The organism is Streptomyces sp. NPDC048566 (assembly GCF_043199735.1).
Taxonomy (GTDB): Bacteria; Actinomycetota; Actinomycetes; order Streptomycetales; family Streptomycetaceae; genus Streptomyces.
This window is the reverse complement of record NZ_JBICWL010000021.1, coordinates 1-56776: the sequence shown is the minus strand read 5'-3', so window position 1 is coordinate 56776 and position 56776 is coordinate 1. Positions and strand designations below refer to the sequence as shown.

General features: G+C 74.8%; 50 protein-coding genes and 1 pseudogene (1 of these 51 cut by a window edge). 36 read left to right on the top strand and 15 right to left on the bottom strand.

Annotated features, from left to right (window positions below; genetic code table 11):
• Nucleotides 1-842, top strand: partial view of a hypothetical protein gene (locus ACGFS9_RS25735; protein WP_393256533.1) — the end only. The gene continues 2200 nt to the left of window position 1, outside the view; 842 of the gene's 3042 nt are visible here — the last part of the coding sequence; its start codon lies beyond the left edge, outside the window; its stop codon occupies nt 840-842.
• Here the strand turns inward: ACGFS9_RS25735 and ACGFS9_RS25730 are convergent.
• The 4 genes and pseudogenes from ACGFS9_RS25730 to ACGFS9_RS25715 all read right to left on the bottom strand — a co-directional run bounded on the left by ACGFS9_RS25730 (nt 810) and on the right by ACGFS9_RS25715 (nt 3935).
• Nucleotides 810-1208, bottom strand: coding sequence for a hypothetical protein (locus ACGFS9_RS25730; RefSeq protein ID WP_393256532.1), 399 nt, complete (start codon nt 1206-1208; stop codon nt 810-812). The two genes, ACGFS9_RS25735 and ACGFS9_RS25730, sit on opposite strands and share 33 nt — an antisense overlap.
• Before the next feature lie 146 nt (nt 1209-1354).
• The gene (locus ACGFS9_RS25725) at nt 1355-2521 is read right to left on the bottom strand and encodes a pyridoxal phosphate-dependent aminotransferase (RefSeq protein ID WP_393256530.1); all 1167 of its coding nucleotides are present in this window, start codon (nt 2519-2521) and stop codon (nt 1355-1357) included.
• Between the two features lie 111 nt (nt 2522-2632).
• A pseudogene (locus tag ACGFS9_RS25720) lies at nt 2633-3433 on the bottom strand (aminotransferase class I/II-fold pyridoxal phosphate-dependent enzyme); the annotation flags it as partial.
• 73 nt (nt 3434-3506) lie between these two features.
• On the bottom strand, nt 3507-3935 hold the full coding sequence (locus tag ACGFS9_RS25715; protein ID WP_393256528.1) for a VOC family protein: 429 nt from the start codon (nt 3933-3935) through the stop codon (nt 3507-3509).
• A gap of 1004 nt (nt 3936-4939) precedes the next feature.
• Between ACGFS9_RS25715 and ACGFS9_RS25710 the strand changes: the two genes are divergently transcribed.
• From ACGFS9_RS25710 to ACGFS9_RS25680, 7 genes are all read left to right on the top strand, one after another.
• Nucleotides 4940-5470, top strand: coding sequence for a DUF2617 family protein (locus tag ACGFS9_RS25710; protein WP_393256527.1), 531 nt, complete (start codon nt 4940-4942; stop codon nt 5468-5470).
• Between the two features lie 303 nt (nt 5471-5773).
• A complete protein-coding gene (locus tag ACGFS9_RS25705) occupies nt 5774-7420 on the top strand; it encodes a polyamine aminopropyltransferase (protein ID WP_393256525.1) in 1647 nt (548 codons plus the stop codon).
• A 67-nt stretch (nt 7421-7487) separates the two neighbouring features.
• Nucleotides 7488-8594, top strand: a complete 1107-nt coding sequence (locus ACGFS9_RS25700) for a carbon monoxide dehydrogenase (RefSeq protein ID WP_393256524.1) — start codon at nt 7488-7490, stop codon at nt 8592-8594.
• Between the two features lie 255 nt (nt 8595-8849).
• Entirely contained in the window at nt 8850-9644 is a 795-nt protein-coding gene (locus ACGFS9_RS25695) for an aldose 1-epimerase (protein WP_393256522.1), read from the top strand.
• Nucleotides 9645-9654: 10 nt separating this feature from the next.
• Nucleotides 9655-10203, top strand: coding sequence for an orotate phosphoribosyltransferase (gene pyrE, locus ACGFS9_RS25690; RefSeq protein WP_393256521.1), 549 nt, complete (start codon nt 9655-9657; stop codon nt 10201-10203).
• Nucleotides 10204-10385: 182 nt separating this feature from the next.
• On the top strand, nt 10386-11408 hold the full coding sequence (fbaA, locus tag ACGFS9_RS25685; RefSeq protein ID WP_393256519.1) for a class II fructose-bisphosphate aldolase: 1023 nt from the start codon (nt 10386-10388) through the stop codon (nt 11406-11408).
• Nucleotides 11409-11522: 114 nt separating this feature from the next.
• A complete protein-coding gene (locus tag ACGFS9_RS25680) occupies nt 11523-13157 on the top strand; it encodes an MFS transporter (RefSeq protein WP_393256517.1) in 1635 nt (544 codons plus the stop codon).
• A gap of 273 nt (nt 13158-13430) precedes the next feature.
• Here the strand turns inward: ACGFS9_RS25680 and ACGFS9_RS25675 are convergent, their stop codons facing one another.
• Nucleotides 13431-13847 carry a DUF3151 domain-containing protein gene (locus ACGFS9_RS25675; RefSeq protein ID WP_393256516.1) on the bottom strand — a complete coding sequence of 139 codons (417 nt, stop codon included), beginning with the start codon at nt 13845-13847 and terminating at the stop codon, nt 13431-13433.
• Between the two features lie 273 nt (nt 13848-14120).
• Between ACGFS9_RS25675 and ACGFS9_RS25670 the strand changes: the two genes are divergently transcribed.
• The 6 genes from ACGFS9_RS25670 to ACGFS9_RS25645 all read left to right on the top strand — a co-directional run bounded on the left by ACGFS9_RS25670 (nt 14121) and on the right by ACGFS9_RS25645 (nt 21322).
• Nucleotides 14121-14966: a tryptophan 2,3-dioxygenase family protein gene (locus ACGFS9_RS25670; RefSeq protein WP_393256514.1), complete on the top strand. Its 846-nt coding sequence runs from the start codon at nt 14121-14123 to the stop codon at nt 14964-14966.
• Nucleotides 14959-16158: a kynureninase gene (gene kynU / locus ACGFS9_RS25665; RefSeq protein ID WP_393256512.1), complete on the top strand. Its 1200-nt coding sequence runs from the start codon at nt 14959-14961 to the stop codon at nt 16156-16158. The genes ACGFS9_RS25670 and kynU overlap by 8 nt, the downstream gene beginning before the upstream one ends.
• A gap of 761 nt (nt 16159-16919) precedes the next feature.
• Nucleotides 16920-17840, top strand: coding sequence for an alpha/beta hydrolase (locus tag ACGFS9_RS25660; RefSeq protein ID WP_393256511.1), 921 nt, complete (start codon nt 16920-16922; stop codon nt 17838-17840).
• 167 nt (nt 17841-18007) lie between these two features.
• The gene (locus tag ACGFS9_RS25655; protein WP_393256509.1) at nt 18008-19306 is read left to right on the top strand and encodes a sensor histidine kinase; all 1299 of its coding nucleotides are present in this window, start codon (nt 18008-18010) and stop codon (nt 19304-19306) included.
• Nucleotides 19303-19998: a response regulator gene (locus ACGFS9_RS25650; RefSeq protein WP_393256507.1), complete on the top strand. Its 696-nt coding sequence runs from the start codon at nt 19303-19305 to the stop codon at nt 19996-19998. The genes ACGFS9_RS25655 and ACGFS9_RS25650 overlap by 4 nt, the downstream gene beginning before the upstream one ends.
• 82 nt (nt 19999-20080) lie before the next feature.
• Complete coding sequence (locus tag ACGFS9_RS25645) at nt 20081-21322, top strand: cytochrome P450 (RefSeq protein ID WP_393256506.1); 1242 nt, start codon at nt 20081-20083, stop codon at nt 21320-21322.
• A 79-nt stretch (nt 21323-21401) separates the two neighbouring features.
• Here ACGFS9_RS25645 and ACGFS9_RS25640 read toward each other — a convergent pair whose 3' ends face one another.
• A complete protein-coding gene (locus tag ACGFS9_RS25640; RefSeq protein WP_393256504.1) occupies nt 21402-23003 on the bottom strand; it encodes an ABC transporter permease in 1602 nt (533 codons plus the stop codon).
• On the bottom strand, nt 23000-23995 hold the full coding sequence (locus ACGFS9_RS25635; protein WP_393256502.1) for an ATP-binding cassette domain-containing protein: 996 nt from the start codon (nt 23993-23995) through the stop codon (nt 23000-23002). Before ACGFS9_RS25635 ends, ACGFS9_RS25640 begins: the two co-directional genes overlap by 4 nt.
• A 103-nt stretch (nt 23996-24098) precedes the next feature.
• On the opposite strand from ACGFS9_RS25635, the gene ACGFS9_RS25630 reads away from it, so the two are divergent.
• Nucleotides 24099-24593, top strand: a complete 495-nt coding sequence (locus tag ACGFS9_RS25630) for a GbsR/MarR family transcriptional regulator (RefSeq protein WP_393256500.1) — start codon at nt 24099-24101, stop codon at nt 24591-24593.
• 38 nt (nt 24594-24631) lie between these two features.
• Here the strand turns inward: ACGFS9_RS25630 and ACGFS9_RS25625 are convergent, their stop codons facing one another.
• On the bottom strand, nt 24632-25495 hold the full coding sequence (locus ACGFS9_RS25625; RefSeq protein ID WP_393256498.1) for a diacylglycerol kinase family protein: 864 nt from the start codon (nt 25493-25495) through the stop codon (nt 24632-24634).
• 199 nt (nt 25496-25694) lie between these two features.
• Here ACGFS9_RS25625 and ACGFS9_RS25620 point away from each other — a divergent pair, with 199 nt between their 5' ends.
• On the top strand, nt 25695-26981 hold the full coding sequence (locus tag ACGFS9_RS25620; RefSeq protein WP_393256497.1) for an adenylosuccinate synthase: 1287 nt from the start codon (nt 25695-25697) through the stop codon (nt 26979-26981).
• A 237-nt stretch (nt 26982-27218) separates the two neighbouring features.
• Here ACGFS9_RS25620 and ACGFS9_RS25615 read toward each other — a convergent pair whose 3' ends face one another.
• The 3 genes from ACGFS9_RS25615 to ACGFS9_RS25605 all read right to left on the bottom strand — a co-directional run bounded on the left by ACGFS9_RS25615 (nt 27219) and on the right by ACGFS9_RS25605 (nt 30392).
• Nucleotides 27219-27869, bottom strand: a complete 651-nt coding sequence (locus tag ACGFS9_RS25615; RefSeq protein ID WP_393256496.1) for a hypothetical protein — start codon at nt 27867-27869, stop codon at nt 27219-27221.
• Nucleotides 27870-27979: 110 nt separating this feature from the next.
• Nucleotides 27980-28675 carry a GntR family transcriptional regulator gene (locus ACGFS9_RS25610; RefSeq protein WP_393256495.1) on the bottom strand — a complete coding sequence of 232 codons (696 nt, stop codon included), beginning with the start codon at nt 28673-28675 and terminating at the stop codon, nt 27980-27982.
• 358 nt (nt 28676-29033) lie between these two features.
• Entirely contained in the window at nt 29034-30392 is a 1359-nt protein-coding gene (locus tag ACGFS9_RS25605) for an aspartate aminotransferase family protein (RefSeq protein ID WP_393256494.1), read from the bottom strand.
• 313 nt (nt 30393-30705) lie between these two features.
• On the opposite strand from ACGFS9_RS25605, the gene ACGFS9_RS25600 reads away from it, so the two are divergent.
• On the top strand, nt 30706-32703 hold the full coding sequence (locus tag ACGFS9_RS25600; protein WP_393256493.1) for a protein kinase: 1998 nt from the start codon (nt 30706-30708) through the stop codon (nt 32701-32703).
• A 318-nt stretch (nt 32704-33021) separates the two neighbouring features.
• On the opposite strand, the gene ACGFS9_RS25595 is transcribed toward ACGFS9_RS25600, so the two are convergent.
• Nucleotides 33022-33762 carry an SLATT domain-containing protein gene (locus tag ACGFS9_RS25595; RefSeq protein ID WP_393256492.1) on the bottom strand — a complete coding sequence of 247 codons (741 nt, stop codon included), beginning with the start codon at nt 33760-33762 and terminating at the stop codon, nt 33022-33024.
• A 408-nt stretch (nt 33763-34170) separates the two neighbouring features.
• On the opposite strand from ACGFS9_RS25595, the gene ACGFS9_RS25590 reads away from it, so the two are divergent.
• The 7 genes from ACGFS9_RS25590 to ACGFS9_RS25560 all read left to right on the top strand — a co-directional run bounded on the left by ACGFS9_RS25590 (nt 34171) and on the right by ACGFS9_RS25560 (nt 40843).
• On the top strand, nt 34171-34515 hold the full coding sequence (locus tag ACGFS9_RS25590; RefSeq protein WP_081218502.1) for a YbaB/EbfC family nucleoid-associated protein: 345 nt from the start codon (nt 34171-34173) through the stop codon (nt 34513-34515).
• A gap of 87 nt (nt 34516-34602) precedes the next feature.
• Nucleotides 34603-35202, top strand: coding sequence for a recombination mediator RecR (recR, locus tag ACGFS9_RS25585; RefSeq protein WP_393256491.1), 600 nt, complete (start codon nt 34603-34605; stop codon nt 35200-35202).
• Entirely contained in the window at nt 35195-35854 is a 660-nt protein-coding gene (locus ACGFS9_RS25580; protein WP_393256489.1) for a DUF5063 domain-containing protein, read from the top strand. The genes recR and ACGFS9_RS25580 overlap by 8 nt, the downstream gene beginning before the upstream one ends.
• Before the next feature lie 379 nt (nt 35855-36233).
• Nucleotides 36234-37511: an aspartate kinase gene (locus ACGFS9_RS25575; protein WP_393256488.1), complete on the top strand. Its 1278-nt coding sequence runs from the start codon at nt 36234-36236 to the stop codon at nt 37509-37511.
• Nucleotides 37508-38566 carry an aspartate-semialdehyde dehydrogenase gene (locus tag ACGFS9_RS25570; RefSeq protein ID WP_393256487.1) on the top strand — a complete coding sequence of 353 codons (1059 nt, stop codon included), beginning with the start codon at nt 37508-37510 and terminating at the stop codon, nt 38564-38566. Before ACGFS9_RS25575 ends, ACGFS9_RS25570 begins: the two co-directional genes overlap by 4 nt.
• A gap of 460 nt (nt 38567-39026) precedes the next feature.
• A complete protein-coding gene (locus tag ACGFS9_RS25565; RefSeq protein WP_393256486.1) occupies nt 39027-39695 on the top strand; it encodes a SigE family RNA polymerase sigma factor in 669 nt (222 codons plus the stop codon).
• Nucleotides 39696-39778: 83 nt separating this feature from the next.
• A complete protein-coding gene (locus tag ACGFS9_RS25560) occupies nt 39779-40843 on the top strand; it encodes a hypothetical protein (RefSeq protein WP_393256485.1) in 1065 nt (354 codons plus the stop codon).
• Nucleotides 40844-41158: 315 nt separating this feature from the next.
• Here the strand turns inward: ACGFS9_RS25560 and ACGFS9_RS25555 are convergent, their stop codons facing one another.
• Entirely contained in the window at nt 41159-42067 is a 909-nt protein-coding gene (locus ACGFS9_RS25555; protein ID WP_393256483.1) for an SURF1 family protein, read from the bottom strand.
• A gap of 245 nt (nt 42068-42312) precedes the next feature.
• Between ACGFS9_RS25555 and ACGFS9_RS25550 the strand changes: the two genes are divergently transcribed.
• On the top strand, nt 42313-44142 hold the full coding sequence (locus tag ACGFS9_RS25550) for a prolyl oligopeptidase family serine peptidase (RefSeq protein ID WP_393256481.1): 1830 nt from the start codon (nt 42313-42315) through the stop codon (nt 44140-44142).
• A gap of 174 nt (nt 44143-44316) precedes the next feature.
• On the opposite strand, the gene ACGFS9_RS25545 is transcribed toward ACGFS9_RS25550, so the two are convergent.
• Nucleotides 44317-46266, bottom strand: coding sequence for an NAD-binding protein (locus ACGFS9_RS25545; RefSeq protein WP_393256587.1), 1950 nt, complete (start codon nt 46264-46266; stop codon nt 44317-44319).
• A 281-nt stretch (nt 46267-46547) separates the two neighbouring features.
• Here ACGFS9_RS25545 and ACGFS9_RS25540 point away from each other — a divergent pair, with 281 nt between their 5' ends.
• Together ACGFS9_RS25540 and ACGFS9_RS25535 are read left to right on the top strand one after the other, a co-directional pair.
• Nucleotides 46548-47021: a carboxymuconolactone decarboxylase family protein gene (locus tag ACGFS9_RS25540; RefSeq protein ID WP_393256480.1), complete on the top strand. Its 474-nt coding sequence runs from the start codon at nt 46548-46550 to the stop codon at nt 47019-47021.
• Nucleotides 47022-47239: 218 nt separating this feature from the next.
• Nucleotides 47240-48436, top strand: coding sequence for a nuclease-related domain-containing protein (locus ACGFS9_RS25535; RefSeq protein ID WP_393256479.1), 1197 nt, complete (start codon nt 47240-47242; stop codon nt 48434-48436).
• 56 nt (nt 48437-48492) lie between these two features.
• Here the strand turns inward: ACGFS9_RS25535 and ACGFS9_RS25530 are convergent, their stop codons facing one another.
• The gene (locus ACGFS9_RS25530) at nt 48493-49503 is read right to left on the bottom strand and encodes a LuxR C-terminal-related transcriptional regulator (RefSeq protein ID WP_393256478.1); all 1011 of its coding nucleotides are present in this window, start codon (nt 49501-49503) and stop codon (nt 48493-48495) included.
• Nucleotides 49504-49737: 234 nt separating this feature from the next.
• Here ACGFS9_RS25530 and ACGFS9_RS25525 point away from each other — a divergent pair, with 234 nt between their 5' ends.
• The 9 genes from ACGFS9_RS25525 to ACGFS9_RS25485 all read left to right on the top strand — a co-directional run bounded on the left by ACGFS9_RS25525 (nt 49738) and on the right by ACGFS9_RS25485 (nt 56521).
• Nucleotides 49738-49998, top strand: coding sequence for a hypothetical protein (locus ACGFS9_RS25525; protein WP_393256476.1), 261 nt, complete (start codon nt 49738-49740; stop codon nt 49996-49998).
• 48 nt (nt 49999-50046) lie between these two features.
• Nucleotides 50047-51006: an LLM class flavin-dependent oxidoreductase gene (locus ACGFS9_RS25520; protein WP_393256474.1), complete on the top strand. Its 960-nt coding sequence runs from the start codon at nt 50047-50049 to the stop codon at nt 51004-51006.
• Nucleotides 51007-51238: 232 nt separating this feature from the next.
• A complete protein-coding gene (gene mpaB / locus ACGFS9_RS25515; RefSeq protein WP_393256472.1) occupies nt 51239-52294 on the top strand; it encodes a daptide biosynthesis RiPP recognition protein in 1056 nt (351 codons plus the stop codon).
• 5 nt (nt 52295-52299) lie between these two features.
• Nucleotides 52300-53220 carry a daptide-type RiPP biosynthesis methyltransferase gene (gene mpaM, locus ACGFS9_RS25510; RefSeq protein WP_393256471.1) on the top strand — a complete coding sequence of 307 codons (921 nt, stop codon included), beginning with the start codon at nt 52300-52302 and terminating at the stop codon, nt 53218-53220.
• Nucleotides 53217-54515, top strand: coding sequence for a daptide-type RiPP biosynthesis aminotransferase (gene mpaD / locus ACGFS9_RS25505; protein ID WP_393256470.1), 1299 nt, complete (start codon nt 53217-53219; stop codon nt 54513-54515). The genes mpaM and mpaD overlap by 4 nt, the downstream gene beginning before the upstream one ends.
• Entirely contained in the window at nt 54512-55696 is a 1185-nt protein-coding gene (gene mpaC, locus ACGFS9_RS25500) for a daptide-type RiPP biosynthesis dehydogenase (protein WP_393256468.1), read from the top strand. The genes mpaD and mpaC overlap by 4 nt, the downstream gene beginning before the upstream one ends.
• Before the next feature lie 162 nt (nt 55697-55858).
• Nucleotides 55859-56035: a daptide-type RiPP gene (locus ACGFS9_RS25495; RefSeq protein ID WP_393256466.1), complete on the top strand. Its 177-nt coding sequence runs from the start codon at nt 55859-55861 to the stop codon at nt 56033-56035.
• Between the two features lie 74 nt (nt 56036-56109).
• Nucleotides 56110-56286 (top strand): daptide-type RiPP, encoded by a 177-nt coding sequence (locus ACGFS9_RS25490; protein WP_393256466.1) that lies wholly within the window; start codon nt 56110-56112, stop codon nt 56284-56286.
• 79 nt (nt 56287-56365) lie between these two features.
• Nucleotides 56366-56521: a daptide-type RiPP gene (locus ACGFS9_RS25485; protein ID WP_393256465.1), complete on the top strand. Its 156-nt coding sequence runs from the start codon at nt 56366-56368 to the stop codon at nt 56519-56521.
• The last annotated feature ends 255 nt before the right edge of the window (nt 56522-56776 follow it).

Sequence of the window (56776 nt, the reverse complement as noted above, 5' to 3'; positions counted from 1 at the left end):
GGGTCGAATTCCAGTGGCTCGTCCAGGAGATCCGCGCCGCCCAAGAAGCCGGAGATCTGGCGGTGGTAGAGACGGCCCGCCGCCTGGCAGGCCCGGTCTACGCACGGCGACTGTCACCGCCCGACCGCGAGGAGTACACGCCTTTCATGCGTGAGGTGAAGGCGTGGTGCCGTGAGCACGATCCGGAGCAACAAGTAGATCCGTCCCTTCGAAGGATTCGCCAGCTACTCGCCGAGCTGGGCCGCGGCCGTGGGACCCGATCCGCAGACGAACTCGCTGACACATTCGACGAGATCGGGAGGCTCCGAAGCCGACTGGCCCAACCGCTGCCCACCGCGGAGAACAGGGAAGTTAGGCGCTGGCGACGCCAGTTGAAAGACCAGAAGCCCGCCAAGCGTGAGCGCTCCGCGCTGACGGCAACGACCGCGCCGCAGAGCGCGTCCCCCCAGCAGGCGGACGGTACGGTCGACCCCCGGCATGCTGATCGCCTCCCGATCGAGACCATCGATAAACTCGCCACCAGTGCCCGCGAGATCCTCGCGGACGCCGCACGCAGCGGGGGCAGACTCCTGACATGGGGAGATCTCCGTCTGCGGATGGGCGGCGGACTGCCTCATCTACACCCGGATGACCAAGGCGAGTTGCTCGTGACTGTGGATCGGGAAACGCCGGCCGACGAGCCTCTGCTGTCTACTTTGGTCACCAGCACCGACGAGTCACTGCACTGGCTGTACCGCCACGTCCGCTTCAGCCTCGGCCGTGAACGCATCGCGGCTTCGGAGCTTGAGGCCCACTGGGCAACCGAGGTACTACGGCTGCGACAAATCTGGCGCCATCGGTAACGTTCGACCGTCGCCGACAAGCGGTTCGAATGCCACGATCACCGAGGGGTCGAGGCCACACTCCGTGCAGCTCTCGTGGTCGTTGATTCCTCCGTCAGGCCGTTCCTGGCTCCGCAAACGCCTGACCTCGCGGATGTCTCCGCAGTACAGGCACACTCGCCAGCGCGCGAACTCGGAGGGGTGAGGAGGCGGACCCAGCAGTTCCTGAATGGCCTTGAACTTTTCGTCGGACCATCGCGGTGCCTTGGCCACCTGGCGCTGTACCCATTCCGCCATGGCCACCGCCTCTTCCTGCCGACGGTGATCCGCACGCGTCAGCTGGTACTCCTCAAGCTGCACGCCTTGGGCTACGCGTCTGGACTCCACTCTGGCGACACTACGGGGTTCTGGAGACTGCCGAGTTCGATCTGCCGGCCTGTACTCGAACGAGTGCAGACCGGTATGGGAGCCGGGACCCGCTCACGCTGGTGACCGTATTGCCTCAGTCCCATTCACGGCGAAGGGGCGTGAGCTCAGGACGCGAGGCGTCGCAGGCGGCTGGTGGCTTCGTGAAGAACGTCGTCCTTCTTGCAGAAGGTGAAGCGGACCTGGCTGCGGCCGGCGTCCGGGTCGTCGTAGAACACGGAGTTGGGGATGGCAACGACACCGCAGCGTTCGGGGAGCGCGCGGCAGAAGGCATAGGCGTCCTTCTCGCCGAACGGAGTGATGTCGGTGGTGATGAAGTACGTGCCCTGGGGCTGGTAGACCTCGAACCCGGCCGCCCGCAGGCCGTCGCCGAGCAGGTCGCGCTTGCGGTGGAGGTCGGCTCGGAAGTTCTCGAAGTACGAGTCCGGCAGGCGCAGCGCCTCGGCGATCGCGTACTGGAAGGGGCCCGCGCTGACGTACGTCAGGTACTGCTTTGCCGTCCGGACGGCGGAGACGAGCGGGCCGTTCGCCGTGACCCAGCCAACCTTCCAACCGGTGAAGGAGAAGGTCTTGCCGGCCGAGCCGATGGTGACCGTGCGTTCGCGCATGCCGGGCAGGGCCGCGATGGGGCGGTGGGTACCCTCGAAGACCAGGTGCTCGTACACCTCGTCGGTGACGACGAGCAGGTCGTGCTCGATGGCGAGTGCGGCGATGGCGCTCTGTTCGGCGCCGGTGAGGACCATGCCGGTCGGGTTGTGTGGGGTGTTGAGGAGAAGGAGACGGGTCCGCGGGGTGATCTTGGTGCGCAGCTCGTCCAGGTCCGGGCGGAAGGTCGGGGCGCGCAGGGTGAGCGGTACGCGCTTCGCGCCGGCCATCGCGATGCAGGCGGCGTAGGAGTCGTAGAAGGGCTCGAAGGCGATGACCTCGTCGTCCGGCTCCAGCAGCGCCAGCATGGTGGCGGCGATGGCCTCGGTGGCGCCGGCGGTGACCAGGACCTCGGTGTCGGGGTCGAAGGAGAGGTCGTAGAAGCGCTGCTGGTGGTCGGAGATCGCGGCGCGCAGTTCCGGGATGCCCGGGCCGGGCGGGTACTGGTTGCCCTTGCCCTCCCGCAGGGCGCGGACGGCGGCCTCGCGGATCTCCTCGGGGCCGTCGGTGTCGGGGAAGCCCTGACCCAGGTTGATCGAGCCCGTCGCGGTCGCCAGTGCCGACATCTCCGCGAAGATCGTCGTCCCGAGCCCGTCCAGCCTGCGGTTCAGCAGCGGCCTGCCGCTCATTTCTCCACCATCCTCACCCGGGCGTCCGGATATGCGTCGATCTTTCGGGACCATCCTCGCCGATGCCCGACCGGGCGCTTACGCGGCCAGCATCCAATAGGCAGGCGAAAAAGCCTTGACCCAGCCGACCTTCCAGCCCGTGAAGGAGAAGGTCTTGCCCGCGCTGCCGATGGTCACCGTCCGCTCGCGCATCCCCGGCAGGGTCACGAGAGGGATGTGCTCGGCGTCGTCGAAGACGAGGTGCTCGTAGACCTCGTCCGTCACCACGAGCAGGTTCCGCTCGACCGCCAGCCGGGCGATCTCGGTGAGTTCGTCCCGGGTCAGGACCGTGCCGGTGGGGTTGTGCGGGGTGTTGAGGAGCAGCAGGCGGGTCCGGTCGGTGACCGCGTCGCGCAGTTCGTCGAGGTCGAGGCGGAATCGCGGGTGCGTGGCCCCGTCCGCGTCCCCGGCCCCGGTGCCGGGGCGCAGCGTCACGGGGACGCGGGTGCCGCCCGCCAGGGCGATCGAGGCCGCGTACGAGTCGTAGTACGGCTCCAGGGCGATCACCTCGTCGCCGGGTTCCACCAGGGCGAGCAGCGCGGCGGCGATGGCCTCGGTGGCGCCCGCCGTGACCAGGACCTCGGTGTCGGGGTCGAGGGAGAGGCCGTAGCGGCGCTTCTGGTGGGCCGCGACGGCGCCGCGCAGCTCGGGGACGCCGGGCCCCGGCGGGTACTGGTTGCCGCGGCCGTCCCGCAGCGCGCGGACGGCCGCCTCCCGGATCTCCTCCGGGCCGTCGCGGTCGGGGAAGCCCTGGCCGAGGTTGATCGATCCGGTGGACGCCGCGAGGGCGGACATCTCGGCGAAGATCGTCGTCCCGAACTCGGCGAGCCGGCGGTTCAGCAGGGGGCGCGCACTGGAGGTCATGCGCGCCATCCTCCGCCCGCGGCCGGCGGTTCCTCAACTCCGCCGCCCCGCCGCATCCGGCGGGGGCGTGCCGGAGGGTCCCTCAGTCGATGCAGAACTCGTTGCCCTCGATGTCCAGCATCGGGATGCAGGCGTCCTCACCGTCGTAGAGCGTCTGCACGTGGACGGCGCCGAGCGGCTCCAGCCGTGCGCGTTCGGCCTCCAGCGCGGCGAGCCGCTCCTCGCCCACCAGCCCGGTGCCGACCCGGACGTCGAGATGCAGCCGGTTCTTGGCGGCCTTCCCCTCGGGGACCCGCTGGAAGTACAGGCGGGGGCCGACGCCCGAGGGGTCGACACAGGCGAACCACGCGTCCCGTTCCGCGGGGGGCCGCGACCGGGTGAAGTCGGCCCACGTGGCGAACCCCTCCGGCGGCGGCGGAACGACGTAGCCGAGCACCTCGCACCAGAATCGGGCCAGCCGTTCGGGTTCGGCGCAGTCGAAGGTGACCTGGAAGGTTCTGATCGTCGTCATCGGGCCACCGTAGGGACGCGCGCGGTTCGGCGACAGCCCGGCCGGCGGGCGGGACCGGCGAAGCGCGCGCGGGCGCCCGGAGAACGGGGCCCCGCGGGGGCGCGGGGCGCGCTTTCGTCCGGATGCTCTGAAGTTCCTCAACTGTGCTTTGGCCCGTGACGGGTGAGGGCATCCCCCTGTCACGCAAGACCGGAAACGTGAAGCACGGCCCACGGGGGGCCGCTTCGGGGGAAGAAGGAGGGGGCGCCATGATCTTCGGCATCATCCTGGCGGTCGTCCTGCTCGTCGTCGTCGTGAAGGCCGTGAGCGGGAGCAGCAGGCGTGGGCGCGGGGCGGCGGGTCGGAGCGGACGCCGTTCCGGGAGCGGGTCGGCGAGCGACAACAGCTGGTGGGCCGGGGGCGGGGCCGCGGCCGGCGGCAGCACGTCGTGCGGGTCGAGTTCGCCCGGCGACCACCCCGGCGGCCACGGAAGTCACCACGGCGGTCACGGGGGTCACTCCTGCGGGGGCCACAGCGGTCACTCCTGCGGGGGGCACTCGTCGTGCGGAGGCTCGTCCTGCGGAGGCGGGTCCTCGTGCGGTGGCGGCGGCGGATGCGGTGGAGGCAGCTGACGCAGGGCGGGCCGGGCTCCCCGCGGGGAGCGCGCGTCCGGCGTACGGAGGTGCCCGCCGGCAGACCACTGCCGGCGGGCACACGCGTACCCACGGGCGTACGCCGTGGTTGAACAGTTGAGCTGTGCAGCCCTCGGGGGGATGGAAACCCTCCGAAGTTGGGTAAAAACGCTGTGGCGGCGCCATCGTTCATGATTCCCTCTACATCACCGAAGCAGCCCTGGTGGATCACCGATGCGGCCCTGGACCCGCGGTCCTCGGAAGTCCATCGGATGGTCCTATCGGACCCGTCCTTCGGATGTCCTTCCGGCCGGGCTGACCGGGCCGTCCCCCGGTTCCGACCCGCCGCGCCGGAACCCCACCTCACCTTTTGCGTGCTAGCGGAGCCGACCCATGCTCACGACCCTGAACACCTCGTACACCGACACGCGCGCGGCCGATCTCGCCTGGACGCTGGGCCGCGAGCCGCTGCCCGCCCTCGCCACCCTCGATCTCGAACTGGACCGGGCGAAACTCCAGTTGAGACTGCTCGGCGCGTCCCACCAGGTGCTCCTGGAGGAGGAGCGGGGCAGTTGCTCGGAGACCGTCGCGTGCATCCCCGGCAGCAGCACCCCGCTGCCGCTCGCCGTGGCCAAGCAGTTCGGCGTGTGGGAGTACGAGTTCGCGGCCCGCGTCGAGATCCTGTCGCCCGGCTCCTTCGCCGGCCGCGCCCAGGAGTTGCTCGCCCTCGTCTCGGACCACCCGCAGGGACTCGCGGGCGTCTTCCCCGGCAGCCCGCACGCCTTCACCGCGATGCTCGCCCAGCGGCACGACGGCCAGGTCCACTGGCGTACGTGGCACGCCTACCCGCAGGACGGGCAGTTGGTCGCGACGCGTACCCGGGTCGGCGTACGGACGGAGGCGCTCAGCGCGTCCGGGGTCTGACCCCTCGGGCGGCGGGCGCGCCAACGGCCCGCGGCGGCCTGTCCGGGAACGGGTGTGGTGGGTGGTGGCGAACGGCGCGGGGCGACGGCCGGAGCGGGGTGTCGGGCGCGGGGTGCCGGCCGCTCAAGGCGCTTGCCGGCGCCGGTGGGCGGCCCGTGTCGCGCCGCGGGTTCCCGGCCGCCGGGCGCGGGCGGCGGGCGGGCGGGAACCCCGTCCGCGTCAGCCTCGTGCGCCGGGAAGCGGGGTGCTTTCCACACGTGTGGGTGACGAAGCGCGGTGGGGCCGTCACGTAGCGTTCGCCACGTGATCGAACCGCACGCGCCTGCCCCACCCGGCGCGCCGCCGCCCTGGGGCGTCCAGGGCCAGGCGCGGCTGCCCGTCCGGCCGGGCGTCGGCCGGTTCCTCGTCCTGGCCGGTGTGTTCGTCTGCGCCGCCTGCGGGCTGGTGTACGAACTCGAACTCGTCGCGCTCGCCTCGTACCTGATCGGGGACTCCGTCACCCAGGCGTCCGTCGTGCTGTCCGTCATGGTCTTCGCGATGGGCGTCGGCTCGCTGGCCGCGAAACGGCTGCGCCCGCGCGCCGCGGCCGGGTTCGGGGCGGTCGAGGCGGTGCTCGCGCTGGTCGGCGGATGCAGCGCGATGGCGCTGTACGCGGCGTTCGCCTGGACCGGCGGCTGGGGCGGCCTGTGGGCGGACGGGTCCCGCTGGCTGCTGGTGGCGTTCTCGCTCGCCATCGGGCTGCTCATCGGCGCCGAGGTCCCGCTCCTGATGGAGCTGATACAGCGCATCCGCCGTCAGGACCCCGGCGGCGCGGTCGCCGACCTGTTCGCCGCCGACTACGTGGGCGCCCTCGTCGGCGGCCTCGCCTTCCCCTTCCTGCTGCTGCCGCTGTTCGGCCAGCTCACCGGCGCGCTGCTCACCGGAACGGTCAACGCGGTGGCGGGCGGCGCCCTCGTGCTGGGCCTGTTCCGCCGGGACCTGAGCCGCCGGGCACGCTGGGCCCTGCTCGTCGCCAACGTCGTCGTCCTCGGGCTGCTCGGCTCCGCCGCCGTGCTGGTCGACGACTTCGAACGGGCCGCGCGGCAGGCCGTGTACGGCGACGACGTCCGGGTGGCCCGGCGCGGCGGCGACCAGGAGGTCGTCCTCGCGGGCGGGAGCCGCGGCCACCCCCTGCACCTCTTCCTCGACGGCCGGCTGCGGTTCGACGGCGGCGACGGGCACCGGTACCACGAGGCGCTCGTGCACCCGGCGATGAACGGCCCGCACGCGCGCGTGCTCATCCTCGGCGGCGGTGACGGCCTCGCCGCCCGCGAGGTGCTGCGCCGCACCGGAGTCCGCCGGGTCGACGTCGTGGAGAGCGACGCCGACGTCGTCCGGCTGGCCCGGCACGACGCCGCGCTCACCGCCCTCAACCACCACGCGTACGGCGACCCGCGGGTGCGCGTGGTGACGGCGGACGCCTTCGGCTGGCTGCGCGGCGCGCGGTCGACGTACGACGTGGTCGTCTCGGACCTGCCCGACCCGGGCCGCACGGCGAGCAGCAAGCTGTACTCGCAGGAGTTCTACGGACTCGTCCGGCGGGTGCTCGCCCCGGGCGGACGCCTCGTCGTCCACGCGGGCTCTCCGGCGGGCCCGCGGGAGCGGGTGTTCTGGACGGTGGAGTCGACCGTGCGCGCCGCCGGGCTGCGCACCACGCCCTACCGGGTCACCGGCCGGAACCCCGCCGCGGTCGCGGGGCCCGGCCACGGCACCGCCGGGGCGGCGGACGCCCCCGGCGACTGGGGCTTCGTGCTGGCCGCCCGTTCCTCCGGAGCCCTGCGGCCGCCGGCCTCCGGGCCGCGCCCGCTCACCCGGGCGGTCCTCGCCGCCGACGCCAGGGCCGCCGAACGCGACCGGCCGCAGCGGCCGCCGCCGCCCTCCACGCTGGTCCACCCGCGGTACGCCGACTGAGCAGGAGGTGCGGGAATCCCGTGATACCCGGGTGCGGTCGCCAAGGCGCTGGGTAGGCTCGGCTGACATGGAGCATGAGGTGTTCGTTCCGTTTCCGGCCGGTCCACTCCGCGAGGCCCTGGCCGACCCCGTCCGGGTCGCCCGCGCCGTCCCGGGGCTCCAGCAGGACGCCTCCGCCGACCCCGGCGAGGGTCCGTCGGACAAGACCCCGGCCGCCGCCGGCGGTGGGCAGGACGCCGACCGGGGCGCGCACCCGCGGCCCGTCCGGGTCGCCGGACGCCTGAAGGTCCGCGTCGCCGGTCACACGATCACCTACCGCGGGGCACTCGCGGTCACCGCCCGGGACGACGGTGCGTACGCCGTCGAGGGCGACGGTACGGAGGTGCGCGGCGGGGGCGCGGTGAAGCTGGCCCTCACCCTGCGGCTCGTGCCCGCCGAGGGCGGCACGAGCGTCGTCTACGGCGGTACCGCGTCCGCCGACGGCCGTGTCGCCGGACTCCCGCGGGACCCGGTCGTGGCGGCGGCCCACCGCCTGCTCACCCGGTTCACCCTCGCCCTGACCGGGGGCCCGCGCGCGGATGACGGGGACGCGCAGGCCCGGCCGCCCGCCCCCGAGGCCCGTCCGGGGGACCGGGAGCCCGGGTCCCGCGCCGCCCGGCGGGCCGGGTCCGGCGCCGGTGCCGCGGCCGAAGAGCCCGGTGGACCGGGCGGCCCGGAGGAGGAGGTGTCCGGGCCGGGCGGCGGCCGGGGCGCCGGAGCGGAACCCGGAGCAGGGCGGGACCGGTCCGGTCGGGACGCGCCGGAGGGCGCCGAGCCGGCACCGGGCGCCGACCCGTCCGCCCTCTTCGGGCCGGAAGGGCCGCCCTCCCCGCTGGACCCGACGGTGGAGGGCGCCGACCTGGGCGCCTTCGGCGACTTCGGCGCAGAGGCGTTCGGCGAGGACGGCGAACCGGGGGAGGAGGACGCGATGGCCGAGGCCGCGCACGCGCGCCGGACGATGATCGGGCGCAGCGCGGAGGAGGTCGACCACGCCCCGCCGCGCGGCCGCTACGCCCCCGTACCGCCCCCGGAGGCGACCGCCGCCCGCGCCACCCTCCGCTGGGCCGCGCCCGCGGCGGCCCTCGCGGTCGCGTCGGCGATCGCCGTGACCCGGGTGCTGCGCAGGCGCCGGTAGCGGCCGGCGCCGGCGGCGTCTCCCTGATGGCCGGTCCCCCGGGCGGGGGTGCGCGGTGGTCGCGGCGGCGCCTGCGGTGGCCGTGGTGCGGCCGGTGCGGGGCGGGCCGGGGACCGGCGGTGGGAGCGTCGGGAGCGGGACGTGGCGGGCGGTCGCGGCTCGTGCGGGGTGCGACCCGCACGGTGCGACACCGGGCGGCCGGTGTCCCGGAGGGCGGGACGGCGGCGCGGGGCGGTGGACCAGTAGGGTCGCTGCGTGAGTGACGAAGACATCACGCTGACCGCGGGTGACGCGGAGGTGACCGTGACGCCGGGCAACGGCGGACGGATCGGGAGTCTGCGGGTCGGCGGCGTCGAACTGCTGCGGCAGGGCGCCAAGTTCGGGTGCTTCCCGATGGTTCCGTGGTGCGGCCGGGTCCGGGACGGCCGGTTCCTCGACGGGGCGACCGTCCGGCAGATGCCGCTCAACTCCCCGCCGCACGCCATCCACGGCACCGCCCGCGACGGCGCCTGGAGCACCGCGCGCGCCACCGCCGACGAGGCCGTGATCACGTACGACCTGGTGGAGCCGTGGCCGCACCCCGGGCGGGTCACCCAGGTCTTCGCCCTGACCGGGGACGGGCTGACCGTCACCCTGTCGGTGGAGACCCACGCGGACTCCTTCCCCGCCCAGGTCGGCTGGCACCCCTGGTTCAACCGCAGCCTGGGCGACGGCGGGGCGGACGCGCGGATCGACTTCCTGCCCGCCTGGCAGGAGGAGCGCGGCGACGACCACCTGCCCACCGGCCGCCGGGTGGACCCCGGTCCCGGCCCGTGGGACGACTGCTTCGGCATGCCGGACGGCGTCGACGTCACCCTCACCTGGCCGGAGCGGCTGGAGCTGAAGGTCACCAGCCGTGAGGAGTGGGCCGTCGTCTACGACGAGCAGGAGGCCGCCGTGTGCGTGGAACCGCAGACCGGCCCGCCGAACGGCCTCAACACCCATCCGCGCCAGGTCACGCCCATCGAGCCGCTCGAAGCCACCATGACCTGGAGCTGGCGGCGCCTCTAAGCTGGCGGGCATGAGTGACGTACGCGGCGCGCTGCTGCAGCAGATCAAGGACAAGGCCGTGGTGCACGGCAAGGTGACCCTCTCCTCGGGTCTGGAAGCCGACTACTACGTCGACCTGCGCCGGGTCACGCTGGACGGCGAGGCCGCCCCGCTCGTCGGTCAGGTCCTGCTGGACCTGACCGAGGGCCTGGAGTACGACGCGGTGGGCGGCCTGACCATGGGCGCCGACCCGGTCGGCACCGCCGTGCTGCACGCCGCCGCGGCGCGCGGGCGCCGCGTCGACGCGTTCGTCGTCCGCAAGGCGGCCAAGGCGCACGGCCTGCAGCGCCGCGTCGAGGGCCCGGACATCAAGGGCCGGCGCGTGCTCGTGGTCGAGGACACCTCCACCACGGGCGGCTCCCCGCTCGAAGCGGTCCGGGCGGTCCGGGAGGCGGGCGCCGAGGTCGTCGCCGTCGCCACGATCGTGGACCGGGCCACCGGAGCCGCCGAGAAGATCGAGGCCGGCGCCGGCGTGCCGTACCTCTTCGCCTACTCCAAGGACGAGTTGGGGCTCGACTGACCGCGCCCCCGCGGGACCCCGCCGGGCGCGGGGTCCCGTATGCCGGACACGGCGTGCCGTCCGGCCGGGCACGTCTGGAAAGATGGGGCCGACGATGACGTCGCCCCCCTAGGTCAGGGCCATAGCACCCGTCCCGTACGGCAGCAGCAGTACGCAGACCCGCACATACAAGGAGCGGACAGATGCCCATCGCAACCCCCGAGGTCTACGCCGAGATGCTCGACCGGGCGAAGGCAGGCAAGTTCGCCTACCCGGCCATCAACGTGACCTCGTCCCAGACCCTGCACGCTGCGCTGCGCGGCTTCGCGGAGGCGGAGAGCGACGGCATCATCCAGATCTCCACCGGTGGCGCGGAGTTCCTGGGCGGCCAGCACAACAAGGACATGGTGACCGGCGCGGTCGCCCTCGCCGAGTTCGCGCACATCGTCGCCGCCAAGTACGACATCACCGTCGCGCTGCACACGGACCACTGTCCCAAGGAGAAGCTCGACGGGTACGTGCGCCCGCTGCTCGACATCTCCGCCGAGCGCGTCGCCCAGGGCCGTGACCCGCTGTTCCAGTCCCACATGTGGGACGGCTCCGCCGAGACCCTCGCGGACAACCTGGACATCGGCCGGGAGCTGCTCGCCAAGGCCGTCGCCGCGAAGATCATCCTCGAGGTGGAGATCACCCCCACCGGCGGCGAGGAGGACGGCGTCAGCCACGAGATCAACGACTCGCTGTACACGACCGTCGAGGACGCGCTGCGCACCGCCGAGGCCCTCGGCCTGGGCGAGAAGGGCCGCTACCTGCTGGCCGCCTCCTTCGGCAACGTGCACGGCGTCTACAAGCCGGGCAACGTCGTGCTGCGCCCCGAGCTGCTGAAGGACCTCCAGGAGGGCGTGGCCGCCAAGTACGGCAAGGCGAGCCCGTTCGACTTCGTCTTCCACGGCGGCTCCGGCTCCACCGCCGAGGAGATCGCCACCGCGCTGGAGAACGGCGTCGTGAAGATGAACCTCGACACCGACACCCAGTACGCCTTCACCCGTCCGGTCGTGGACCACATGTTCCGCAACTACGACGGTGTCCTGAAGGTCGACGGCGAGGTCGGCACGAAGTCCAAGTACGACCCGCGCACCTGGGGCAAGCTCGCCGAGGCCGGCATGGCGACCCGCGTGGCCGAGGCGTGCGCCGCCCTGCGCTCCACGGGCACCCGCCTGAAGTAGTCGCCCGGGGCGGGCGCGCGACGGCGGCCGGCCGGCCCCGGTCACGCGCCCGCGAACCCCGTGGAAGGGTCCGGCACCCGGCGCGGTGCCGGGCCCTTCCGTATGCTCCGGGGTATGGCCGTACCCGAGCGGGACGCATCGGACGAGGGGCCCGGCGCCGGTTCCGGACGCGGACCGGGCGACGGAACCGAGCACGGTCCCGTTCCCGGCCCCGCGGTCCGGATCGCCTCCCCGGCCGGCCGGTGGGTGCTGCTGACCACGGTCCTCGGCTCCAGCATGGCCCTGCTGGACTCGACGGTGGTCAACGTCGCCCTGCCGACGATCGGCCGGGACCTGGACGCGAGCCTCGCGGCCCTCCAGTGGACCGTCAACGGCTACATGCTCACGCTGGCCGGGCTGATCCTGCTCGGCGGCTCGCTCGGCGACCGCTTCGGACGCCGGAAGGTCTTCGTCGTCGGGGTGGTGTGGTTCGCCGCCGCGTCCCTGGCCTGCGGGCTCGCCCCGGACGTGGGCGTGCTCATCGCGGCCCGCGTCCTCCAGGGGGTCGGCGGGGCGCTGCTCACCCCCGGTTCGCTCGCGATCATCCAGGCGTCCTTCCACCCGGACGACCGGGCCCGGGCCGTCGGCCTGTGGTCGGGGTTCGGCGGCGTCGGGGCCGCCGTCGGCCCGTTCCTCGGCGGCTGGCTGGTGGACGGGCCGGGCTGGCGCTGGGTCTTCCTGCTGAACATCCCGGTCGCCCTGGTGTGCGTGCCGGTCGCCCTGCGGCACGTGCCGGAGTCGGCCGGCACCGTGAACGGGGCCGCGGCCGGTGACGGGAGTACCGCGCCGCGCCGCCGCTTCGACGTCCTCGGGGCCGTGCTCGGCGCGGTCGCGCTCGCCCTGGTGACGTACGCGCTGATCGAGGCGCGCGGCGCCTCCCTGGTCGTGGTGGCGGCGGCGGTCGCGGGTGTGGCGGCGGGCGTGGCCTTCGTCCTGGTCGAACGGCGGCGCCCCGATCCGATGATGCCGCCGGACATCTTCGCCTCGCGCCAGTTCACGGCCGTCAACCTGGTGACCCTGTGCGTCTACGCGGCCTTCGGCGGCTTCTTCTTCCTCACCGCGCTGCAACTCCAGGTGGTCGCCGGCTACTCCGCGCTCGAAGCGGGTACGGCGTTGCTGCCGACCACCGTGCTGATGCTGCTCTTCTCCGCGCGCTCCGGCGAACTCGCCCAGCGGATCGGGCCGCGCGTCCCGCTCACCGTCGGCCCCCTGCTGTGCGCGGCGGGCATGCTGCTGATGCTGCGGGTCGGCGAGGACGCCTCGTACCTCGCGGACGTGCTGCCCGCCCTGCTGGTGATGGGCCTCGGCATGGTCACCCTGGTCGCGCCGCTCACGGCCACGGTGCTGGCCTCGGTGGACACCGGGCGGGCGGGGCTCGCGAGCGGCATCAACAACGCGGCGGCCCGCGCGGCCGGTCTCGTCGCCGTGGCCGCGCTGCCCGTGCTCACCGGGATGGGGCCCGAGGCGTACCGGTCGGCGGACGCGTTCGACGCCGCGTTCCGGCGGGCGATGCCGCTGTGCGCGGGCGTGCTGGTGATCGGCGCGGCGCTGGCCTTCACGACGGTGCGCCGCCCGCCTCCCGGCTGCCGCCGTCCCGAGTGCCGCACCCACGGATCGGTCCTGGCGCCCCCGCTGGAGCCCCGCCGGGTCCCGTACCGGGCCCCCGGCGCTTCCGCCCGGCCCGAGCCGGACGCCGACCCGGCCGCCTGAGAGCGCCCGCACGCGCGGACCGGCGGCGCCCCGGCCCGCCGACGCCGGCGCGGGCACCCGACGGCGCTGCGCGCGGGAGCGGGCGCCCGGCCCGGACCCGGGCGAGCCGCACCCGGGGCGTACCCGGGTGGTCGGCGGCCGGCCGCACGGGAGGGCGGCCTCGCCCGGCGGGCGAGGGGCGTCGGTGCCGGGGGAGAGTACGGCGCGGGGCGGGCGCCGGGTGCCGCCGCCTCGCGGAGAGGCGGCGGCTGCGCGGCCGTGCCGCCGCGTCCGTCAGCGCAGCGCGGTGTACGCCTCGGCGCTGCTGTCCTGGAGGAACTGCCAGCAGCGCTCCGCCTCGTCCTTCTCGTCGATCTCGCCGGCCGCGCGGGCCAGCGTCGCGAGGCAGCGCAGGAACCCGCGGTTGGCCTGGTGGTCCCAGGGGATGGGGCCGTGCCCCTTCCAGCCCGCCCGGCGCAGCGCGTCGAGCCCGCGGTGGTAGCCGGTGCGCGCGTAGGCGTAGGACTCGACCACCCGTCCCGCCTCGAAGGCGTCGTCGGCGAGCATGGCCCAGGCCAGCGAGAAGGTGGGGTACTTCGCCGCCACCTCGGCGGGGGCCTCGGACTCCTCGCCGAGCAGGCGGTACGCCTCCTCGTTCTGCGGCAGAAAGGTCGGATCGGGGCCGTCCAGCAGGTTCTTGTGGGTCGTCATACGGCCAGTCTGCCACCCGGCGGGCGGCGCCGATCGCGCCGCCGGAGGCGACGGCCGACGCCCCCCGGGGAGCGGTCCGGGAACCGCCGGCCGGCCGCGCCCGGCGGGGGCGCGGGCGCCGTCCCGCCGGACCCGGCCGGTCCGCCCGGTGTGACCGGGCGGACCTTGCGGTTTCGGGGGACGATTGTGGAGGATGCCCGGTGGGGACCGGGGCCCCCGTGTCGGTAACGGCAGGGGCGGACCGCTACCCGGAGCACAACGCAGGAGACAGCGATGTCCCACCAGGCTCAGCCCGCGCAGGCTCAGGAGCCCGAGACCCCGCATCTCGACTTCCAGGGCACCACGCCGTACGAGGACTACGTACAGGCCGACGTGCTCACCCACCTCCAGCACACCCTCTCCGACGATCCCGGAGAGATGGTCTTCCTGGTGACGACCCAGGTCATGGAGCTGTGGTTCACGGTCATCGTCCACGAGTGGGAGACGGCGGCACGGGCGCTGCGCTCGGACGACGTGCCCGTCGCGGTGGCCGCGCTGAAGCGCTCGGTGCGGGAGCTGGAGGCGCTGAACGCCTCCTGGCGGCCCCTCGGACAGCTCACCCCGGCCCAGTTCAACTCCTACCGCTCGGCCCTCGGCGAGGGCTCCGGTTTCCAGTCCGCGATGTACCGGCGCATGGAGTTCCTGCTGGGCGAGAAGTCCGCGTCGATGCTCGTCCCGCACCGGGGCGCGCCGCGGGTGCACGCCGAGCTGGAGAAGGCGCTGCAGGAACCGAGCCTGTACGACGAGGTGCTGCGGCTCCTCGCGCGGCGCGGGCACGCGATCCCGGCCGCGGTGCTGGAGCGCGACGTGGCGCTGCGCTACGAGCCGGTTCCCGAGGTCGAGGCCGTCTGGACGGCGCTGTACGCGGGGGACGACGGCGACGAGCTGGCCCGACTCGGCGAGGCGCTCACCGACGTGGCCGAGCTGGTGTGGCGATGGCGCAACGACCACCTCGTCGCCACCCGCCGCGCGATGGGCGCGAAGACCGGCACGGGCGGCTCCGCCGGGGTGGCCTGGCTGGAGAAGCGCGCGCAGAAGAACGTGTTCCCCGAGCTGTGGACGGCGAGGTCCCATGTCTGAGCGAGCCCCCGAGTCCCTCGCCGCCCGGGCCGCGGCGCTCGACACCGCCGACGAACTCGGCAAGCTGCGCGAGCGGTTCGTGCTGGACGACGTGGTCTACCTGGACGGCAACTCGCTCGGCGCGCTGCCCGTGGACGTGCCCGGCCGCGTCGAGGACGTCGTCCGCCGCCAGTGGGGCGAACTGCGCATCCGCTCCTGGGAGGAGAGCGGCTGGTGGACGGCGCCCGAGCGGATCGGCGACCGGATCGCCCCGATCGTCGGCGCCGCGCCCGGTCAGATCGTGGTCGGCGACTCGACCAGCGTGAACGTCTTCAAGGCCCTGGTGGGCGCGGTGCGGCTGGCACCCGAGGGCCGGGACGAGATCCTGGTGGACGCGACGACGTTCCCGACGGACGGCTACATCGCGGCGTCCGCGGCGCGCCTGACGGGGTGTGAGCTGCGCCCGGTCGACCCGGCCGCGCTGCCGTCGGCGCTCGGGCCGCGCACCGCGGCCGTGCTGCTGAACCACGTGGACTACCGCACCGGCCGGCAGTACGACCTGCCCGCCCTGACCGAGGCGGTCCACGCGGTGGGCGCGCTCGCGGTGTGGGACCTGTGCCACAGCGCGGGCGCCCTGCCCGTCGGGCTGGACGAGCACGGCGTGGACCTCGCGGTCGGCTGCACGTACAAGTACCTGAACGGCGGCCCCGGTTCGCCCGCGTACCTCTATGTGCGCTCCGGTCTCCAGGACCGCTTCGACTCGCCCCTGCCGGGCTGGAACTCGCACGCGCAGCCGTTCGGCATGAGCCCCGCGTACGAGCCGGCGCGTGGTGCGGCACGCGGGCGGGTCGGCACGCCGGACATCCTCTCGATGCTGGCGCTCGAAGCGGCGCTGGAGGTGTGGGACGGCGTCGCCGTCGACTCCGTCCGCGCCAAGTCCCTCGCCCTGACGGACTTCTTCCTGGAGTGCGTCGCCGCGTACGTCCCCGAGGGCCGGGTCGAGTCGGTGACGCCGGCCGCCCACGCGGAGCGGGGCAGCCAGGTCGCGCTGCGCTGCCCGGACGCCGGTCCCGTGATGAAGCGCCTGATCGACCGGGGCGTCGTCGGGGACTTCCGGCACCCGGACATCCTGCGCTTCGGCTTCACCCCGCTGTACGTCGGTTTCGCGGAGACGGAGCGGGCGGCCCGCGTGCTGGCCGACGTCCTGGGCTGACGAGCGCGGTACCCGGGGCCGCCCCGGCGCGGCGGGCGGGGCACGGCCCCTCCGGCGGGCGCACGGGCGGCCCTTCGGCACACGGAAGGTGCTCTCCGGCGCCGGGGAGCGGGGGCCGCGGCGGTGCCCCGGTGAGGGCGGGGGCGGACTCCCCGGACCGGGTCCGGCCGGGGCCCTCCCAGAACCCGCCTTCCCGGGGGTTCGCCCGGTGGGGGCGGCCCGGGCGCCGGGTCTGGGTCGCCGTCCGGGGGTGGCCCGTTTCCGGCGAGGGCAGTCCGACGCCGGGTCTCGGTCGCCGTCCGGGGGTGGCCCGTTTCCGGTGGGGGCGGTCCGGGCGCCGGGTGTGGGTCGCCGTCCGGGGGTGGCCCGTTCCCGGCGAGGGCAGTCTGGGCGCCCGGACTCTGTCGCCGTCCGGGCGCGGCCCGTTTCCGGTGGGGGCCGTCGACCGGCAGCGCCCGGCACGCCCGTGGACCTCGTGCCTGGCCGCGTGCCGGCGCGGCGTCCGCGTCCGCGGGGGCCCGCCCGCGCGGAGACCGCGGCGGGACGGCGCCCGCACCGGCCCGCCGACGACCTCGGGGGCAGGGAAGGGGGCAGCCACCACTGTGCCCCCCGGCACGGGCCCGCCCGTCGCCCCCGGCGGCCGGGCGGGGCCCCCGGCGCGCGGGGCGCCGGGGCACGGGACCCGCCTGGTACCGTCCCGGCCGACGGCCGAGTGCTTCCCTGGTCCGCCACCATCCGTATCGCCGCTGAGAGGTCGGAACATGCAGGACGACGACGCCCGCCGGGACGCTGCCGAGGCCGAAGAGGCGTCCGCCTTCTCCCACCCCGTCGTCGACCCCGACGTCACCAGGGCGTACGGCGACCATCCCGACCAGGTGATCGACTTCTACGTCCCGCGCGACCCCGGCCCGGCGGCCCCGGCCCCCCTCGTGGTCCTCCTGCACGGCGGTGCCTGGCGTGCCTCGTACGACCGGCGGCACGTCACGCCCCTCGCGGACTTCCTGGCCCGGCGGGGCTTCGCCGTGGCGAACGTGGAGTACCGGCGCGGCGCGGCTCCGGCGCCGGAGCCGGGCGGCGTGATCCCCGCGCAGGCCGGCCCGGTGGCGCCCGCGGGGCCGGTCGCGGGCCGCTGGCCCGACAGCCTCGACGACGTGGCCGCCGCGCTGGACGCGCTGCCCGCGCTCGTGGGCGAGGCGGTGCCGGGCGCCGATGCCCGGCGCACGGTGGTCGTCGGGCACTCGGCCGGCGGGCACCTCGCCCTGTGGGCGGCGGCGCGTCACCTGCTGCCCGCCGACGCGCCCTGGCGCACCGAGCGGCCGGCCCGGCTGCGGGGTGTCGTGGCGCTCGCGCCGATCGCCGACTTCGAGGTCGCCGAGAAGCTGGGCGTGTGCGACGGGGCGGCCCGGCAGTTCCTCGGCGGGGAGGCCGGCTGGGCCGCGCGGCTGCCGTACGCCGATCCGGTCCGGCTGCTGCCCACCGGGATCGCCACCACGCTCGTCCAGGGGCAGGCGGACGTCGTGGTGCCGCAGGCCGTCGCCGCGGCGTACGCGGACGCCGCCGCCGGGGCGGGCGAGGTGGTCGGCCTGACCCTCCTGGAGGGTGTCGGGCACTTCCCGCTCATCGACCCGGCCGCCGACGCGTGCGCGGTGGTGGCGGAGGAGATCGCCCAACTGGCCTGGTAGCGGGCCCCTTCGGCGCACCCGCCCGCTCGGGGCGGCCGGCCCGCACCCCGCCCCGGCCGGTCTCCCGGAGGTGCCACCGGCCGGGGCGTGTAGTACCTGAGGCGGACGGCCGAGGACCCTCCTCGCAGGTGACGACGCCGGCCCCGCCGCCGCCTACCGTTTCGGACGTGACCGACACCAGCCACTCCACCCCGGAGTTCCGCCTCGTCGAGGACCTGCGGCAGGACATGTTCCGCGACGTCCTCGCCTACCGTCCGCTGCCCCCCGCGCGCGGGGACGGCCCCGTGACCCGCCGGCTTCCCGGCACCCTGCGCGCCTGCGCGGCCTGGGCCCCGCACGCGGCGGTGGTGGCGGCCGGCCTGGTGGCGATGGCCGCCGGCTACACGTCCGTCGGCGGCGACGGCCTCGACGCGCTGCTGTGCGGCCTGCTCGCCCTGCTCCCGGTGGTGGCCACGCTGAGCCGTCCGATCGGCGCGTTCTGGCTCTCGATCGGCGCGGCCCCGGTCACCGCCCTGCTCGGCGGAGCACAGGACTGGCCGTGGGCGCCGGGCAGCTTCATCGCGCAGGTGGCGGTGATGACCGTCGTGGCGCTGCGCAGCCGCCCCCGGGTGGCGGCGTGGATGTGGCTGCTGACGGCCGCGTACGGCCTGGTGACCCCGGCCGTGTTCGGGGGCGGCACCTACGGTTCCAACACCTTCCCCCTGCTGTTCGTCTCCGCGCTGGCCCTGCTCGTCGTCACGGTCCGCACCGTGCGGCGTGCGGCCGAGCAGGAGGTGACCGCGCACCGGTCGCAGACGCGGGCCGAGCGCTCCCGGCGCACGCTGCTGGAGGAGCGGACGACGATCGCCCGCGAACTCCACGACGTCGTCGCGCACCACATGTCGGTGGTCGCCATCCAGGCGGAGGCGGCGCCCTACCGCGTGCAGGACCCGCCGCCGGAGCTGGAGCAGGCGTTCGTGACGATCCGGGAGAACGCCGTGGCGGCGCTCACCGAACTGCGCCGGGTCCTGGGCGTGGTGCGGGCCGAGGACTACGCGGCCCCGGACGCCCCGCAGCCCACGCTCGCCGACCTCGACGCCCTCCTGGCCAACGTGCGGGAGGCCGGTCTGACGGTGGAGAAGGCGGTCACCGGCGCGGTGCGCGACCTTCCGCAGGGGGTCGAGCTGTCGGCGTACCGGATCGTGCAGGAGGCGCTGAGCAACGCGCTGCGGCACGCGCCGGGCGCGCCCGCCCGGGTGGAGATCGGCTACGTCCTCGCGGGACTCGGGCTGCGCGTCGTCAACGGGCCGGCGCCGGCGGCGACGCCGGAGAAGTCGCCGCACGGGGCGGGCCACGGGATCACCGGCATGCGGGAGCGGGTCACGATGCTCGACGGCGCGATCACGGCGGGCCGGACGGACGACGGGGGCTACGAGGTGGCGGTGTTCCTGCCGGTGCCGGCCGCCGAGTCCGAGGGGACGCCGTGAGGGCCGGGGCGCCGGGCGGCGGCGCCGGCACGATCCGGGTCCTGGTCGCCGACGACCAGATGATGGTCCGCGAGGGCTTCTCCGTCCTGCTCGGCGCCATGCCGGACATCGAGGTGGTCGGCGAGGCGGTCAACGGCCGCGAGGCGGTGCATAGGGTGCGGGAACTGGCCCCGGACGTCGTCCTGATGGACATCCGCATGCCGGAGATGAACGGTATCGAGGCGACGCGGGAGATCGTCGCGGCGGACGGCGCCGCGAAGGTGCTGGTGCTCACCACGTTCGACCTCGACGAGTACGTGTACCAGGCGCTGCGCGCCGGGGCCTCCGGCTTCCTGCTCAAGGACGCCTCGGCCCGCCAACTGGCCGACGGGGTGCGGGTCGTGGCCGCCGGCGAGGCGCTGCTCGCCCCTTCCGTGACCCGGCGGCTGATCACCGAGTTCTCGAAGCTCGCGGACGCGCCCCGGATGCCGGCGGCGGCGCACGCGGCCTACGGGGACCTGACCGACCGGGAGACGGAGGTGCTGGTGCTCATCGCGCAGGGGCTGTCGAACGCGGAGATCGCCGAGCGGCTCGTGGTGGCGGAGTCGACGATCAAGACGCACGTGAGCCGCGTCCTGGTGAAACTGGGCCTGCGGGACCGCACCCAGGCGGCGGTCTTCGCCTACGAGGCCCGGCTGGTCACCCCCCGCTGAGGTGCCCGCGGGCCCGCCCGCCCCGGACATCGGCCCCGGTCGGGCCTGTTCAGCCGGGGTCCGGTCGGGCTAGCGTCCGGTCATGGCAGCTTTGGAGACGTCCACCGCGCAGACCCCGGCCCCCGCGGGCTTCGACCCGTGGGACCCGGCGTTCGTGGCGGATCCGTACCCGGCGTACGAGGAACTGCGCGCGCGGGGCCGGGTGCACCACTACGAGCCGACCGACCAGTGGCTGGTGCCGCGGCACGCGGACGTGTCGGCCCTGCTGCGGGACCGCCGGCTCGGCCGGACCTACCGGCACCGGTTCACCCACGAGGACTTCGGCCGGACGGCGCCGCCGCCGGAGCAGGAGCCGTTCCACGTGCTGAACGACCACGGGATGCTGGACCTGGAGCCCCCGGACCACACGCGCATCCGCCGGCTGGTCTCGAAGGCGTTCACCCCGCGCACGGTGGAGCGGCTGAAGCCGTACGTGGAGGGGCTGGCCGGTGAGCTGGTCGGGCGGCTGGTGGACGCGGGCGGCGGCGACCTGCTGACCGACGTGGCGGAGCCGCTGCCGGTGGCGGTGATCGCGCAGATGCTGGGCATCCCGGAGTCCGACCGCGCGCCGCTGCGGCCCTGGTCGGCGGACATCTGCGGGATGTACGAGCTGAACCCCCCGGGGGAGACGGCGGCGCGCGCGGTGCGGGCGTCGGAGGAGTTCACCGCGTACCTGCGGACGCTGATCGCGGCGCGCCGCGAGAAGCCGGCCGACGACCTGATCTCGGGGCTGATCGCGGCGCACGACGCGGGCGACCGGCTCACCGAGCAGGAGATGATCTCCACCTGTGTGCTGCTGCTGAACGCCGGGCACGAGGCGACGGTCAACTCCACGGTGACCGGCTGGTGGAACCTGTTCCGGCACCCCGGGCAGCTGGCCCGGCTGCGGGCGGACCACACCCTGATCGGCTCGGCCGTCGAGGAACTGCTGCGCTACGACACCCCGCTCCAGCTGTTCGAGCGCTGGGTCCTGGACGACATCGAGATCGGCGGGACGACGGTGCCGCGGGGCGCCGAGATCGCGATGCTCTTCGGATCGGCGAACCGCGATCCCGAGGTGTTCGCGGCCCCGGACACGCTGGACCTGGCCCGGGCGGAGAATCCGCACATCTCCTTCAGCGCGGGCATCCACTACTGCATCGGCGCCCCGCTGGCCCGCCTCGAACTGGCGGCGTCCATGAGCGCGTTGCTGACCCGGGCTCCCGGACTGCGGCTCGTCGAGGAGCCGGTCCGCGCACCGGGCTTCGTGATCCGGGGCCTGCGGGGCCTGCGGGTCGAGGTCTGACCCGCGGGAGGCCGGGCCCGCCGAACCGGGTCCGCCCTCCGGGGCGGCGCCGCGCGCGGGGCCCGGCCCGTCGGTGGCTTCAGGCCGTGAGGTCCCTGCGCCGCAGGCACAGCAGTCCCGCGGCGGTCAGGGCGGCCGCGAGGGCGCCGAGGACCGCCGGCGGTGTCCAGGCCATGGGGCCGCCGGGCAGCCGGGGCAGGTGGCCGTAGGGGGAGAGGTCCAGGACGGTCTGCGGGACGCCCAGGGCGGGGCCGATCCAGCCGAGCAGCAGGGCCAGACCGGCGGGGGCCCATGCGAGGGGTGCGAGCCGGGGGGAGAGCCCGTACAGCAGGACGGCGAGGCCGCCGAGCGTCCACACGGCGGGGACCTGGGCCAGGCTGCCGCCGAGCAGGGGGCCGAGGTCCGATCCGTGGCCCAGGGCGAGCCCCAGGCCGCCGCAGAGCAGGACGAGGACCGCACCGCCGAACGCCGGCACGAGGTGGCCGGCCGCCCAGCGCAGCCGGCCGACGGGGGCGGCGAGCAGGGCTTCGGCGCGCTGAGCGGTCTCCTCGGTGTGCAGGCGCAGGACGGCGGAGACGATGTAGAGGGCGGCGACCATGCCGAGCAGGGACACCATGGCGGCCAGGAAGGCGTCGGTGACCCCGCCCCGGCCGCCCATGTGTTCGATGATCTCGCGGGTCCGGTCGTTGTCGCCGACCAGGTCCGCCGCTCCCCGGGCGATGGCGCCGAAGGCGGCGCCCGCGGTCAGGAATCCCAGGCTCCAGCCGAGGACCGCGCCGCGGTGCAGCCGTCGGGCCAGCGCGCCTGCGGTGCCGAGCCGCCCGGCCGCCGGTCCGGGCCGGCCGGGGAAGAAGCTCATGCCGAGGTCACGGTGCCCGGCGAGGACGTAGGCGAGGGCGCCCTGTGCGGCGACGGCGGCGGCGAACAGCGCGAGGACCCACCAGCGTTCGCCCGCGAAGGCGCGGACGTTCTCCAGCCATCCGAGCGGGGAGACCCAGGTGCCCACCGCCGATCCGTCCTCGCTCGTCGCGTCGCCCGCCGCCCTCAGCACGAAGGCGGCTCCGAGCAGCGCGCCCGTGAGCCCCCTGGCGAGCCGGGCGCTCTCCGTCAGCTGGGCCACGACGGCGGCCAGCGTGGCGAAGACCATGCCCACCGAGCCGACGGCCGATCCGACGGCCAGGGCGCCGGAGACGCCTTGCGCCGCCAGGCCGGCCGTGACGAGCAGGGCGAGGGCGCCGTCGGCGACCAGAGCCGCGAGGAGCGCCGCGGTCAGCGGGGCGCGTCGTCCGACCGCGCCGGCCGAGACGAGTTCCTGCCGGCCGCTCTCCTCCTCCGCGCGGGTGTGCCGGACGACCACGGCCAGGCTCATCACGGCGGCGAGCACACCGGCGAGCACACCGGTCCGCCAGACGGCGAGGGCGCCCAGCGAGTCGCCGAAGACCGGCCCGTAGGTGGCGCGCAGCGAGCCGTTGGCGAGCACCTGCCGGGCGATGCCGGCGCGGTCGGCGGGCGTGGGGTAGACGCTGCTCAGCGCGGGCGGCGACGACAGCAGGAGCAGGCCGGTCACGGCGATCCACAGCGGTGTGGTCAGCCGGTCGCGGCGCAGCGCGCAGCGCAGCAGGATGCCGGTGCCGGCCGTCGGCCGGCCGCCGGTGCGGCCGGGGGCCGTACCCGCGGTCACCGGGGGCCCGCCCCGTCGCCCGCGGCGGGCGGCTCGCCGGACGGGGCCCGGTAGTGCCGCAGGAACAGGTCTTCCAGGGTCGGCGGGGTGGCGGTGAGGGACCGTACCCCGGCGTCGGTCAGCGAGCGCAGGACCGTGGTGAGGTGCTCGGTGTCGACCTGGAACCGGACGGTGCTGTGGACGCCGTCCGGCGGCGGGGCGGGGTCGGACGCGATGTCGAGTCCGTGCACGCCGGGGAGCGCGGCGAGCGCGCCGGGGGGTCCGGCGAGGTCGGCGCGGACGTCGGTGCGGGTCAGGTGGCGCAGCTCGGTCAGCGAGCCGCTCTCCACGGTCCGGCCGTCCCGGATGATGCTGACGCGGTCGCAGAGTTCCTCGACCTCGCTCAGCAGGTGTGAGGAGAGCAGGACGGTGCGCCCCCGGTCGCGCTCCTCCCGGACGCAGGTGCGGAAGACCTCCTCCATGAGCGGGTCGAGACCGGAGGTGGGTTCGTCGAGGATCAGCACGTCGAGGTCGGAGGCGAACGCGGCGACGAGGGCGACCTTCTGGCGGTTGCCCTTGGAGTAGGTGCGGCCCTTCCTGGTGGGGTCCAGTCCGAAGCGCTCGACGAGGCGGGCGCGGCGTACCGGGTCGAGGCCCCCGGACCCGGCACGGCGTCCGCCGCGGGTGCGTGGCCGCTGGTGCAGCCGCCCGTACAGGTCGATGACCTCGCCGCCGGTGAGGTTGCGCCACAGGGTCACGTCGCCGGGGACGTAGCCGATGCGGCGGTGCAGTTCGACCGCGTCGGTCCACGGGTCCCGGCCGAGCATCCGCACGGTGCCGGAGTCGGCCCGCAGCAGGCCGAGCAGCACCCGGATGGTGGTGGACTTCCCGGAGCCGTTCGGGCCGAGGAAGCCGTGCACCTCGCCGGCGGCGACGTCGAGGTCGAGCCCGTTCAGCGCGTGCGTCCGGCCGAACGCCTTGTGCAGTCCGGAGATGCCGATGGCCTTCGTCATGGTCCAGAACGTACGCGTACTTCAGAAATTTGTGAAGATACGGAAGGGGGTGAATCCCGGATACACTCGACCGCGGTGTCCGAGCAGGGGAGATGATCGACCGATGGCGGAGCCGACCGGGTGGGAGCGTGATCCCGAGGCGGTCTCGCGGTTCGTCGAGGGATTCGCGGCGCAGCTGGTCGAGGCGGGGATGCAGCGGATGCCCGCACGGGTCTTCGCCGCACTGCTGGCCTCCGACGAGGGCGCGCTGACCTCCGCCGAACTCGGCGAGCAGCTGCGGGTCAGCCCGGCCGCCGTCTCCGGGGCGGTGCGCTATCTCGCCCAGCAGCACATGGTCGCCCGCGAGCGGGAACCGGGGTCACGGCGCGAGCGGTACCGGGTGCACAGCAACCAGTGGTACGAGGCGCTGACCAGGCGCGACGCCGTGCTCAAGCGCTGGGAGCAGGCGCTGCGCGCCGGTGTGGACGGCCTCGGCTCCGCCACCCCGGCGGGCCGCCGTCTCACCGAGACCCTCGCGTTCTTCGAGTTCGTCGACGGCGAGATCGCCGCGATGATGGACCGCTGGCGCGCCCACCGGGAGCGGTTGTTCGGCGGCTGACGCCGCGGATTGCTCGGCGGCTGACGCCGTGCTCCGCCTCACCGCGCCGCGGGCAGCGTCAGCCCCCATGCCGACTCCCGCACCGTCCACGTCCGCGTCCGCACCGGGCCGCTCACCACCGAGTCGGCCCGGTAGCGGAAGTCCGCGCCGGAGACCGTGAGCCGGTGCCCGGTCAGCCGGAGCGGGGCCGCCGCGGCCCCCACCGACACCGGGCGGACCTCTATCTCGGCACCGGTGCCCGCCGCCCCCGGGGTCACCGACACGTCCTCCACCGGCTGGTCCAGGTCCACCACGCACACCCCGTCGACCTCGATCCGCAGCCGCGACGGCCCGCGCACCGGGTCCGGAGCCGGCCGGGCCGGCCGGGAGGCCAGGGTGCGCACCAGCGACTGGCAGGTCCGCAGCCAGGGATGCGCCTCCGGCTCGCCGGGAGCCCCGGCCGGCACCGGGGCCGGCGCGGCGGCCGGCCGGGCCGCCGCGGACGGGATGCGCAGCGCGCCCAGCACCACACCGTCGCTGTCGTCCACCAGCAGGTCCAGGCGGCGTTCGGCGCCGTCGAGGACGGTCCGGGCCGCCGCGACCGCGCCCGCCGGCACGCCGAGGGCGCGGGACAGCGCCAGGGCACCGCCCACGGGCACGAGGGACAATCCGCATCCGGCCAGCTCCCGCTGCCGGTGCAGCAGCCCCACCGCCCGCAGCAGGGCGCCGTCGTCCCCCACCACGACGGGGCGCCGCGCGCCCCGGCGGATCAGCGCCCGGGCGAATTCCTCCGGCCCCTCCGGAAGGCACACCTTGGTGGCCGCACCCGCGCTGAGCACGTCCTTCGCGATGCGCACGGACTCGCCGTCCGTCCGTCGGGCGACCGGGTCGATGACCACCAGAAGCCGGTCGGAAGCCGCCACCTCGGTCCTGCCTCGCTTCCTCGGGTAGCATCTTTGTGCAAGAGCCCCTTGCGCTATTGCGCCAGGGGCTTCGTCTATTCCGGGGCATCCGGTCGGACGGTCGCGGCCAAAGGTGGTCGCCGGTGCACTCGGCTGTGCCCAGAAGCAGCCGCGTACGCCCCGACCTTGGACATGCCCCGCCCGGAAGGGGTGTACGCCTGTGCCCGCACTTGTGCTGCTCGGTGCTCAGTGGGGTGACGAAGGCAAGGGAAAGGCCACCGACCTGCTCGGTGGATCCGTGGACTACGTGGTGCGCTACCAGGGCGGCAACAACGCCGGCCACACGGTGGTCGTGGGCGATCAGAAGTACGCCCTCCACCTCCTCCCTTCCGGAATCCTCTCACCCGAGTGCACTCCGGTGATCGGCAACGGAGTCGTCGTCGACCCCTCGGTCCTGTTCTCCGAGCTGAACGGACTGAACGAGCGCGGTGTCGACACCTCCAAGCTCCTGATCAGCGGAAACGCTCACATCATCACGCCGTACAACGTCACCGTGGACAAGGTGACGGAACGCTTCCTCGGGAAGCGGAAGATCGGCACGACCGGGCGCGGGATCGGCCCGACCTACGCGGACAAGATCAACCGTGTGGGCATCCGCGTGCAGGACCTCTACGACGAGTCGATCCTCACCCAGAAGGTCGAGGCGGCGCTGGAGGTCAAGAACCAGCTGCTCACCAAGCTGTACAACCGGCGCGCCATCGAGGTGGAGCAGGTCGTCGGGGAGCTGCTGGGGTACGCGGACCGGCTGAAGCCGTACGTCGCGGACACCGTGCTGGTCCTGAACCAGGCGCTGGAGCAGGACAAGGTCGTCCTCTTCGAGGGCGGCCAGGGCACGCTGCTGGACATCGACCACGGCACGTATCCGTTCGTGACGTCGTCGAACCCGACCGCGGGCGGTGCCTGCACGGGTGCGGGGGTCGGCCCCACCAAGATCAGCCGGGTCATCGGCATCCTCAAGGCGTACACCACGCGGGTCGGCTCGGGGCCGTTCCCGACCGAGCTGTTCGACGAGGACGGCGAGGCCCTGCGCCGCATCGGCGGCGAGCGCGGTGTGACCACCGGCCGCGACCGGCGGTGCGGCTGGTTCGACGCGGTCATCGCCCGCTACGCGACCCGCGTGAACGGCCTGACCGACTTCTTCCTCACCAAGCTGGACGTCCTGACCGGCTGGGAGGAGATCCCGGTCTGCGTGGCGTACGAGATCGACGGCCGGCGCGTCGAGGAACTCCCTTACTCGCAGACGGACTTCCACCACGCGAAGCCGATCTACGAGACCCTTCCCGGCTGGTCCGAGGACATCACCCAGGCGAAGACCTTCGCGGACCTGCCGAAGAACGCCCAGGCCTACGTGAAGGCGCTGGAGGAGATGTCCGGCGCCCCGATCTCCGCGATCGGCGTGGGCCCGGGCCGCGACGAGACGATCGAGATCAACTCGTTCCTCCAGTAGGGGACCGCGCGCGATCGGCGCCCTCGGCCGGACTCCCGGCCGGGGGCGCCGCCGTGTCACCGCTCCGGGGGGCCGGGCGGGACCGACCTGACCGGGGCTTGACCGGGAGATGGGGTGTTCCTGGTTCCCCGGGCGCCCACGGGGGACCACGCTCTGCGCGGGCAGTGACGCCCCGGCCCCACCGCCGCCGGCACCCGCCTCCTCCCCGGCGGGTGCCGGCGGCGGGGCGGGTCCGGCTCAGCTGAAGATGATCATGGAGCCCTGGGCGAGGCTGCGGGTCGCCGCCGCGTGCAGGCCCAGCCAGACGTGGCGTTCGCGGGCGAAGGGGCTCGCGTCGTAGGGGGCGGGCGCGGCCGGCTCCTCCAGCTCCGTGGGGGCGCTCGGGGGCTGCGGCGGGGCCGGCGGGTTGGCCGGGTCGATGCCGATCGCGGCGGCCACGAACTCGAGTTCGCGCAGCAGGGCGTGCGAGGAGCCCAGCGGGCCGCCGCCCGCGAGGAGTTCGTCGTTCGCCAGCGGATGCGGGAAGTCCACGGGGACGTAGGCGCCCGCGTGGTCGTAGTGCCAGACCAGGTGGGACTGCTGGGCGTTCGTCTCGAACATCTCCAGCAACTGCTCGTAGTCGCCGCCCAGTTCGTCGACCGGTGTCACGGCGAGACCGCACATCTGGAGGAGGTAGGCGCGGCGCAGGAAGTGCAGGGCGTCGTAGTCGAACCCCGCGACCGGGGCCACGTCACCGGAGAGGCCGGGCATGTACGCGTACACCGGGACGGGCGGGAGCCGTGCCTCGGCGAGCACCTTGTCGTAGAGCGCGAGTTCCTCGGCGAAGGGGTTGTCGGGGGTGTGGCACAGCACGTCGACGAGCGGGACCAACCACAGGTCACAGGCCAACAGACGGCTCCTCTTGCTCCATGGATGCACGGTGGTCAGGGCAGCGTAATGCGCGGGGCGGTCCTGTGAAGGGGGCCGTACGCAAGTGGGTACCCGGCGCACCGGTGGGTTCATTCCGCGTCGAGGTGCTCGATCAGGGCGAGCGCGTGCGCGTTGTACGCCGCCACGATGGCCCGCGCGGTGGCGGGGTCGCGGCGGGCCAGGGCGTCGACGAGGTCGGTGTGGCCCGACCACAGGTGGCCCTTGAGATCGGTGACGCGGCGCAGGTGCTGGACCGTGCAGACCCAGGACTGCACCCGCAGCCGGTGCAGGAAGTCGCCGAGGTAGGGATTGCCGTACAGGACGCTGAGTTCCCGCCAGAAGCGCAGGTCGTAGCCGATGAGGATGTTCAGGTCGCCGGCGCCGGCGGCCCGCCGGGCCTCCTCGCCGCGCCGCCGGACCGCCCCCAGGGCGGCGAGCGCGCGGGGGTCGTCCGCCTGGCGCATGCCGTTCGCCGCGAGGGCCTGGAACATGCCCTCCGTGACCAGGCCGCGCGCCTCGATCATGCCGCGGTAGTCGGCGGCGGAGTACTCGTGCACCCGGAAACCGCGGTGCTGGTCGGCGTCCAGCAGCCCCTGGGCCGACAGGTCGACCAGGGCCTCGCGGACCGGGGTGGCCGAGACCCCGTACTGCTCGGCGATCTCCTTGACCGTGAACTCCTGGCCGGGCTGGAGGCGGCCCCCCAGCACCTCGTCGCGGAGCGCGTCCGCGATCTGCTGGCGCAGGGTGCTGCGGGTCACGCCGCCCGCGCGGCCGGTGCCGGCCATGGTGGTGGTCTCACTCCCCGTCGCACGTCCCTCTGAGCAGGCCACCATACGCGCTGGGGCCCGGAGGGCCGGTCCGCGGGCGGCGCGGCGCACGGCGGGGGTGCCGGGGGCCCGCCACCCCGCCGCCCGCGGACCAGGCCGACGGGCGCGCGGGACCCCCGCGTCCGGCCGGTCGGGGCACCGGGGCGTGGTGCGACGGTCCCTCCCGTTCGCCCGGAGGGCGGGCCGCGCGGCGTCGGCCGCGTGCTCTCGGCGGGCCGGACGGAAGCCCTCGTACGGGATGTACCGGGGCTCTCGCCCGGTGCGGCGAGCGTGTGTGCAGGGCGCCGCACGGCACGAGGGACCTTCGCACCGCGCCCTACCGGACCGTGTGCTCGTCGGCGGCCGACAGCGCCTCGTCCAGCGCGGCCAGCCCCTCCTTCGCCTCGGCCTCGGTGATGTTGCAGGGCGGCACGACGTGCGTGCGGTTCATGTTCACGAAGGGCCACAGGCCGCGGGCCTTGGCCGCAGCGCCGAAGGCGGCCATCGGCGCGTTCGCCTCGCCGGCCGCGTTGTAGGGCACCAGCGGCTCCCGGGTCTCCCGGTCCTTCACCAGTTCCAGCGCCCAGAAGACGCCCGTGCCGCGCACCTCGCCGACGCTCGGGTGCCGCTCGGCCAGCTCGCGCAGCCCCGGTCCGATGACCGTCTCGCCGATGGACGCGGCCTGGCCGACGATGCCCTCCTCCTCCATCACGTTGATCGTCGCGACGGCGGCGGCGCAGGCCAGCGGGTGCCCGGAGTAGGTGAGCCCGCCCGGGTAGGGCCGCCGGGCGAAGGTCTCGGCGATCTCCCCGGAGATCGCCACGCCGCCCAGCGGGACGTAGCCGGAGTTCACGCCCTTGGCGAAGGTCATCAGGTCGGGCGTCACGTCGAAGTGCTCGGCGGCGAACCACCTGCCGGTGCGCCCGAACCCGGCCATGACCTCGTCCAGGACGAAGACGATGCCGTACCGGTCGCAGATCTCGCGCACGCCGGCGAGGTAGCCGGCCGGCGGCGTCATGATGCCCGCGGTGCCCGGGATCGTCTCCAGGATCAGGGCGGCTATGGTGCCCGGCCCCTCGAAGGCGATCGTGTCCTCCAGGTGCTGGAGGGCGCGGTCGCACTCCTGCCGCTCGCTGTCGGAGTGGAAGGGGCTGCGGTACAGGAACGGCGCCCAGAAGCGGACGACGCCGGCCGCGCCGCTGTCGTTGGGCCAGCGCCGGGGGTCGCCGGTGAGGTTGATCGCGGTGGAGGTGGCGCCGTGGTACGAGCGGTAGGCGGAGAGCACCTTCGGGCGACCGGTGTGCAGCCGGGCCATCCGCGTGGCGTTCTCGACGGCCTCCGCGCCGCCGTTGGTGAAGAAGATCTTGTCCAGGTCGCCGGGGGTGCGCTCGGCGATCAGCCGGGCCGCCTCGGAGCGGGCCTCGACGGCGAAGGCGGGCGCGAACGTCGACAGGGTCGCGGCCTGCTCCTGGATCGCGGCGACGACCTTCGGGTGCTGGTAGCCGATGTTGGTGAAGACGAGCCCGCTGGTGAAGTCCAGATACCGCTTTCCGTCGTAGTCCCAGAAGTACGACCCCTCGGCGCCTGCGACGGCGAGCGGGTCGATGAGCTCCTGCGCTGACCAGGAGTGGAACACGTGCGCGCGGTCCGCGGCCTTCACTGCGGCGCCGGCCTGGGGGTTGGGCTGAGGGGTCATGCGCGCAGCGTAGGTGTCCGCGCGGCGGACGCGGTATCGGCGTCCTGTCTGTGGACGCGGCCTTTCCGCGACAGTCTGTCGGGCCTCGCGGCCGCTCCCGGGGGACGGGCCGCGCCGGCGGCCCGGATCGTGCCCGCGGAGCGGTGGGAGGGCGCCGGGCGGCGGGGCGGCCGGGGGTCGGCCCGGCACGGGCCCGCCGTCACCGGACCGGCACGATCCGTGACGCCGCGGTGCCGCCGTGACGGCCCGGCGGCACGCGGGGCCGCACTATCCTCGGGCTGTTGCACACACACGGGGGAGGGTGGGCGCTGCCATGGAGAAACTGGGGGCGGGGGACCCGCGGCAGATCGGCGCGTACCGGCTGCTGGCGCGGCTCGGCGCCGGCGGCATGGGACAGGTGTATCTCGCCCGGTCCGACCGGGGCCGCACCGTCGCCGTCAAGCTCGTGCGCGCCGAACTCGCCGAGCAGGAGGAGTTCCGGGCCCGCTTCCGCCAGGAGGTGCAGGCCGCGCGGCGCGTGGGCGGGCACTGGACCGCGCCCGTCCTCGACGCGGACACCGAGGCCGTGATCCCGTGGGTGGCCACCGGCTACGTCGCCGGCCCCTCGCTGGAGACCGTCGTCGGCCACGACCACGGCGCGCTGCCCGAGCGGTCGGTGCGCATCCTCGCCGCCGGGCTCGCGAACGCGCTGAAGGACATCCACGCCGCCGGGCTGATCCACCGCGACCTCAAGCCCTCGAACGTCCTCGTCACCATCGACGGTCCCCGGGTCATCGACTTCGGTATCGCCCGCGCCCTGGAGACGGTCACCGACGGCGGCCTCACCCGCACCGGAGCGCTCGTCGGCTCGCCCGGTTTCATGGCCCCCGAGCAGGTGCGCGGCGACCGGGTCACCGCCGCCTGCGACGTGTTCTGCCTCGGCTCGGTCCTGTCCTACGCCGCCACCGGGGCCCTGCCGTTCGGGGCGTCCGGCAGCGGGGCGCACGCGATGATGTTCCGCATCGTCCAGGAGGACCCCGACCTGACCGGGGTGCCCGAGAGCCTGGCCGACCTCGTGCGCGCCTGCCTGCGCAAGGACCCCGCCGCCCGTCCCGGCCTCGACGAGATCCTCGCGCGCACCGGCGCGCAGGACACCGTCGCCGGCGGACGCACCCGCGACCCCTGGCTGCCCGCCGCGCTCGTCGCCCAGCTCGGCCGGCACGCCGTGCGGCTGCTGGACGCCGAGGACCCGGACGAGCGCCCGGCGCCCGCCGGCCCGCCCGGCCCGGTCCGGCCTCCCGGGCCCGGTCTCCCGGCCGCGGACCCGTCGCCGTCCGCCGCGCCGGTCGCGCCCGGCGCCCGACCGGCGCGCCCGTCGGCGCCCCCGGGGTCCGCCGCCGACGCGCCCTCCGGCGCCTCCCCCGAACACGCCCCCGCCCCGCCCGAGGACGGGACGGCCGCGCCCGGTTCCGGCGCCGGGCCGGCCGACCGCCCTCCCACGCTCGTGGCGGGAGCGGGGACGGCGTCCGGTCCGGCCGGTCCGCCCGCCGCGTACGGCGGTCCGCAGCAGCACCCGCAGCCCACCGGCCAGGACCCGGCGCATCCCGCGTACGGCGGTCCGCGGGGCGGCTGGGGCGGCCCGCCCGCCGCCGGACCGTTCGGCGCGACACCGCCCCCCGGCTCCACCACCCCCTACGCCCCCGGCCCGCCCTTCCCGTACGCCCCCGCGGCCGGTGCGCGGGAGCCCGCAGCGCGCAGCGGCCGGTCCACCGCGTTCCTCGTCGTCGTGGCCGTCGTCGTCGCGCTCGGTGCGGGCGGCAGCGTGTACGCCCTGATGCAGGGCGGCGGCAGCGGCGGCACCGACGACGGCAAGGCGTCACCGGCCGCCTCCGCGGGGCCCGCCTCACCGGACGGGGGCGGCTCGCCCGCGCCCTCCGCCGCCTCCGGCTCGCCGAGCGCGGCGGCCGCCGCCGACGGCACCGTCCCCGACGCCTTCCTCGGCACCTGGGACGCCCGCATCGACAACGCCACCGGTCACAACACCCGCCGGCTGACCATCCGGCAGGGCGAGGCCGGTGACCGCGTGCTCACGCTCACCGCGGACGGCCCGGCCGGCAGCGGCACCTACCACTGCGTCTTCCAGGCGCCCCTCACGCGCGCCCCGGCGGCCGGCGGCCCGCTGGAGATCGGCCCGTCCCAGGTCACCTCGGGCGAACCGCGGTCGGCGTGCTCGCCGGGTGCCGCCTCCGAGATCACCGTCCTGCCGGACGGCCGCCTGCGCCGGCTGAACACGGCCTCCGGCGAGTCGCTCACCTACGCCAGGAGCGGCTGACCGCCGCCGCGGGCGGCCCGCGGGCGGCGTCCGTTCGGGCGGGCGGCCCGGTCCGCGCGCGCCGGGAGTCCGCGGCGGGGCCCGGCGGGCCACCTGGCCCGCACCGGCCCGCCGCACTGGCCTGCCGCACCGGCCCGCCGCACTGGCCCGCCGCACCGGCCGGGCCCGGCCGGCGGCCGACCGGACGTGCCGTGGAGGTGCTCGTGCGGAGGGGCCGTGCCCGGCAGCGCGACGGAGGCCGTCCGGGCCACCGCGTTCCGGGTCCCCGGAGGAGGCCGCGTCCGCCTCCCGGCTCGCGCGCCCGCACCCGGGCAGGCGTCAGCGGGGCTCGGGCGGGCGCTGGCGGGGCATGTTCGGGCGGGTGCCCGGGGGCAGCGGGACGCGGCCGTTGAGGTGGGCCCCGTCCACCCGGGGCGGGCCGGCCGTCGTCGCCTGGATGCCGAGGGGCGCGGGATCGGTGCGGAACTCCACCATCCAGTCCGCCGTCTCGGTGCGCACCAGCTCCGTGACGTCCTCGGAGAACCTGCGCAGGACCGCGAGGCACCGCTCCGCCGCCTCGCCCGCGGTCCCGTCGGCGGGCCCGAGGACCTCCCGCACGCTCTCCGAGGCCCAGTCGAACTGGAGCACCTGGAGGCGCCGCTGCACGGCCTGCGCGGTGGCCACGTCCCGCATCCACCCGGAGGTCACCCCGAAGAACCGGTCGACGGCGACACAGGCGACCGCGAGCAGCAGCGCGAGATAGCCCCAGGGAGCGACGCCCGGCGCCGACCCGGTCAGGTCGAGCAGCGGCAGCCCCGCCCCACCGACGGCCCCGGCCGCGGCACCGCACCGCAGCAGCCGCGCGCCCCGGCGCTTGCCCGTGCGGTCGCCGAGATACCAGGAGGCGGTGTCCAGCGCCCCCTGCTCCACCCAGCGGTACAGCTCGTGGAGCCGCTCGGCGGGCTCCCCCCAGTCGCCGAGCGGGAAGGGCCGGCCGGCCAGGTCACCGGGCCGCAGCCCCGCCCCCTCGTTCCGCCCCTCCCGGGGCGGGCCCTCGGGCTGCCTCTCCGGCTGACTCACCCGGCACTCCCTCACTGACGACGGTGACGACAACGGACGGCCGACCGGGATGTGCGGGACATCCGTGACGACGGGTGCGGCGGGCGTCGGCGCACGGCACCCGCAGGCGGCGGACGCCGGCGGACGACGGCACCGGCAGGAGCGCGCCCGGCGCCGGTCCGGGACGATGACCGTACGTGACGCCGTGTGACGCGTGGTACGAAAGCGCCGCGCCCTTCCTACCGCTCAATGGGTGGCCATGGGCCGGGTTTCAGGGCTTTTCCGCCCGGACGTGGGTCTTGGTCAGGTATAGGCGCCGAGACGCTCTCACTCGAAAGAGTGCTTGGGCGGCGGGCGGGTCGACCACGTAGGCTCGTGCTGGACAGCAAATGCGGTCCGTGCAGCCGTACTCGAGACCAGGAGCTGATCGTGATTCCCGGTGGTGGCCAGCCCAACATGCAGCAGTTGCTGCAGCAGGCCCAGAAGATGCAGCAGGACCTCGCGAACGCCCAGGAGGAACTGGCGCGCACGGAGGTCGAGGGTCAGGCGGGAGGCGGTCTGGTCCGTGCGACCGTGACGGGTTCCGGGGAGCTCCGCGGCCTGGTCATCGACCCGAAGGCGGTCGACCCGGAGGACACCGAGACGCTGGCCGACCTCGTCGTCGCGGCCGTGCAGGCGGCGAACGAGAACGCCCAGGCGCTCCAGCAGCAGAAGCTCGGCCCGCTCACCCAGGGCCTCGGCGGCGGCAGCGGTATCCCCGGTCTGCCCTTCTGAGACCGGCGGCGGCCGACTACCGTACGCAGCAGGACAAGACGGCAGGACGGAACCAGGCGGTACCGGAGCACTCGGAAAGGCAGTCCGTTGTACGAAGGCGTGGTCCAGGACCTCATCGACGAGCTGGGGCGGCTCCCCGGCGTCGGTCCCAAGAGCGCGCAGCGGATCGCCTTCCACGTGCTCCAGGCGGAGCCGGCCGACGTCCGCCGGCTGGCGCAGTGCCTCATGGAGGTCAAGGCGAAGGTCCGTTTCTGCGCCACCTGCGGCAACGTCGCGCAGGAGGAGCTGTGCGGCATCTGCCGCGACCCGCGCCGCGACCTCACGGTGATCTGCGTGGTGGAGGAGCCGAAGGACGTCGTGGCGATCGAGCGGACGCGTGAGTTCCGCGGCAGGTACCACGTGCTCGGCGGGGCGATCAGCCCGATCGAGGGCGTCGGCCCGGACGACCTGCGGATCAGGGAGCTTCTGGCCCGGCTCGCCGACGGCACGGTCACGGAACTGATCCTCGCGACCGACCCGAACCTGGAGGGCGAGGCCACGGCCACGTACCTCGCCCGCATGATCAAGCCCATGGGCCTCAAGGTCACCCGCCTGGCCAGCGGCCTCCCGGTGGGCGGCGACCTGGAATACGCGGACGAGGTCACGCTCGGCCGTGCCTTCGAGGGGAGACGACTCCTAGATGTCTGACGCCACGCTGCACGCGACGAGCCCCGATCCCGACGACTTCTCGGTCCAGATCGCCGACCAGGTGGAGAGCTTCCTGGTCGCCGTCGCCGAGGTCGCCAAGGGCGACGAGCCGGACTCGGCCATCCCCTTCCTCCTCCTGGAGGTGTCCCAGCTGCTGCTGGCGGGCGGCCGCCTCGGCGCCCACGAGGACATCGTCCCCGACGAGCGCTACGAGCCGGATCTGGGCCCCGAGGCGGACGTCGACGAGCTGCGCGAGCGGCTCGCCGTGATGCTCGAACCGATCGACGTCTACTCCGAGGTCTTCGACCCCTACGAGCCGCGCAAGGCCCCGGTCGCCTGCCGGATCTCCGACGACCTCGCCGACGTCATCACCGACCTGCGCCACGGCATGGCCCACTACCGGGCCGGGCGGACCACCGAAGCCCTGTGGTGGTGGCAGTTCTCCTACTTCTCGAACTGGGGCTCCACCGCCTCGGCCGCCCTGCGCGCCCTTCAGTCGCTGGTGGCGCACATCCGCCTGAACCAGCCGCTCGACGACCTGAACGGCCTCGACACCGACCAGGACCTCGGCGAGGAACTCCTCGCCGAGGAGGCCGGCCGGGTCATGGCACAGGAGATCGCCGGCCCGCTCGGCCTGCGCACGGTCAAGTAGGCCGCCTGTCCGCGGGCCGCCGGGCGCACCCCGGACCGCGGGGCGCCGCCCCGCGCCCGTACTCCGTTCCCGGCGCCCGCACCCCGTGCCGCGCGACCGCGCGCCCTCGCCGTGCCGCGGGAGGGCCCGTTCCGGGCCCGCCCGGGGCGGGCGGCGGGGCGCCGGATGTGACACCGGGCACTTTCCGAGTGGGCGGCGTGAAGGGCGGGCAGGTGCCGTCTCGGAGCGGCCGGACGCCTCTTGCTGACCTGACATCCCGAGTGATCACCTCGTGAGCGGGACATCTCACGATGCGAGACCTCGGAAGGGAAATCCGGCCGCTCGTTAGACTGAGCCGACCGCATTGTGCGGTATAGAGACGGATGAGCGAGGAGCGCACGTGGGCCTTGTCGTGCAGAAGTACGGAGGCTCCTCCGTAGCCGATGCCGAGGGCATCAAGCGCGTCGCCAAGAGAATCGTGGAAGCGAAGAAGAACGGCCACCAGGTGGTCGTCGTCGTTTCCGCGATGGGCGACACGACGGACGAGCTGATCGATCTCGCCGAGCAGGTATCTCCGATGCCCAGCGGACGAGAGTTCGACATGCTGCTGACCGCCGGAGAGCGGATCTCCATGGCCCTGCTGGCGATGGCGATCAAGAACCTGGGCCACAGCGCCCAGAGCTTCACCGGCAGCCAGGCAGGCGTCATCACCGACTCGGTCCACAACAAAGCGCGGATCATCGACGTCACCCCCGGCCGTATCCGGACGGCGCTGGACGAGGGCAACATCGCCATCGTCGCCGGCTTCCAGGGTGTCTCGCATGACAAGAAGGACATCACCACGCTGGGCCGTGGCGGGTCCGACACCACGGCCGTCGCGCTGGCCGCGGCGCTCGACGCCGAGGTCTGCGAGATCTACACCGACGTGGACGGCGTGTTCACCGCCGACCCGCGCGTGGTGAAGAAGGCGAAGAAGATCGACCGGATCGCCTTCGAGGACATGCTGGAGCTCGCCGCCTCCGGCTCCAAGGTGCTGCTCCACCGCTGTGTGGAGTACGCCCGCCGCTACAACATCCCGATCCACGTCCGCTCGTCCTTCAGCGGGCTCCAGGGCACGTGGGTCAGCAGCGAACCGAACAAGCAAGGGGACCAGAAGGTGGAGCAGGCCATCATCTCCGGTGTCGCTCACGACACCTCGGAGGCCAAGGTCACGGTCGTCGGCGTCCCGGACAAGCCGGGCGAGGCCGCCGCGATCTTCCGCGCCGTCGCCGACGCCGAGATCAACATCGACATGATCGTGCAGAACGTGTCGGCGGCGACCACGGGCCTGACGGACATCTCCTTCACCCTCCCCAAGACCGAGGGCCGCAAGGCCATCGACGCGCTGGAGAAGGCGAAGGCCGTGATCGGCTTCGAGTCGCTGCGCTACGACGACCAGATCGGCAAGATCTCCCTGGTCGGCGCCGGCATGAAGACGAACCCGGGCGTCACCGCGGGCTTCTTCGAGGCCCTCACCGACGCCGGCGTCAACATCGAGCTGATCTCGACCTCCGAGATCCGCATCTCGGTGGTCACCCGCGCCGACGACGTCAACGAGGCCGTCCGCGCGGTGCACAGCGCCTTCGGACTCGACTCCGACAGCGACGAGGCCGTCGTCTACGGAGGCACCGGGCGATGACCGGGCGACCGACGCTCGCGGTCGTGGGGGCGACCGGAGCGGTCGGCTCGGTCATGCTCCAGATCCTGTCCCAGCACGCGGACATCTGGGGCGAGATCCGTCTGATCGCCTCGCCGCGCTCGGCCGGCCGCAAGCTGGCCGTACGCGGCGAGGAGGTCGAGGTGGCGGCCCTGTCGGAGGACTCCTTCGACGGGGTCGACGTCGCCATGTTCGACGTGCCCGACGAGGTGGCCGCCCGGTGGGCGCCCATCGCCGCCGCGAAGGGCGCGGTCGTCGTCGACAACTCGGGCGCCTTCCGGATGGACCCGGAGGTGCCCCTCGTCGTTCCCGAGGTGAATCCGCATGCCGCGCGCGTGCGCCCGCGCGGGATCGTCGCCAACCCCAACTGCACCACCCTCTCGATGATCGTGGCGCTCGGCGCCCTGCACGCCGAGTTCGGCCTGGACGAGCTGGTCGTCTCCTCGTACCAGGCGGTCAGCGGCGCCGGCCGCGCCGGTGTCGAGACGCTGCGCCGGCAGATCTCCCTCGTCGCGGGCACCGAACTCGGCTCCGGCCCCGGCGACGTGCGCCGGGCCGTGGGCGACGACACGGGGCCCTTCCCGGAACCCGTCGCGCTGAACGTGGTGCCGTGGGCCGGGTCGCTCGCCGAGGACGGCTGGTCGTCGGAGGAGATGAAGGTCCGCAACGAGACCCGCAAGATCCTCGGGCTTCCCCGGCTGAAGGTCGCCGTGACGTGCGTGCGGGTCCCCGTCGTCACCACGCACTCGCTGACCGTGCACGCCCGCTTCGAGGGCGAGGTCACCGTCGGCAAGGCGCGCGAGATCCTCGCGACCGCCCCCGGGGTCGTGCTCTTCGACGACCCCGCCGCCGGCGAGTTCCCGACGCCCGCGGACGTGGTGGGCACCGACCCGACGTGGGTCGGCCGGGTCCGCCGGGCCCTGGACGATTCCACCGCCCTCGAACTGTTCGTGTGCGGCGACAACCTGCGCAAGGGTGCGGCCCTGAACACCGCTCAGATCGCGGAGCTGGTGGCGGCGGAGATCGCCGGGGCGTAGGGCGGGTCGCGAACACGCCCCGAGCCGGGGTCCTGCGCCACCGCGGGCGTTCCGCAGCTTCTGCGCTCCGGACGGCCGCCCGCCGAAATCCCGGTGGCGTTCGGGGGAGATCTTTGTAGGATCCGTGGTGGTCCAGTGATCAAGTTAATGGTCCGGACCGCTTGAACCGGCCCGGTCCGGCGATCGATGATTCTTCTCCCCGTCCACCGCAACCGCGCGGAGGGCGGGGAGCGTCTTTGCGGTCGCCCTTCGGAGGCGGCGGGGCGGCAGGCACACGCGGCACAGGGGGAGAGCTGGTACGCATGAGGGCATCCGGGGCATCGTCGCGCACGCCGTACGGCGCCACGGCGGGCGGTCCGCAGGCCGTCGCGGAAGGCGCCGGGCCGACGTGTGCGGCCTCCGGCGCGAATGTGACGCCCGTCGCGTACAACCCTCCCGGGGGGACGCGTGTCCAACTGGCGTGGCAGAGGTACTCGAATTCACCGCGGTCCAGACGAGGGGCGCCGCCCTGCGTCCACCCCGCCGACTCCGCAGCCCCGGCGCGCCCGGCGGCATGCCGGTGATCGCGCCCATGCCCGCGACGCGGCCGACCCGCATCCCGAACCAGCGTGACGGCGCCGAGGACACCGCGGCGGCGGGCACGACCGTCGACCACCTCACCGAGACCTACCGGGCGCACTACCGCTCGCTCCTCGGCCTGGCGGCCCTCCTGCTGGACGACACGGCCTCCTGCGAGGACGTCGTCCAGGAGGCGTTCATCCGGGTGCACTCGGCGCGCAAGCGCGTGCGCGACCCGGAGAAGACGCTCGCCTACCTGAGGCAGACGGTCGTGAACCTGTCGCGCTCGGCCCTGCGCCGGCGCATCCTCGGCCTCAAGCTCCTGTCGAAGCCGATGCCCGACATGGCGAGCGCCGAGGAGGGCGCCTACGACCAGTTGGAGCGGGACGCGCTCATCAAGGCGATGAAGGGGCTCCAGCGCCGCCAGCGCGAGGTCCTCGTCCTGCGCTACTTCGCGGACATGACCGAGGCCCAGGTCGCCGAGACACTCGGCATCTCGCTGGGCTCGGTGAAGGCGTACGGTTCGCGGGGCATCGCCGCGCTCCGCGTCGCCATGGAGGCCTCGGCATGAGCACGTCCGACGACCGACGGCGTCCCGGTCGCCCGGAGCACCCGGAACCCGAGGACAGGCACACGCACGCTGGGAACGAAACTGTGAACGACGGCCCCGAGGAACGGCACGGCACCCGGACGCCGGGCGAACAGAACGACTCCCCGGAACAGGGCGGGCCGGCAGCCGAGGGGTTCGGCCCGGACGAGCTGGCCCTGCGCCGGCTGCTGCACGACGCCGTCGAGACGATCGAGCCCACCGACGGCACCCTGGCGCACCTGCGCCGGGCCGTGCCCGCCCGGCGGGCCCGCAAGCGCCAGGCCGTGGTCGGCATGGCCGCCGCCGCGCTGTTCGTCGGCACGGCGATCCCGGCGTTCGTGCACGTCTCGCAGTCGACGGGATCGAACGCGGACCCGTCCATCGCGGCCAACAGCTCCGCCGCCCAGGGCGGCGCGAGCGAGGGCAAAGGGTCGGACGACGGCGACAAGCGCGCCGGCGGTTCGGCCGGCGGCACCAAGGACAAGGGCACCGGCGGGCACACGCCCAAGCCGGACCGCGGCAAGGGCACGGGCGGCGGCGCCACCGCGGGCGGGACCGCCCCCTCGGCGTCCGCCCCGAGCGCGTCGGCATGCACGATCGACCAGCTCGGCGGGGCCTCCGGCGCCGTCGCGGGCCCGGACGCCACCGGCGTGGTCTACGGCTCGTTCTCCGTCTCGAACATCTCCACCGTGCCGTGCACGGTCACGGGCGCCGGCACCGTCACCGCGGCGGCGCAGGGTGCGGCGGACCCGGCCAGGATCGGCGTGGCGAACCATGTCGCGGGCGACGCGGCCACCGGGCTGCCGGACCCCTCGGCGGAGCCCACCTCCCTGGTGCTCCAGCCGGGCGGATCGTACGTGGTGAAGTTCGCCTGGGTGCCCTCGCAGACGTGCCCGACGGTGCAGCCCTCGCCGGACCCGACCCCCACGGAAGGGGCCACCGACGCCGGCGGCACCACCGCGGGAGAGGGCGGCAGCCCCACGGCTCAACTGCTCACCGAGGACGGGGTGCAGGACGGCAGCGTCCTGGTGTCCAGCACGGCGGCGACCGGCGGCGCGACCGCCTCGGTCACGGTGGCGGGCGCCTGCGCGGGCACGGTCTACCGCACCGGGCTCCTGCCGGCTGCCTGACCGCCTGACCGCCGCGGTGTGTCCGGACGGCCGTCCGACCACCCCGCGCGGCAGCAGGCGGGCGAACGGCGGCCGTCGGCCGGGGGAGTGCTCGGTGGACCGCCCCCGCAGGGCGCCGGGTCGGGGGGACGCCGGCGCCGGGGGCCGGCCGCCGTGCTCGCCGGGGCGGCCGATGCCTCGGCCGGGCCGGCGGGTGCCCCGCGCACCCGCGTTCCCGCGCTTTCGCGTTCCCGCGTTCCTGCGTCCTCGCGCACCAGGCGGTCACGTGGAGAGGGGCCGGGCCCGGCAGGGGGCCCGGTTGATTCGGGCCCGGCGTCAGGCGGTGGGGGAGGGGGCCGCCCCGGTGCCGGGCTCCGCGTCCTCGCGGCCGGCCTCACCCCGGTCGTCGCGGTCGCCCGGGTCCGGGGCGCCGGCGGCCTCCGAAACGCCCGCGGCACCGGACACGGTGCCGGCCCCGGCGCCGGACTCCGCAGGCAGTCCCAGCGCGGCGTCCCGCGCGAACTCCACCTCGCGGCGCAGCAGCCGGAACCACATGAAGACGACGAAGCCCGCGAAGACGAACCACTCGCCGGTGTAGCCGAGGTTCTGGAACGCCTTCAGGTCGAGCCCGGTGTTCTGCGGGGCGGCCGGCGGCACCGCCTTCATCCCGGCATCGGCCCGGGCGAGCGTGATCCACGCGTCGTAGGGGGTGTAGGGCACGAGGTTCACCAGGGAGGCGGCGCTGATCGCGGCGGTCTGGCCCGCGGGGAGGCCCCCCGCGCCGCTCACGCCGTTCGCCCCGGGACTCTCCGAGGCCTGCAACGCGCCCGTGACGGTGACCTCGCCGCCGGGAGCGGCCGGCGCCTTCGCCGGGTCGGCGTCACCGGGCAGCCAGCCCCGGACCACGGGCAGCGCCCTGCCCCCGTCGACCCGCAGCAGCGTCAGCACGTAGAACCCGCGCCGGCCGTCCAGTTCGCGGCCGGGGACGAGGAGCTGCCTGCCGTACCGGCCGGTGGCCACGGTCTGCTTGCCGGAGGTCCGCGTGGTGACCGGCAGCATGTCCGCCAGCGGCCTCGCGGGGTCCGTCCGGGCGGCCGAGGCGGCCCGGTCCGCGGTGCGGTGGTCCTGCACCCGGTCCTCGAAGCGCCCGAGCTGCCACGACCCCATGAAGACGCAGAACGGGATGGCCAGCAGCACGAAGACGTTGATCCCCCACCAGCGGGGCGTCAGCAGGAACCGGTACACACCGACCACGGTACGGTGCCGCGCCGCGCGCCTCGGCCCTGGGGCCCGCTCGGCCGTGCTCCGCGCGCGTCGTCCGGCCCGCCGGCCCCGTCCGCGGGGCGGAGCGGCGCGGGCGGGCTCCGTGATCGTTCCGGCGGGGTGCGGGACGGCGGTGCCGGGGCGCGTACCGAGCGGCGCCGGGGCGGTTTTCCACAGGCTGGGGATCCCGTCGGCGCGCGGCGCTCCGGGAAAGGCAGTATGGGGCCATGACTGACAGCAGCAGGTCCCTCAGGCGGCAACAGGCCGACATGCCCGACTGGGAGAAGCGCTTCCGTGCCCCCCGGGTGTCGCTGCCCGACTGGGCGGAGGACGCCCCCGACCGCAGCCTGTTCGTGTCGAACGCGACCGGCACGTACGAGCTGTACGCGTGGGACCGGAAGACCGGCGAACGACGCCAGGTCACCCACCGGGCGAACGGCACGACGGACGGGGTGCTCTCGCCCGACGGCGCGTGGATCTGGTGGTTCGACGACAAGGACGGCGACGAGTTCGGCATCTGGCGCCGCCGCCCCTTCGAGGCCGCCCTCGTCGAGGGAGAGAGCGACGAACCGGCCGTCCCCGGCCTCGACGCCTCCTACCCCGCGGGCCTGGCCGTGGGCCGCGACGGCCGGACGGCCGTCGTCGGCCGCTCGACGGACGACGACGGCTCGACGATCCACCTGGCGCGGACCGGCGAGGCCCCGGTGGAGATCTACCGGCACCGCGAGTCGGCCGGGGTCGGCGACCTCTCGCACGACGGCTCGCTCATCGCGATCGAGCACACCGAGCACGGCGACGCGATGCACTCGGCGCTGCGGGTGCTGCGCCCGGACGGTTCGCCGGTCGCCGAACTCGACGACACCGAGGGCGGGACGGTCGAGCTGGGTCTCGAAGTGCTGGGGTTCGCCCCGGTGGACGGTGACAGCCGGCTGCTCATCGGCCACCAGCGCCGGGGCCGCTGGGAGCCGCTGGTGTGGGACGTGCTGACCGGCGAGCAGACCGACCTCGCGCTCGACCTCCCCGGCGACGTGGCCGCCGAGTGGTATCCGGACGGCTCCGCGCTGCTCGTCGCGCACGGTTTCGAGGCCCGCAGCGACCTCTGGCGCTACGACCTCGCGTCCGGCGAGCTGGCCCGGGTGGAGACCCCGCCGGGCACGGTCTCCGGAGCGTCGGCCCGCCCGGACGGCACGGTGGAGTACCTGTGGTCCTCGGCGGCCGAGCCGTCGGTGGTCCGCTCCACCAACGGCAAGGTCGTCCTGGACCCGCCCGGCCCGAAGTCCCCGGGCTCGGTCCCCGTGGAGGACGTCTGGGTCGACGGGCCGGGCGGACGCATCCACGCCCTGGTCCAGAGGCCGGCCGGGACCACCGGGCCGCTGCCCACGGTCTTCGACATCCACGGCGGGCCGACCTGGCACGACAGCGACTCCTTCGCGGCGGGCCCGGCGGCCTGGGTGGATCACGGCTACGCGGTCGTCCGGGTCAACTACCGCGGCTCCACGGGCTACGGCCGCGCCTGGACGGACGCGCTCAAGCACCGCGTCGGCCTGATCGAGCTGGAGGACATCGCGGCGGTCCGCGCGTGGGCGGTCGACTCCGGTCTGGCCGATCCGGAGCGGTTGGTCCTGACCGGCGGTTCCTGGGGCGGCTACCTCACCCTCCTCGGCCTCGGCACCCAGCCCGACGCGTGGACCGTCGGCATCGCCGCGGTTCCGGTCGCCGACTACGTGACGGCGTACCACGACGAGATGGAGGCCCTGAAGGCGATGGACCGCACGCTGCTCGGCGGCACCCCGGAGGAGGTCCCCGAGCGCTTCGCGGCGTCCTCCCCGCTGACCTACGTCGACGCGGTGAAGGCGCCGGTCTACATCTCGGCCGGGGTGAACGACCCGCGCTGCCCGATCCGCCAGATCGACAACTACGTCGGCCGGCTCGCCGCCCGCGAGGCCCCGCACGAGGTCTACCGCTACGACGCGGGCCACGGCTCCCTCGTCGTCGAGGAGCGCATCAAGCAGGTCCGCCTCGAACTGGACTTCGCGGAGCGGCACCTGGGGCGCTGAGGCGGGCCCCGGCCGTCGCGTCCCGTCCGGCGGGGGCGGGACGCGACGGCCCGGTGACGTCGCGCTGGGCCGCCGCCCGCGCCCGCCCGGTCCGGGAGGAAGCACGCGGCGGGGCGCCGCGGGCCGGCCGGCCCGCGGGCGCCGCCGGCCCGACGGGCGGGCCGGGGCGGGCCGTCACGGGCCGGGGCGGCGGCGGTGCGGCCGGCCCATCAGTTCGGCGAGCCCGCGCCGGGTCGCCGCGAGCAGCACCCGGTCGTCGGCCTTCAGCACGTAGGTGGCGGGCAGGTCCCACACCAGGCTCGGGGTGTGCGGGGCCGCCGCCGACAGCACCTGGCGCCGGCCCGGCGGGGAGCTGTCGAGGGCGAGCACCCGCCAGGCGCCGGCCCGGAACGCCTCGCCCACCGTCCTGCCCTCCAACTGGGGATGACCGCCCACGTCCATCGCGGCGACCAGCAGCACCCGCCGCTCGACCGGGATCGCCCCGAGGATCTGCCGCCCCATCATGGCCCCGGCGAACGCGGGCGCGGCCAGGTGGGACACGCTGCGGCTGCGGGTGAGCGCTCCCGGGTGCGCGGCCCGCAGGGTGCGGTACACGGCGGTGGCGAAGTCGTCGTCGTAGAGGCGCAGCACCACGCGCAGATCCGGCCGCACGGTGCGGGCGTACAGCACGGCCTCCAGGTTGGTGGTGTCCTCGCTGGTCAAGGCGAGGAAGGCGTGCGCCCGGTGGATCTTGGCGGCCTCCAGCACCCCCTCCTGCGTCACGTCGCCGAGGACGACCGGGACTCGCAGCCGCCGGGCGAGCGCCAGCCCGCGCGCCTGCGGGTCGGCCTCGACGCACACGACGGGGATGCGCAGTTCGCGCAGTTGCGCGAGGACCCGGGTGCCGATCTTGCCGAGTCCGAGCAGCACCAGGTGCCCGGACAGTCCGCGCGGCGGTTTGCGCGGGGCGGACCCGCTGCGGAAGGTCCCGAGCGCCTCCAGCACGGCGGCCAGCAGGACCGGAAGGAGCAGCAGCCCGATCATCCCGGAGCAGAGCTGGAGGATCTGCCGGCCGAGCGGCTGCCCCACCGCCGGGTCGTTGATGGCGAACAGGTCGAGGAGGGTCAGGTAGGTCGCCTGGAGCGGTTTCTCGCCGGTGACCAGCATCGAGGCGACGGCGAGACCGAGCACGCACGCCACGAGTCCGGCGAACGACCAGCGCAGCCGCCGCGACAGCAGGGACCCGAAGGAGCCCACGACGCCTCCCCCGGCGGACAGTTCGGGACCGGCGTACGACACGTTCTCCAGGACGACGGTGCCGCGGCCGGTCGCGGCGGCCACCGCCCGCTCGTCGGGCAGGAGTTGGGGCCCCTGGTCGCCGCTGCCCTCCGAACCCTCCGAGCCCGCGGGGTCGTTGGTGGTGGCGGACAGCAGGGCCAGCGTGCACAGCCCGGGGTCGGCGACCTGGCCGGGCCCGGGGAGGGGCCGTTCGACCGCGCGGAGCATCAGCCCGTCGGTCGGCACGACCTTGCTGGTGCCGGCGACGGCGGTCGCGGCGAGGGCGGGGGCGGCGGTGTCGGCGTCGGACAGGACGGTGGTGGAGGCGTCGTAGGCGTCGCCGCCGGCACCGGCGCCCCCGGACCGCGGCGGGGCGCCGGCCAGCGCGGCGGCCTGGTCGAGGAGGGCCTCGATGTGCTGGCCGAGGCGCCGGTTGTAGAGCCGCAGCACCAGCCGGATGCGCGGGTTGAGCCGCCGGGCGGTGAGCGCGGCCCGGATGTTGGTCTCGTCGTCGTCGTACACGAGCGCCAGCGCGGCGGCCCGCTCGACGCCCGCCTCGCCGAGCGCCTCCTCGGACGGCTCGGCCGCCTCCACCACCCCTTCGGGGCCGGCCGGCTCGCCGCCCCGCCCGGCCGCCGGTCCCGCGGCGTCCGCGTTCCCTCCCGCGGCGCCGTTCCCGTTCCCCGACGCGCGGTTGACCGCGGCGGAGACGCGGTCGAACAGGGCGGTCGCCCGGGTGCGCCCGACCACCGGCGGTCGCGCGCTGCGCTGCGCGGGCGGCACGACGAGGATCACCCGCTCGCCGTAGACCCCGCGCAACTCGGCGGCCAGACGGTGCGTCAGGGCGCCGTCTCCCGCCACCACCATGTGAGCGGCGGCGTCGGCCGTCGCGCTCTGAGACGGAAGGTTCACCACGGGAGAGAAGAGTGCCGTACCGGCGCGGACGGTTCCACCCCCGGGGGGCCGGGCCCCGCCGCCCACGGCCCTCCGCCCGGACGAGACGCAGGTCACAGTCCGGCGATGTCACGGCGGGCACCGCCCGATCCGTCCAGGAGGGCGAAGCGCCGCGGCGGGCCCCGAGAGGCCCGCGCACGGCGCGGATCGGATCACACCGACACCACGCACCCCACGCGACGGAGGAGCACCTCATGGACGCCCGTTTGAACCTGTTCGCCAGCCCGGTCGCCGCGACGTTCGGGAAGCACCTCACCGCGGCGGGCAGGGCGCTCGCCGACTCGACGCTGCCGGCCGCGACCCAGGAACTGGTGAAGCTGCGCGCCAGCCAGATCAACGGATGCGGTTTCTGCACCGACATGCACACCAAGGACGCCGAACACGCCGGGGAGACCTCGGTCCGACTCCACCTGGTCGCGGCCTGGCGGGAGGCGACGGTGTTCACCGAGGCCGAGCGCGCCGCCCTGGACCTGACGGAGCAGGCCACCCGCATCGCCGACGGGGCGGGCGGTGTCTCGGACACCTGCTGGGAGACCGCGGCCAAGTACTACGACGAGGAGCAGCTCGCCACCCTCGTCTGCGTCATCTCCCTCATCAACGCCTTCAACCGGGGCAACGTGATGGTCCGGCAGCCCGCGGGCTCCTACCGGCCGGGGCAGTTCCACTGACGTCGCCCGGCGGGGAGCGCGCAGGGGCGCCCGGCCGCCGGCCGGCCACCGGACGCCCCTGGCCTGGACCTTCGCCGCGGCGCCGGCCCGGTCCGGGCACGGCGCCGTCCGGCCGGCCGCCGTTCGAACACCTGCCTGCCCTCGTCGCGCCCTTGTGAGCCCTCCGCCGCCGCTGCTGCCATGACCGCATCGGTGCCGACAGGACGGAAGGGGCAGTCATGGTCCAGCTCACGGTCGTTCGGTGGAACCTCTTCGGGCACGACCGTCTCTACGCCAACCTCCCGGACGGCACGCCGGCGGGCTGGGCGGACTGCCGGACGGGCACGATCACGGTGCTCCTCGGGGACTACGGCGACCCGGTCGCCGCTGCGCTGAGGCCGCACCTGCCGAGCCCGGCGAAGGTCTCCGTGCCGGAGGGGGCGGCGCGGGTCCGGTTCGCGGAGGCGACCGAACGCCCGGCGTACGGCGACGGTCCGGGGCGGGAGGGACCGGCGACCGGCCGGCTCCGGACACCGGAGGGGCCGGCGAGCGGCCGGCTCCGCACACCGGAGGGATCGGCGAGCGGCCGGCACCGCGGCATGCCGGGGGAGGCGGAGCGCGGGAGGCTTCCGGCTTCCGACGCGGGCCCGCGGCGCGGGTCCGAGGAGACGGGGCGAGGGGGGCTGTCGGGGTTCGAGGGAGGGACGTGGGGCGCGGGCCCGGTGCTCGGGGGCTCCCTGCGGGCCGCCTCCCCATCGGAGGCGTCCGGGGAGCCGGCGTTCGCCGGACCCGCGCCGGCGCTGCCGCTCCTGCCGCCGCTGACCCCGCCCGACGACCTCGCGGCCCCCGTCCCCGGCACCGGGCCGCGCGGCGGGACCGACGGCTCGTCGCCGGGCCCCGTGACCCGGGCGCTGGCCCGCCTCCTCGGCAGGCCGGCCGGGAACGCCGGACGCGGGGGGTCGGCGCCCGAGCGCCGGGTCGGCGCCGAGCTCGACCGGCTGCGCCGGCACGGCTGGCACGTCCTGCACTCCCTGCCGCTCCCCGGGGACGTGGACCTCGACCACCTGCTGATCGGCCCCGGCGGGGTGTTCACCGTCACCGCCAGGAACCATCCCGGACAGTCCGTCCGGGTGGGCGACGACGCCGTGACGGTCGACCAGGGCGAACCGCGCCCCTACCTCGCCAGGAGCCTCGCGGAGGCCGAACGGGTCCGGCGCGTCCTCGGCGGCTACTGCGGATTCCCCGTCCCCGTGGAACCGGTGCTGGTGTTCGTGGGCGTGACCGACCTGGAGGTGGTCGCCACCCAGCTCGGGGTACGGGTGTACCGCGAACGGGAGGTCTCCTCGCTCGCCCCGCTCGGCGGGGTGTGGACCGCCCTCGAAGTCGACCGCATCCACAACGTCGCACGCCACCGCCGCGCCTGGCTGGAGGCCTGACCCCCGGGCGGGCACCCGTGGTCCCGTGCACCCGGGACCACGGGTGCACGGGTGCACTAGATCCAGCCGTGGTCCCGGGCGAGCAGGGCCGCCTGGAAACGGTTCGTGGCGCCCAGCCGCTGCATCAGGTCCGCCACGTACTTGCGGTACGTGCGGACCGAGACGCCCACCTCGCGGGCCCCGGTCTCGTCCTTCTCCGCCTCGTACATGTTGGCCAGCACCCTGCGCTCGGTCTCGCTCAGCTCGCCCTCCGGGACCCGCCGGGCCGCGACCGCCTCCGCCAGGGGCACGGAGTCCGCCCACATCCGCTCGAACAGCGAGACGAGGTTGGCCACCAGCCCCGACTCGCGGATCACCAGGGCTCCCAGGCGCGGGTTCTGCGGGTCGATCGGGGTCAGCGCCGCCGTGCGGTCGAAGACCAGCATCCGCTCCAGCGGCTTGTCCGAGATCCGGATGTCCGCCCCCATGGCCGAGATCTCCTCCAGGTAGCGAAGCGTCGCGGCGTCCTCCACCGCCGCGGGGCGCATGATGGTGCGCATCCTGATCCCCCGCCGCAGGATGCGGGCGTCCAGCGGCCGGGACGCCTCGATGCTGGCCGCGCTGAGCGCTCCGTGCGGCTGCGTGGTCAACCCCTCCTTCCGGGTGAAGAAGGTCAACTCGTCGATCACCGCACGGACGTTGGGGGTGCCCTCAATCCGCTCGATGGCCGGCCGCTCCGACGCGTCCCCGGCGGCCGGACGCCCCGCCTCCCGCTCCGCCAGCAGCGACTCGACGACCCGTTCCTCGGCCGCGACCCGCCGCAGCTCCTCCCGCAGCTCGCGCAGCCGCAGGTCGATCAGGCGCTGCACGGCGATGGCGGGCGGAGCGGGCCGGAAACTCCCGTTGTCGGCCAGGGAGGCCAGATCCATCGCCTCCAGCCGCGCCACCTGCTCCTCCACCTCCGGCACGGGCACCCGCAGGGTTTCGGCCAGGGCCGAGGCGGTGCCCTCCGTGAGACGGAGGAGACATCTGTACAGATCCTCGTCCTCGGCCGACATTCCCAGCTGAACAAGGCTTCCGGCGTGCAAAGTTCCCCCCTTGCGCTCGTGCTCCGTGTGGTCAGCACGGCGAACTGATCATACGAATTCGGACGCCGGCTGGCCACGGGTGCCGGCGGGCGAGCGCTGGTCCGGCGCCCGCCGCCCGCAGCTTGCTGCACCGAAGAACGCAGGAAGCTGCGTCCTGAATCGTTCGAACAGCCGCCTGAGAAACGGCAGTCTTCTCGGTGTCGGAACAACGACGATCCACCAGGGGGAAACACCATGCAGAAGATCGGACGCGGCGGCTCCGTGCGCAGCGCATCACTCGTCGCGGCAGTCGCCGTGGCGGCCGGACTCGCCCTCTCCGGGCCCCTCGCCCCGCAGACGCACCGGTCCGAGGCCGTCGTCTCCGGCCTGCCGTCGAACCCGGCGGGGAACTGCCTCCTCTCCGCGGCCCGCCTCGGCGACCTCGACGGCCTCGGGAAGTGCGCCGGGACGGTGAAGCCGGTCTTCGAGCGGCAGCAGACCTTCGACTGGATCTAGGCGGCCACCGACAGGGGGAGACAAGGCACCAGGGGGGAGAGCGACACCGTGACCGACTACTCCGTACTCATACCGTTCCTGCCGCGCCGACCGGAGCAGATCCTGCCGTACGCCGGTCTGGTGCACTGGACCCACGCCCGGCGGCTCTGGCAGGGGCAGTCGCTCATGGTCGAGCCGCACCACGGGTTCGTCCACGCCGCGGGCGCCGGCTTCCGCGTCCCGACCGGGCTGGGCGTGACGCTGATGCCCCTGCGCCATCCCTACGAGGCGGCGCTCCAGGCACGGTCCCTCGCGCTGGCCACCGGACGCTCGGTGGTCGCGGGGTTCGGTCCCGGGGCGCCCTCCCTCCAGCAGGCCCTGCTGGGCGCCCCGTACCGCAGCCCGCTGACCGCGGCCCGCGAGTACCTGACCGCCGTACGCGGGCTGCTCGCCGGGGAGGACGTGCGGATGGCCGGCGAGTACGTCACCTGTGCCGCGCAGCTCGCGCCCTTCCCCTCGCCGCGGGTCGACCTCGGTCTCGGCGTCCTGCGGCCGGCCATGGCCCGCCTCGCCGGGGAAGTCGCCGACGTGGCGATCACCTGGCTGACCCCGGCCGCCTACCTGCGCGACACGGTGCTGCCGGCGATGCGCGAGGGAGCGGCCGAGGCGGGCCGGCCGGTGCCCAGGCTCACGGCGATCGTCCCGGTGGCGCTCGCCCGGGACGACCGGACACCCGGCGAGATCGCGCTGGCCGGCAACGCCGCGCATCTCGGCCTTCCGCACTACCTCGACATGCTGCGCAGGTCGGGCGTCCAGGTCACCGGGACGGACCGCGCGGCGGACGCGCGCGCCCTGGTCGCCGGACGCGGCTTCCTCAGCGGCGACCTCGGTGACCTGGTCGCGCAGCTCCGGGAGTACGAGGACGCGGGCGTCGACGAGGTCGTCCTCAACGCCACGGGCGTGGCCAACTGCTACGGCCCGAAGGAGTCCTCGGAGGAACTCCGCACGCTTCTGACCGCGCTGGCCTGAGGGCCGCACGGCCACCGGCCCGGGCCCGGCCTGGCTCCGGTGCGCACGGGGCCGTCCGCTCCGGGCCCGGCCCCGGCCCGGCCCCGGCCGGCCCGCGGTCCGGCGTGTCCGCACCCGGCGCCCGCCGGGTCGCCGCGACACGTCCACCGCGTCCACCCGACGCATCACACCGACGCGTCCATCGCGTCCACCCAACGCTTCGCATCACCTCGCGTTCTCTGAAGGGGGAGTCATGGCGGGAATCAAACGGCACCTGATGTCCTGGGGCACCGGCGGACCGGGACCGGCGCCTTCCACCGGCGCGGCCACGGTCGTCCTGGAGAGCGCCGGCCACCTGGCCGCAACGCTCGGCTCGGATCTCGTCGGCCCCGGGTCCGTGGTGTTCGCCCCCGGTGTCGCCGACCACGCCGAGGACGCGTCCGGAGCCGTCGTCGTCGGCTACGAGGGCTCGCTGAGCGAGGCGGGCGGCGAGTGCTCGCTGGGCTCGGACTTCTACCTCCAGATCCAGAACTACGGCGTGAGCGCCTACATGTCCGTGGTCGGCCCGACCCTCGTCCGGGTCGCCGACGCCATGGACCTCGACGCCTATCGCGCCGACGCCGAACAGGCCGGGCGGAGCGGGGACTTCCCCGACTTCCTCACCAACCCCGTCATCCAGCTCGCCGACCTGCCCGCCCTCGGCGCGGACCGGACCGGCAGCGGCCCCCGGCACCGGCTGTACGCCGACGGGGACGGTTTCCTGTCGACGGCACCGGGGGGCACCCGGCTCGGCGTCCTCGGCGAGGACACCCTGGAGGCGCTGGAGGCGCGGTGGCTCCCGCTCGACGACCTCCTCCCGGGGATCGCGGCCGCCGACCGCGCCGGGCTGGGCCGGTACCTCGCGGCGGTCGCCGCGGTCCGCGGCCTGCGGGCCCGGGGCCTGACCGGGGTACGGGTCTCCGGCTTCGGCGGCCGGTTCGGCACCGCCGCCGCGTCCGTGCCGCCGCGGGAGGCCGCGGACACCACCGGCGCGCGGCTTCCCCTGCTGCTCCGGTCGGGAGAGGAGACGTTCGTGCACGATCCGGCGAGCGGGCGCACCTTCACCCTCGCGCCCGCCGCCGCCGCCCTCGCGGAGGTACTGCTGGCAGCCGGGTCGGTCGAAGCGGCCTCCGCCCACGCCGACAGGACGGGCCTGGAGCAGGTCGCCGCGTCCTTCGCCGAGACCGGGATCAGCCTCGGCACGGCCGCCGGCGCCCCCGCGCGAGCCCGCGCCGCGCACACCGGCGACCTCGTGACGGCGGGGTGCTGAACGCCATGACGACGATGACGACGATGACGCCGGCGGCGGGCACGGCAGCGCCCGCGGACGGGACGGCGGCCACCGCCACGACGGGCCCGGCCCGCCCGGTGACGGACGCGGGCCACCGGTTCCCCACCGCGGCCGAGGTGCCCGGGCGCGCCGGCGACCTGCTCGCCTCGCTGGGGGAACGAGCCGTCCTGTGCGACCTCTACGACGCGGTCGGCGCCCCCGTCTACCACGATCTCGCCGGCACCGGCACGCACGAGGTGCGCGAGCTGCTCGCCCTGGTCCGCCCCGCTCCGGGTCCCGTGCTCGACCTGGCCGCCGGTTCCGGACGGCTGACGTTGCCCCTGCTGGCGCTGGGCCGCGAGGTCACCGCACTCGAACTGTCCCCGCACATGCTGGAGTTGCTGGACGCGCGACTGGCCGCGCTCCCTCCCGCCGCGCGTGAGCGCTGCTCACCGGTGCGGGCCGACATGAGCCGCTTCGACCTCGGCCGGCGCTTCGGGGCGATCGTGCTGGGCACCACGACGATCTCCCTGCTCGATCCCGCCGGCCGCGCGGGCCTGTACCGGGCGGTCCGCGACCATCTGGAGCCCGGCGGACGGTTCCTGCTCTCGACCGTCGAGCTGACCGCCGCCGAGGCCGGCCCCGCCGAGGTCGACATGGAGATCGTGACCGACAGCGGCCGCTCCTACCGCCTCTTCGAGCACTGGACCCCGGACGCGGGCAGCCGCACCGTCACGCTGTTCCCCGCCGCCCTCGACGGCGACGGCCCCGTGCAGGTGTGCACCACCACCATCGGCGTCCTGCCCGCCGAGCGGCTGGAGGCCGAACTGGCGGACGCGGGCTTCACCGTCCGGTCCCGGCACCCGCTGCCCGCCGTGGGCGACCGCCACCACGACGTGCTGCTGGAAACGGAGGCGACCCGATGACCGGGACGACGGCACCCCCCGGCCGCCATCCGCTGTGGCCGTCCCTGACGGCACCGCGGGACCAGGGCCGCGACGACACCTGCGCGGTCTCCGCGCACGGCGTCCGGGTCCGCTTCGCCGACGGCCGCGAACTCCTCGACGGCTCCAGCGGACTGTGGAACACCAACCTCGGCTACGGCAACGAGGAGATCGCCCGCGCCGCGGCGCAGGCCCTGCGCGAGGCGTCCTACCTCTCCGTCTTCCGCTACGAGAACGTCTACGCCCGGCGCGCCGCCGAGGCCCTCGTCGAGGCGGCGGGACCCCGGCACTACGGACGCGTCCTGTTCTCCACGTCCGGCGGCGCCGCCAACGACCTCGTCATGAAGGTCGCCCGCCAGTACCACGCCCTGCGCGAGCAGCCGCAGCGCACGGTGGTCGTCGGCCTGCGCGGCAGCTACCACGGGCTCACCTTCGGCAGCTTCGCGCTGACCGGCGACGACCTCGGACAGCAGATGTACGGCGTCGATCAGCGGCTGGTCCGGCACGTCGCCCCCAACGACCCGGCCGAACTGGACGCACTCATGGCCCGCCAGGGCGGCCGGATCGCCGCGGTCGTCGTCGAGCCGGTCCTCGGCAGCGGCGCCGTACCCCTCACCGAGGAGTACGTCGACCACCTGCTGCGGCTGCGCCGCGACCACGGATTCCTGCTGGTCGCCGACGAGGTCGCCACCGGTTTCGGCCGGACGGGCAGCCTCTTCGCCTCCCAGCGCTGGGCCGAGCAGCCCGATCTGCTCGTCGCGTCCAAGGGGCTCACCAACGGCACCAGCGCGGCGGCGGTCGTGATCGCGGCCCGTACGGTGGCGGACGCCTTCACCGACTCCGGTTCCGTGCTCACCCACGGCGAGACGCAGGCCGGCACCCCGGTCACCTGCGCGACCATCACCGCGACCCTCGACGAGATGCGGCGGCTCGACGCCGTCGCCCTCGGACGACGGCTGTCGGGCCGCCTCGACACCGAACTGGCGGCGCTCGTCGCCGGCCATCCCCGGGTGGCGGCCACCACCGGCCTCGGCTGCTTCCGCTCCATCCGGCTGTGCGAACCGGACGGCACCCCCTTCGCGCAGGAGCGGGTTCCCGACCTGGTCCGGGCGATCCGCGAAGCCGGGGCCATCGTCCATCCCGGGGTGAACGGGGTGCAGCTGTTCCCCGCCCTCACCTTCACCGACGCCGACCTCACGGAGCTGCTCGCCCGCGTCACCGCCGGCTTGGAGCTCCACCTGGCACGGACCGCCGCCCCGGCGGGGGCCCCGGCGTGAGCGCGGGCTGGCACCCCCCGGCCCAGCAGCTGATCGGCTGCGACAGCCTGGCCGCCTGGCTCGGCGGCCGGAGCGAGCGGCGCGTCACCGTCCTCGCGGACCCCGCGGTGGCCGCCGCCCCCGTGACGGCCCGGATCCTCGCCCTGCTCGCCGGGGAGGAACACCGGACGACGCTGCTGGAGATCTCCGGCTCCGGCGACCTGGCCTCGGTCACCGCGCTCGCCGCGCGGCTCGCGGACAGCGACCTGGTCGTCGGGATCGGCGGCGGCTCACTCCTGGACCAGGCCAAGCTGGCCACCCTGCTGCGGACCAACCCGGACGCCCACGCACGGCTCACGGTGCCGCAGCGCAGCGGACTGGTGGTCCTCGGTCCCGGAACCCGCCACGGACTGCCGCTGGTCGCGGTGCCCACCACGGTGGGCACCGGCACCGAGTCCAGCGCCGTCGCCTGCCTCGCCTACCCGGGCGAGGGCAAGCGGCTCGTGATGGGGAGCGCGCTGCGGCCCAGGGCGGCTCTCCTGGACCCCGCGGCCACGGCCACCCTCGACGACGAACTCGTCGCCGAGGGCGTCCTGGAGGCACTGCACCGCGTGATCAGCCCGTACGTGGGCGACCGCGCGGACCTGCCCACCGAGGACGCGCTCGTGGAGACCATCGCCGAACGGCTGGTGCTGCTGGGGCACGAGGTGGCCGCGGCGCGCCGCGCCGGCCGGCCCACGGGCGACGCGCTGCGGCTGGAGATCGCCAAGCTCAGCAGCCTCAGCCACGCCGAATGGGCGCACCTGGGCCGCGACCTGTACGCGGTCAAGGGATGGCTCATCGCCAACGAGATGTCCAGCGCCCTGGGGGTCCGCAAGATGACCGCGGTCGCGGCGATCCTGCCGCACCTGTGGCGCGCGATTCTGGACGGCGAGACCCGCCTCGGCTCCGAGGTCCGGCTCCGGCGCCTGTGGGCCCGGCTGCGGGCCACCGCTCCGGACGTCCTGCCGGAGGACCCGGCGGCGGGCGCCGAAGCCCTCGTCGACTCCTGGGGGATCGGGCGCGCCCTCAGCGCGGGCCCCGGCCCCCTGGCACAGATCGCGGGCCGCACCGTCCGCGCCTGGGGCGCCGGCCTGCCGATGCTCGGCGGGCTGCGCACCGACGACGTGTACGGACTGCTGGCGAAGGCCGCCGCGGCCTGACCCGCGCCCCCGGCGCCCACGGCGCCGGTCACAAGCCTCCCCACCCGCGGGACCCCGCGCGGTGCGGGAAACACCAACACCCGGGCAGCGCCCCGTACGGGGCACAGCCCACCCGACCGGTCGGACCCACCGACCGGCGCACACGGAAGAGGAGTTCGTCCGATGCAGGACAACGTCGTGGTCGACACCTTCCCGGCCCTGGAGCTGGGGATGCAGGAACTGGAGGCCATGGAGGCCCCGGGCTGGTGGACCGCTGTCGGCGTGAGCGCCGGTGTGGTCGTGGCGTCGGCGGCCGGCTACGGCAGCTACGTGGCCTCCGCGGCGGTCATCGCCACCTGAGCGGCCCGTGCCGCGTCCGGCGGCACGCACCCCGTCCACCGAGAAACACCCATCCGAACAGAGGAGTTCGTCCGATGCAGGACAACGTCGTGGTCGACACCTTCCCGGCCCTGGAGCTGGGGATGCAGGAACTGGAGGCCATGGAGGCCCCGGGCTGGTGGACCGCTGTCGGCGTGAGCGCCGGTGTGGTCGTGGCGTCGGCGGCCGGCTACGGCAGCTACGTGGCCTCCGCGGCGGTCATCGCCACCTGAGCGGCCCGTGCCGCGTCCGGCGGCACGCACCCCGTCCACCGAGAAACACCCACGCACACCACGGAAAAGGGAGAACCCCATGCAGGACGTTCTGAAGCAGGAGATCGCCTCCGACAACCTGGAACTCGGGATGCAGGAGCTGGAGGCCATGGAGGCCCCGGGCTTCTGGTCCGGCTTCAAGCAGGGCGTCGTCATCAGCGGCATCGCCGTCGCGAGCGCCACGCTCGCCACCTGATGGCCCCGGTAGCCTCGGCTACCGCCATCGACGAGGACCGCGATCCCGGTCCTCCAGGGTGACTTGGTCCCGTGGGGGGGGGGGGGCGCCCCCCCCCCCGCCCCCCCCCCCCCCCCACCCCCCCCCCCCCCCCCCCCCCCCCCGCCGCCGCCCGCCCCCCCCCCCCCCCCCCCCCCCCCCCCCCCCCCCCCCCCCCCGGGCCCGCCCCCCCCCCCCCCCCCCCCCCCCCCCCCCCCCCCCCCCCCCCCCCCCCCC

Coding starts and splice junctions, on each gene's coding strand:
- ACGFS9_RS25725 (WP_393256530.1), bottom strand. CDS start 2,521: ATGAGCGGCAGGCCGCTGCTGAACCGCAGGCTGGACGGGCTCGGGACG.
- ACGFS9_RS25715 (WP_393256528.1), bottom strand. CDS start 3,935: ATGACGACGATCAGAACCTTCCAGGTCACCTTCGACTGCGCCGAACCC.
- ACGFS9_RS25710 (WP_393256527.1), top strand. CDS start 4,940: ATGCTCACGACCCTGAACACCTCGTACACCGACACGCGCGCGGCCGAT.
- ACGFS9_RS25700 (WP_393256524.1), top strand. CDS start 7,488: ATGGAGCATGAGGTGTTCGTTCCGTTTCCGGCCGGTCCACTCCGCGAG.
- pyrE (WP_393256521.1), top strand. CDS start 9,655: ATGAGTGACGTACGCGGCGCGCTGCTGCAGCAGATCAAGGACAAGGCC.
- fbaA (WP_393256519.1), top strand. CDS start 10,386: ATGCCCATCGCAACCCCCGAGGTCTACGCCGAGATGCTCGACCGGGCG.
- ACGFS9_RS25680 (WP_393256517.1), top strand. CDS start 11,523: ATGGCCGTACCCGAGCGGGACGCATCGGACGAGGGGCCCGGCGCCGGT.
- ACGFS9_RS25675 (WP_393256516.1), bottom strand. CDS start 13,847: ATGACGACCCACAAGAACCTGCTGGACGGCCCCGATCCGACCTTTCTG.
- ACGFS9_RS25670 (WP_393256514.1), top strand. CDS start 14,121: ATGTCCCACCAGGCTCAGCCCGCGCAGGCTCAGGAGCCCGAGACCCCG.
- kynU (WP_393256512.1), top strand. CDS start 14,959: ATGTCTGAGCGAGCCCCCGAGTCCCTCGCCGCCCGGGCCGCGGCGCTC.
- ACGFS9_RS25660 (WP_393256511.1), top strand. CDS start 16,920: ATGCAGGACGACGACGCCCGCCGGGACGCTGCCGAGGCCGAAGAGGCG.
- ACGFS9_RS25645 (WP_393256506.1), top strand. CDS start 20,081: ATGGCAGCTTTGGAGACGTCCACCGCGCAGACCCCGGCCCCCGCGGGC.
- ACGFS9_RS25635 (WP_393256502.1), bottom strand. CDS start 23,995: ATGACGAAGGCCATCGGCATCTCCGGACTGCACAAGGCGTTCGGCCGG.
- ACGFS9_RS25630 (WP_393256500.1), top strand. CDS start 24,099: ATGGCGGAGCCGACCGGGTGGGAGCGTGATCCCGAGGCGGTCTCGCGG.
- ACGFS9_RS25610 (WP_393256495.1), bottom strand. CDS start 28,675: ATGGCCGGCACCGGCCGCGCGGGCGGCGTGACCCGCAGCACCCTGCGC.
- ACGFS9_RS25605 (WP_393256494.1), bottom strand. CDS start 30,392: ATGACCCCTCAGCCCAACCCCCAGGCCGGCGCCGCAGTGAAGGCCGCG.
- ACGFS9_RS25600 (WP_393256493.1), top strand. CDS start 30,706: ATGGAGAAACTGGGGGCGGGGGACCCGCGGCAGATCGGCGCGTACCGG.
- ACGFS9_RS25580 (WP_393256489.1), top strand. CDS start 35,195: ATGTCTGACGCCACGCTGCACGCGACGAGCCCCGATCCCGACGACTTC.
- ACGFS9_RS25570 (WP_393256487.1), top strand. CDS start 37,508: ATGACCGGGCGACCGACGCTCGCGGTCGTGGGGGCGACCGGAGCGGTC.
- ACGFS9_RS25550 (WP_393256481.1), top strand. CDS start 42,313: ATGACTGACAGCAGCAGGTCCCTCAGGCGGCAACAGGCCGACATGCCC.
- ACGFS9_RS25545 (WP_393256587.1), bottom strand. CDS start 46,266: ATGGTGGTGGCGGGAGACGGCGCCCTGACGCACCGTCTGGCCGCCGAG.
- ACGFS9_RS25540 (WP_393256480.1), top strand. CDS start 46,548: ATGGACGCCCGTTTGAACCTGTTCGCCAGCCCGGTCGCCGCGACGTTC.
- ACGFS9_RS25535 (WP_393256479.1), top strand. CDS start 47,240: ATGGTCCAGCTCACGGTCGTTCGGTGGAACCTCTTCGGGCACGACCGT.
- ACGFS9_RS25525 (WP_393256476.1), top strand. CDS start 49,738: ATGCAGAAGATCGGACGCGGCGGCTCCGTGCGCAGCGCATCACTCGTC.
- mpaB (WP_393256472.1), top strand. CDS start 51,239: ATGGCGGGAATCAAACGGCACCTGATGTCCTGGGGCACCGGCGGACCG.
- mpaM (WP_393256471.1), top strand. CDS start 52,300: ATGACGACGATGACGACGATGACGCCGGCGGCGGGCACGGCAGCGCCC.
- mpaD (WP_393256470.1), top strand. CDS start 53,217: ATGACCGGGACGACGGCACCCCCCGGCCGCCATCCGCTGTGGCCGTCC.
- ACGFS9_RS25495 (WP_393256466.1), top strand. CDS start 55,859: ATGCAGGACAACGTCGTGGTCGACACCTTCCCGGCCCTGGAGCTGGGG.
- ACGFS9_RS25490 (WP_393256466.1), top strand. CDS start 56,110: ATGCAGGACAACGTCGTGGTCGACACCTTCCCGGCCCTGGAGCTGGGG.
- ACGFS9_RS25485 (WP_393256465.1), top strand. CDS start 56,366: ATGCAGGACGTTCTGAAGCAGGAGATCGCCTCCGACAACCTGGAACTC.